Origin of the sequence: Methylobacterium sp. E-041, from assembly GCF_022829665.1 — a bacterium.
Classification (GTDB): domain Bacteria; phylum Pseudomonadota; class Alphaproteobacteria; order Rhizobiales; family Beijerinckiaceae; genus Methylobacterium.
In genome coordinates this window covers 1-54,957 of the sequence record NZ_JAKSYQ010000040.1, presented here as the reverse complement: position 1 = coordinate 54,957, position 54,957 = coordinate 1, and the positions used below count along the sequence as shown (strand labels likewise).

At 71.3% G+C, this 54,957-nt stretch carries 52 protein-coding genes and 1 pseudogene; 31 read left to right on the top strand and 22 right to left on the bottom strand.

All coding sequences use genetic code 11. From position 1 onward, the window contains the following. Positions 1 to 324 precede the first annotated feature (324 nt). The 9 genes from MKK70_RS02855 (at position 325) to MKK70_RS02815 (ending at position 10,107) form a co-directional block, all read left to right on the top strand. Complete coding sequence (locus MKK70_RS02855) at positions 325 to 1,185, top strand: NADP-dependent methylenetetrahydromethanopterin/methylenetetrahydrofolate dehydrogenase (RefSeq protein WP_147726359.1); 861 nt, start codon at positions 325 to 327, stop codon at positions 1,183 to 1,185. Between the two features lie 17 nt (positions 1,186 to 1,202). Next, the gene (gene fchA, locus MKK70_RS02850) at positions 1,203 to 1,829 is read left to right on the top strand and encodes a methenyltetrahydrofolate cyclohydrolase (protein WP_147726360.1); all 627 of its coding nucleotides are present in this window, start codon (positions 1,203 to 1,205) and stop codon (positions 1,827 to 1,829) included. A 243-nt stretch (positions 1,830 to 2,072) separates the two neighbouring features. Continuing rightward, on the top strand, positions 2,073 to 3,245 hold the full coding sequence (locus MKK70_RS02845) for a malate--CoA ligase subunit beta (RefSeq protein WP_147726361.1): 1,173 nt from the start codon (positions 2,073 to 2,075) through the stop codon (positions 3,243 to 3,245). A gap of 29 nt (positions 3,246 to 3,274) precedes the next feature. After that, the gene (sucD, locus tag MKK70_RS02840) at positions 3,275 to 4,165 is read left to right on the top strand and encodes a succinate--CoA ligase subunit alpha (RefSeq protein WP_147726362.1); all 891 of its coding nucleotides are present in this window, start codon (positions 3,275 to 3,277) and stop codon (positions 4,163 to 4,165) included. A gap of 179 nt (positions 4,166 to 4,344) precedes the next feature. Next, the gene (locus MKK70_RS02835) at positions 4,345 to 7,104 is read left to right on the top strand and encodes a phosphoenolpyruvate carboxylase (RefSeq protein ID WP_243945719.1); all 2,760 of its coding nucleotides are present in this window, start codon (positions 4,345 to 4,347) and stop codon (positions 7,102 to 7,104) included. A 140-nt stretch (positions 7,105 to 7,244) separates the two neighbouring features. Next, a complete protein-coding gene (locus MKK70_RS02830; RefSeq protein WP_147726364.1) occupies positions 7,245 to 8,219 on the top strand; it encodes an HpcH/HpaI aldolase/citrate lyase family protein in 975 nt (324 codons plus the stop codon). A 175-nt stretch (positions 8,220 to 8,394) separates the two neighbouring features. Further along, positions 8,395 to 8,829 carry a GlcG/HbpS family heme-binding protein gene (locus MKK70_RS02825; RefSeq protein WP_147726365.1) on the top strand — a complete coding sequence of 145 codons (435 nt, stop codon included), beginning with the start codon at positions 8,395 to 8,397 and terminating at the stop codon, positions 8,827 to 8,829. Between the two features lie 286 nt (positions 8,830 to 9,115). Then, entirely contained in the window at positions 9,116 to 9,835 is a 720-nt protein-coding gene (locus MKK70_RS02820) for a cache domain-containing protein (protein ID WP_147858208.1), read from the top strand. A gap of 95 nt (positions 9,836 to 9,930) precedes the next feature. Then, positions 9,931 to 10,107 carry a hypothetical protein gene (locus tag MKK70_RS02815; protein WP_187274652.1) on the top strand — a complete coding sequence of 59 codons (177 nt, stop codon included), beginning with the start codon at positions 9,931 to 9,933 and terminating at the stop codon, positions 10,105 to 10,107. Between the two features lie 112 nt (positions 10,108 to 10,219). Here the strand turns inward: MKK70_RS02815 and MKK70_RS02810 are convergent, their stop codons facing one another. The 6 genes from MKK70_RS02810 to MKK70_RS02785 all read right to left on the bottom strand — a co-directional run bounded on the left by MKK70_RS02810 (position 10,220) and on the right by MKK70_RS02785 (position 15,534). Next, complete coding sequence (locus tag MKK70_RS02810) at positions 10,220 to 10,615, bottom strand: hypothetical protein (RefSeq protein WP_243945717.1); 396 nt, start codon at positions 10,613 to 10,615, stop codon at positions 10,220 to 10,222. A gap of 117 nt (positions 10,616 to 10,732) precedes the next feature. Further along, positions 10,733 to 10,939 carry a hypothetical protein gene (locus MKK70_RS02805; protein WP_147729737.1) on the bottom strand — a complete coding sequence of 69 codons (207 nt, stop codon included), beginning with the start codon at positions 10,937 to 10,939 and terminating at the stop codon, positions 10,733 to 10,735. A gap of 145 nt (positions 10,940 to 11,084) precedes the next feature. Beyond that, positions 11,085 to 11,879 (bottom strand): formylmethanofuran dehydrogenase subunit C, encoded by a 795-nt coding sequence (locus tag MKK70_RS02800; RefSeq protein ID WP_147858209.1) that lies wholly within the window; start codon positions 11,877 to 11,879, stop codon positions 11,085 to 11,087. Further along, a complete protein-coding gene (gene fhcD, locus MKK70_RS02795; protein ID WP_147842526.1) occupies positions 11,876 to 12,829 on the bottom strand; it encodes a formylmethanofuran--tetrahydromethanopterin N-formyltransferase in 954 nt (317 codons plus the stop codon). The genes MKK70_RS02800 and fhcD overlap by 4 nt, the downstream gene beginning before the upstream one ends. 33 nt (positions 12,830 to 12,862) lie before the next feature. Continuing rightward, the gene (locus MKK70_RS02790) at positions 12,863 to 14,506 is read right to left on the bottom strand and encodes a formylmethanofuran dehydrogenase subunit A (RefSeq protein ID WP_243945715.1); all 1,644 of its coding nucleotides are present in this window, start codon (positions 14,504 to 14,506) and stop codon (positions 12,863 to 12,865) included. Further along, positions 14,506 to 15,534 carry a formyltransferase gene (locus tag MKK70_RS02785; RefSeq protein WP_147842524.1) on the bottom strand — a complete coding sequence of 343 codons (1,029 nt, stop codon included), beginning with the start codon at positions 15,532 to 15,534 and terminating at the stop codon, positions 14,506 to 14,508. Before MKK70_RS02785 ends, MKK70_RS02790 begins: the two co-directional genes overlap by 1 nt. Positions 15,535 to 15,869: 335 nt before the next feature. Here MKK70_RS02785 and MKK70_RS02780 point away from each other — a divergent pair, with 335 nt between their 5' ends. From MKK70_RS02780 to MKK70_RS02745, 8 genes are all read left to right on the top strand, one after another. Next, positions 15,870 to 16,844 carry a beta-ribofuranosylaminobenzene 5'-phosphate synthase family protein gene (locus MKK70_RS02780; RefSeq protein ID WP_243945723.1) on the top strand — a complete coding sequence of 325 codons (975 nt, stop codon included), beginning with the start codon at positions 15,870 to 15,872 and terminating at the stop codon, positions 16,842 to 16,844. 81 nt (positions 16,845 to 16,925) lie between these two features. Beyond that, positions 16,926 to 17,819, top strand: a complete 894-nt coding sequence (locus tag MKK70_RS02775; protein WP_147842522.1) for an NAD(P)-dependent methylenetetrahydromethanopterin dehydrogenase — start codon at positions 16,926 to 16,928, stop codon at positions 17,817 to 17,819. Between the two features lie 25 nt (positions 17,820 to 17,844). Next, complete coding sequence (locus MKK70_RS02770) at positions 17,845 to 19,044, top strand: ATP-grasp domain-containing protein (RefSeq protein ID WP_243945713.1); 1,200 nt, start codon at positions 17,845 to 17,847, stop codon at positions 19,042 to 19,044. After that, positions 18,980 to 19,948, top strand: coding sequence for a methenyltetrahydromethanopterin cyclohydrolase (mch, locus tag MKK70_RS02765; protein WP_147729305.1), 969 nt, complete (start codon positions 18,980 to 18,982; stop codon positions 19,946 to 19,948). The genes MKK70_RS02770 and mch overlap by 65 nt, the downstream gene beginning before the upstream one ends. Positions 19,949 to 20,201: 253 nt before the next feature. Beyond that, entirely contained in the window at positions 20,202 to 21,110 is a 909-nt protein-coding gene (locus tag MKK70_RS02760) for a RimK family alpha-L-glutamate ligase (RefSeq protein WP_147842520.1), read from the top strand. Further along, entirely contained in the window at positions 21,110 to 21,958 is an 849-nt protein-coding gene (locus MKK70_RS02755; RefSeq protein WP_243945711.1) for a triphosphoribosyl-dephospho-CoA synthase, read from the top strand. Before MKK70_RS02760 ends, MKK70_RS02755 begins: the two co-directional genes overlap by 1 nt. A gap of 222 nt (positions 21,959 to 22,180) precedes the next feature. Further along, entirely contained in the window at positions 22,181 to 22,693 is a 513-nt protein-coding gene (fae, locus tag MKK70_RS02750) for a 5,6,7,8-tetrahydromethanopterin hydro-lyase (RefSeq protein WP_147726855.1), read from the top strand. Positions 22,694 to 22,909: 216 nt separating this feature from the next. Beyond that, positions 22,910 to 23,083 (top strand): hypothetical protein, encoded by a 174-nt coding sequence (locus MKK70_RS02745; RefSeq protein WP_187274654.1) that lies wholly within the window; start codon positions 22,910 to 22,912, stop codon positions 23,081 to 23,083. A 264-nt stretch (positions 23,084 to 23,347) separates the two neighbouring features. Here the strand turns inward: MKK70_RS02745 and ccrA are convergent, their stop codons facing one another. Further along, positions 23,348 to 24,649: a crotonyl-CoA carboxylase/reductase gene (ccrA, locus tag MKK70_RS02740; protein ID WP_147726857.1), complete on the bottom strand. Its 1,302-nt coding sequence runs from the start codon at positions 24,647 to 24,649 to the stop codon at positions 23,348 to 23,350. A gap of 206 nt (positions 24,650 to 24,855) precedes the next feature. Then, entirely contained in the window at positions 24,856 to 26,328 is a 1,473-nt protein-coding gene (locus MKK70_RS02735) for a catalase (RefSeq protein ID WP_243935650.1), read from the bottom strand. A gap of 302 nt (positions 26,329 to 26,630) precedes the next feature. On the opposite strand from MKK70_RS02735, the gene MKK70_RS02730 reads away from it, so the two are divergent. The 3 genes from MKK70_RS02730 (at position 26,631) to MKK70_RS02720 (ending at position 30,678) form a co-directional block, all read left to right on the top strand. After that, positions 26,631 to 28,673, top strand: a complete 2,043-nt coding sequence (locus MKK70_RS02730) for a protein meaA (protein WP_243945710.1) — start codon at positions 26,631 to 26,633, stop codon at positions 28,671 to 28,673. 77 nt (positions 28,674 to 28,750) lie between these two features. Further along, the gene (locus MKK70_RS02725; RefSeq protein WP_243945709.1) at positions 28,751 to 29,758 is read left to right on the top strand and encodes an MraY family glycosyltransferase; all 1,008 of its coding nucleotides are present in this window, start codon (positions 28,751 to 28,753) and stop codon (positions 29,756 to 29,758) included. Next, positions 29,755 to 30,678: an NAD-dependent epimerase/dehydratase family protein gene (locus MKK70_RS02720; RefSeq protein ID WP_243945708.1), complete on the top strand. Its 924-nt coding sequence runs from the start codon at positions 29,755 to 29,757 to the stop codon at positions 30,676 to 30,678. The genes MKK70_RS02725 and MKK70_RS02720 overlap by 4 nt, the downstream gene beginning before the upstream one ends. Before the next feature lie 8 nt (positions 30,679 to 30,686). Here MKK70_RS02720 and MKK70_RS02715 read toward each other — a convergent pair whose 3' ends face one another. From MKK70_RS02715 to MKK70_RS02680, 8 genes are all read right to left on the bottom strand, one after another. Beyond that, positions 30,687 to 30,974 (bottom strand): hypothetical protein, encoded by a 288-nt coding sequence (locus MKK70_RS02715; RefSeq protein WP_243945707.1) that lies wholly within the window; start codon positions 30,972 to 30,974, stop codon positions 30,687 to 30,689. Positions 30,975 to 31,050: 76 nt separating this feature from the next. Next, complete coding sequence (locus MKK70_RS02710; protein WP_243935642.1) at positions 31,051 to 31,386, bottom strand: PepSY domain-containing protein; 336 nt, start codon at positions 31,384 to 31,386, stop codon at positions 31,051 to 31,053. Positions 31,387 to 31,494: 108 nt separating this feature from the next. Further along, positions 31,495 to 33,486 carry an SDR family NAD(P)-dependent oxidoreductase gene (locus tag MKK70_RS02705; RefSeq protein WP_243935641.1) on the bottom strand — a complete coding sequence of 664 codons (1,992 nt, stop codon included), beginning with the start codon at positions 33,484 to 33,486 and terminating at the stop codon, positions 31,495 to 31,497. Between the two features lie 51 nt (positions 33,487 to 33,537). Next, a complete protein-coding gene (locus MKK70_RS02700) occupies positions 33,538 to 34,410 on the bottom strand; it encodes a DUF1206 domain-containing protein (RefSeq protein ID WP_243945706.1) in 873 nt (290 codons plus the stop codon). Further along, on the bottom strand, positions 34,407 to 34,748 hold the full coding sequence (locus tag MKK70_RS02695; protein ID WP_147728461.1) for a hypothetical protein: 342 nt from the start codon (positions 34,746 to 34,748) through the stop codon (positions 34,407 to 34,409). Before MKK70_RS02695 ends, MKK70_RS02700 begins: the two co-directional genes overlap by 4 nt. Positions 34,749 to 34,772: 24 nt before the next feature. Next, the gene (locus tag MKK70_RS02690; RefSeq protein ID WP_147843202.1) at positions 34,773 to 35,339 is read right to left on the bottom strand and encodes a Uma2 family endonuclease; all 567 of its coding nucleotides are present in this window, start codon (positions 35,337 to 35,339) and stop codon (positions 34,773 to 34,775) included. A gap of 74 nt (positions 35,340 to 35,413) precedes the next feature. Further along, positions 35,414 to 35,974, bottom strand: coding sequence for a Uma2 family endonuclease (locus MKK70_RS02685; protein WP_243945705.1), 561 nt, complete (start codon positions 35,972 to 35,974; stop codon positions 35,414 to 35,416). A 71-nt stretch (positions 35,975 to 36,045) separates the two neighbouring features. After that, positions 36,046 to 37,503 carry a homospermidine synthase gene (locus MKK70_RS02680; RefSeq protein ID WP_243945703.1) on the bottom strand — a complete coding sequence of 486 codons (1,458 nt, stop codon included), beginning with the start codon at positions 37,501 to 37,503 and terminating at the stop codon, positions 36,046 to 36,048. Between the two features lie 376 nt (positions 37,504 to 37,879). Here MKK70_RS02680 and MKK70_RS02675 point away from each other — a divergent pair, with 376 nt between their 5' ends. From MKK70_RS02675 to MKK70_RS02660, 4 genes are all read left to right on the top strand, one after another. Next, positions 37,880 to 38,050, top strand: coding sequence for a hypothetical protein (locus tag MKK70_RS02675; RefSeq protein ID WP_187274656.1), 171 nt, complete (start codon positions 37,880 to 37,882; stop codon positions 38,048 to 38,050). A 107-nt stretch (positions 38,051 to 38,157) separates the two neighbouring features. Next, a complete protein-coding gene (locus tag MKK70_RS02670) occupies positions 38,158 to 38,838 on the top strand; it encodes an invasion associated locus B family protein (protein WP_243945700.1) in 681 nt (226 codons plus the stop codon). A gap of 83 nt (positions 38,839 to 38,921) precedes the next feature. Continuing rightward, positions 38,922 to 39,311 (top strand): hypothetical protein, encoded by a 390-nt coding sequence (locus tag MKK70_RS02665; protein WP_243945698.1) that lies wholly within the window; start codon positions 38,922 to 38,924, stop codon positions 39,309 to 39,311. A gap of 156 nt (positions 39,312 to 39,467) precedes the next feature. Continuing rightward, positions 39,468 to 42,881 (top strand): hypothetical protein, encoded by a 3,414-nt coding sequence (locus MKK70_RS02660; protein WP_243945696.1) that lies wholly within the window; start codon positions 39,468 to 39,470, stop codon positions 42,879 to 42,881. Between the two features lie 84 nt (positions 42,882 to 42,965). On the opposite strand, the gene fliP is transcribed toward MKK70_RS02660, so the two are convergent. The 3 genes from fliP to MKK70_RS02645 form a co-directional block, all read right to left on the bottom strand. Then, positions 42,966 to 43,727 carry a flagellar type III secretion system pore protein FliP gene (gene fliP, locus MKK70_RS02655; protein ID WP_279596288.1) on the bottom strand — a complete coding sequence of 254 codons (762 nt, stop codon included), beginning with the start codon at positions 43,725 to 43,727 and terminating at the stop codon, positions 42,966 to 42,968. An 80-nt stretch (positions 43,728 to 43,807) separates the two neighbouring features. Continuing rightward, a complete protein-coding gene (locus MKK70_RS02650) occupies positions 43,808 to 44,866 on the bottom strand; it encodes a lysylphosphatidylglycerol synthase domain-containing protein (protein ID WP_243945694.1) in 1,059 nt (352 codons plus the stop codon). Next, on the bottom strand, positions 44,863 to 45,246 hold the full coding sequence (locus tag MKK70_RS02645; RefSeq protein WP_243945693.1) for a hypothetical protein: 384 nt from the start codon (positions 45,244 to 45,246) through the stop codon (positions 44,863 to 44,865). Before MKK70_RS02645 ends, MKK70_RS02650 begins: the two co-directional genes overlap by 4 nt. A 228-nt stretch (positions 45,247 to 45,474) precedes the next feature. On the opposite strand from MKK70_RS02645, the gene MKK70_RS02640 reads away from it, so the two are divergent. The 4 genes from MKK70_RS02640 (at position 45,475) to MKK70_RS02625 (ending at position 49,116) form a co-directional block, all read left to right on the top strand. Further along, the gene (locus MKK70_RS02640; RefSeq protein ID WP_147728783.1) at positions 45,475 to 46,782 is read left to right on the top strand and encodes a capsule biosynthesis protein; all 1,308 of its coding nucleotides are present in this window, start codon (positions 45,475 to 45,477) and stop codon (positions 46,780 to 46,782) included. Between the two features lie 77 nt (positions 46,783 to 46,859). After that, on the top strand, positions 46,860 to 47,147 hold the full coding sequence (locus tag MKK70_RS02635; protein ID WP_147728782.1) for a hypothetical protein: 288 nt from the start codon (positions 46,860 to 46,862) through the stop codon (positions 47,145 to 47,147). Between the two features lie 190 nt (positions 47,148 to 47,337). Further along, complete coding sequence (locus MKK70_RS02630) at positions 47,338 to 48,525, top strand: M20 aminoacylase family protein (RefSeq protein WP_243945721.1); 1,188 nt, start codon at positions 47,338 to 47,340, stop codon at positions 48,523 to 48,525. 255 nt (positions 48,526 to 48,780) lie between these two features. Beyond that, positions 48,781 to 49,116 carry a GGDEF domain-containing protein gene (locus MKK70_RS02625; protein ID WP_243945691.1) on the top strand — a complete coding sequence of 112 codons (336 nt, stop codon included), beginning with the start codon at positions 48,781 to 48,783 and terminating at the stop codon, positions 49,114 to 49,116. An 82-nt stretch (positions 49,117 to 49,198) separates the two neighbouring features. Here the strand turns inward: MKK70_RS02625 and MKK70_RS02620 are convergent, their stop codons facing one another. After that, positions 49,199 to 50,596 carry a leucyl aminopeptidase family protein gene (locus tag MKK70_RS02620; protein ID WP_243945689.1) on the bottom strand — a complete coding sequence of 466 codons (1,398 nt, stop codon included), beginning with the start codon at positions 50,594 to 50,596 and terminating at the stop codon, positions 49,199 to 49,201. Positions 50,597 to 50,703: 107 nt separating this feature from the next. Here MKK70_RS02620 and MKK70_RS02615 point away from each other — a divergent pair, with 107 nt between their 5' ends. Further along, positions 50,704 to 51,504 carry a tetratricopeptide repeat protein gene (locus MKK70_RS02615; protein WP_243945687.1) on the top strand — a complete coding sequence of 267 codons (801 nt, stop codon included), beginning with the start codon at positions 50,704 to 50,706 and terminating at the stop codon, positions 51,502 to 51,504. Positions 51,505 to 51,603: 99 nt separating this feature from the next. On the opposite strand, the gene MKK70_RS02610 is transcribed toward MKK70_RS02615, so the two are convergent. Continuing rightward, positions 51,604 to 52,347, bottom strand: coding sequence for an RNA methyltransferase (locus MKK70_RS02610; protein WP_147725868.1), 744 nt, complete (start codon positions 52,345 to 52,347; stop codon positions 51,604 to 51,606). A gap of 74 nt (positions 52,348 to 52,421) precedes the next feature. After that, the gene (locus MKK70_RS02605; protein ID WP_147725869.1) at positions 52,422 to 52,970 is read right to left on the bottom strand and encodes a formaldehyde-activating enzyme; all 549 of its coding nucleotides are present in this window, start codon (positions 52,968 to 52,970) and stop codon (positions 52,422 to 52,424) included. 213 nt (positions 52,971 to 53,183) lie between these two features. Between MKK70_RS02605 and MKK70_RS02600 the strand changes: the two genes are divergently transcribed. Both MKK70_RS02600 and MKK70_RS02595 read left to right on the top strand, forming a co-directional pair. Continuing rightward, positions 53,184 to 54,398 carry an NADP-dependent isocitrate dehydrogenase gene (locus MKK70_RS02600; protein ID WP_147842530.1) on the top strand — a complete coding sequence of 405 codons (1,215 nt, stop codon included), beginning with the start codon at positions 53,184 to 53,186 and terminating at the stop codon, positions 54,396 to 54,398. Positions 54,399 to 54,777: 379 nt separating this feature from the next. Next, positions 54,778 to 54,957, top strand: a pseudogene (locus tag MKK70_RS02595) (hypothetical protein); the annotation flags it as partial.

Below are 54,957 nucleotides of genomic sequence, written 5' to 3'. Positions count from 1 at the left end.
CGTGTACTGGGTCAGAAATGAGGCGATGCGCCTTCCGGCCGACCAGATCGTCCACAATATGGAAGCATCCGTCGCCAGCTAGCCGTAGAACGTCGTCTAGTTCGGACTCTCCCGCCCGCCGCTGCGGGGGAGGGTGGGCCTCGCGTCACCGACCGTCTGGAGAACAAAGCCACGTTTCCGAACGTCGCGAGGCCCCTCTCCCGAGCCGCTTCGCAGGCCACCCTCCCCCGCAGAGGGGGAGGGAAGGCTGAGCGACCGACGAGCCCGAACCCGATTTCCAACACGAACGCCATCCGCGCCGAGACGCGGGCGAGAGGACGCACCATGAAGAAGCTTCTGTTCCTGTTCGACACCGATGCGATGCCGTCCGTGTTCGACACCGTCGTCGGCTACGACGGCGGCGCCGACCACATCACCGGCTACGGCGGCGTGACGCCCGAGAACGTCGGCGCGCTCGTCGATGGCACGATCTACACCCGCGGCGGCTCGGAGAAGAAGTCAACGGCGATCTTCGTCGGCGGCGGCAACATGGCGGCCGGCGAGGCGGTGCTCGAGGCGGTGAAGAAGCGCTTCTTCGGCCCGTTCCGCGTCTCGACCATGCTCGATTCCAACGGCTCGAACACCACCGCCGCCGCCGGAGTCGCTCTGGTCGCGAAGGCCGCCGGCTCGCTCGAGGGCAAGAAGGCCGTGGTGCTCGCCGGCACCGGCCCGGTCGGCATGCGCTCGGCGGCCCTGCTCGCCCAGGAGGGCGCCGAGGTCGTCCTCGCCGCCCGTCAGCTCGACCGCGCGCAGGCGGCGGCGGACGCCGTCAACAAGCGCTTCGGCGTCGCCGTGACGGCGGCCGCGACCCCGGACGAGGCCTCGCGCGCCGAGATCGTCAAGGGCAAGAACCTGGTGTTCTCGGCCGGCGCCATCGGCATCGAGCTGCTGCCCGAGTCGGCCTGGAAGGACGAGGCCTCGATCGAGTTCGTGGCCGACTACAACGCCCAGCCGCCGCTCGGCTTCGGCGGCATCGACGCCATGGACAAGGGCAAGGACCGGCACGGCAAGAAGTCGTTCGGCGCACTGGGCATCGGCGGCCTGAAGCTGAAGCTCCATCGCGCCTGCGTCGGCCAGCTCTTCGACAGCACCGAGCAGGTGCTGGATGCCGAGGAGATCTACGCGCTCGCCAAGAAGATGGCCTGAACGGGGGAGTGGGGCGCATGGCCGAGCACGATACGATCGCGACCTTCCTCGACGGGCTGGCCAGCGCCGCCCCGACCCCCGGCGGCGGCGGTGCCGCCGCCATCTCCGGCGCCATGGGCGCGGCCCTGGTCTCGATGGTGTGCAACCTCACCATCGGCAAGAAGAAGTACGTCGAGGTCGAGGCCGAGCTGAAGGACATGCTCGTCCAGTCCGAGGCGCTGCGGGCGCAGCTCACCGGCATGATCGCCGAGGACGTCGCCGCCTTCGACGCGGTGATGGGGGCCTACGGGCTGCCCAAGGCCACCGACGACGAGAAGGCGGTCCGCGCCGAGCGGATCCAGGCGGCGCTGAAGGTGGCGACCGACGTGCCGCTCGCCTGCTGCCGCGCCTGCCGCGCGGTGATCGACCTCGCCGAGGTCGTCGCCGACAAGGGCAACCTCAACGTCATCTCGGATGCCGGCGTCGCCGTGCTCTCGGCCCATGCCGGCCTGCGCAGCGCGGCGCTGAACGTCTACGTCAATGCCAAGGGCCTCGACGACCGCGATTTCGCGCAGGGGCGCCTGACCGAGCTCGAGGCGCTGCTCGGCGATGCCGGCCCGCTCAACGAGAAGGTCTACGACGTGGTCAAGGCCAAGGTGAGCTGACGCGAAGCCCGTCGGCGGTCCCCGATCGGCGGCGATCGGGGACCGCCGACGGGCGAATTGCGAAGTTGGGAAACGATCGTCGCCAGAAGATTGTGCGACGCAACAAGAAGACCGCAAGCATTCCTTCGCCGATCAAGGCGAACTCAACGAGAATGCAAAAAAATTTAATGCGACACTGCTCTCCCCCAAAGTAAAATGAGGGCGTAGAAACGCAGCCAAGAACAGTACCGAAGGAGGCGCCCGATGGACGTGCACGAGTATCAGGCCAAGGAGCTGCTCGCGAGCTTCGGCGTCGCGGTTCCCAAGGGCGCCGTCGCCTTCAGCGCCGACCAGGCCGTCTACGCCGCGACCGAGCTCGGCGGCTCGTTCTGGGCGGTGAAGGCCCAGATCCATGCTGGCGCCCGCGGCAAGGCCGGCGGGATCAAGCTGTGCCGGACCTACAACGAGGTCCGCGACGCCGCCCGCGAGCTGCTCGGCAAGCGCCTCGTCACCCTGCAGACCGGGCCCGAGGGCAAGCCGGTGCAGCGGGTCTACGTCGAGACCGCCGACCCGTTCGAGCGCGAGCTGTATCTCGGCTACGTCCTCGACCGGAAGGCGGAGCGCGTCCGCGTGATCGCCTCCCAGCGCGGCGGCATGGACATTGAGGAGATCGCGGCTAGCGAGCCCGAGGCGCTGATCCAGGTGGTGGTTGAGCCGGCCGTCGGCCTGCAGCAGTTCCAGGCCCGCGAGATCGCGTTCCAGCTCGGCCTCAACATCAAGCAGGTCTCGGCCGCGGTGAAGACGATCATGAACGCCTACCGGGCGTTCCGCGACTGCGACGGCACCATGCTGGAGATCAACCCGCTCGTCGTCACCAAGGACGACCGCGTGCTGGCGCTCGACGCCAAGATGTCGTTCGACGACAACGCGATGTTCCGCCGCCGCAACATCGCCGACATGCACGACCCGTCGCAGGGCGACCCGCGCGAGGCCCAGGCCGCCGAGCACAACCTCAGCTACATCGGGCTGGAGGGCGAGATCGGCTGCATCGTCAACGGCGCCGGCCTCGCCATGGCGACCATGGACATGATCAAGCACGCGGGCGGCGAGCCGGCGAACTTCCTCGACGTCGGCGGCGGCGCGAGCCCCGAGCGCGTCGCCACCGCCTTCCGCCTCGTCCTGTCGGACAAAAACGTGAAGGCGATCCTCGTCAACATCTTCGCTGGCATCAACCGCTGCGACTGGGTCGCGGAGGGCGTGGTCCAGGCGGCGCGCGAGGTGAAGATCGAGGTGCCGTTGATCGTCCGGCTCGCCGGCACGAACGTCGAGGCCGGGCAGCGCATCCTGGCCGAGAGCGGGCTCGACCTGATCACCGCCGAGACCCTGTCGGAGGCCGCGCGCAAGGCCGTCGAGGCCTGCAACGGCACCAAGCACTGACGTCCGTGAGATAAGCGAAGGATACCGCCATGAGCATTCTCATCGACGAAACCACCCCGATCATCGTCCAGGGCATCACCGGCGACAAGGGCACCTTCCACGCCAAGGAGATGAAGGATTACGGCGCCAACGTCGTCGGCGGCGTCACCCCCGGCAAGGGCGGCAAGACCCATCTCGGCCTGCCGGTGTTCAACACCGTCAAGGACGCCGTGGAGGCGACGGGCGCCACCACCTCGATCACCTTCGTCGCCCCGCCCTTCGCCGCGGACGCGATCATGGAGGCGGCCGATGCCGGGCTGAAGCTGGTCTGCTCGATCACCGACGGCATCCCGGCCCAGGACATGATGCGGGTGAAGCGCTACCTGATGCGCTACCCCAAGGACCGCCGCACCATGGTGGTCGGCCCCAACTGCGCCGGCATCATCTCGCCCGGCAAGTCGATGCTCGGCATCATGCCGCCGCACATCTACCTGAAGGGCAACGTCGGCGTGATCTCGCGCTCGGGGACGCTCGGCTACGAGGCCGCCTCGCAGATGAAGGCGCACGGCATCGGCATCTCGACCTCGGTCGGCATCGGCGGCGACCCGATCAACGGCTCGTCCTTCCTCGACCACCTCGCGCTGTTCGAGCAGGACCCGGAGACCGCGGCCGTGCTGATGATCGGCGAGATCGGCGGCCCGCAGGAGGCCGAGGCCGCGGCCTGGATCAAGGCGAACTTCTCGAAGCCCGTGATCGGCTTCGTCGCCGGGCTCACGGCGCCGAAGGGCCGCCGCATGGGGCACGCCGGCGCGATCATCTCGGCCACCGGGGACAGCGCGGCCGAGAAGGCCGAGATCATGCGGTCCTACGGGCTGACCGTGGCGCCCGATCCCGGCTCGTTCGGCGACACCGTCGCCGAGGTGATGCGGCGGGCGGCGTAGCGCCCGAAGCGCGAACCTGAAGCGCGGGTCGCCTCTCCCATTCGGGAGGGGGACAGGGTGGGGGGCGTGACCTCTCCGGAATGACCTAGCCCCTCACCCCAACCCTCTCCCGCTCGGGAGAGGGGGCCGCGCGGTGCCACCCCCGCCAAAACGATATCCGCCCCAGGTGGCTTGATCCGATGCCAAAGACCCTTCACGCCTCCCTCGGCCATGCCGACGAGAACGCCTTCGCCCCGCCGGTGATCACCGGCACCTCGTCGAAGGAAGCCCTCGACATCCTGTTCCACGCGCTGCTCGACGTGGCGCGGCGGCACGAGCCGGAGCTGGAGGCCGTGCTGCACGGCACCGCCGACATCTCGACCTTCACGCCCGAGATGCTGGCCCGCGCGCTCCAGGTGCAGGGCATCTGGTTCCAGCTGCTGTCGATCGCCGAGCAGAACGTCGCCATGCGCCGGCGCCGGCACGTCGAGCGCACGGAGGGCCGCTCGGCCCTCGGCGGGTCCTTCGCCAAGGTGCTGGCGGAAGCCTCGGCCGGCGGCATCCCGGCGCCGCAGATCCATGCCCTGCTGAAGGACCTGCGCATCCGCCCGACGATCACCGCCCACCCGACCGAGGGCAAGCGCGTGACCGTGCTGGAGAAGTTCCGGCGCATCTACCTCGTGCTGCGCGAGCTCGAGTTGCCGCGCTGGACCACGCGCGAGCGCACCGGCCTGATGAACGAGCTGCGCGACCAGATCGAGCTGGTCTGGATGACCGGCGAGCTGCACCTGGAGAAGGCCACCGTCGAGCGCGAGGTCTCCTGGGGCCTGCACTTCTTCGACGAGACCTTGTTCGAGATGCTGCCGGAGGTGGTCTACTCGCTCGAGGAATCCCTGGCGCAGTACTACCCGGACGAGAAGTTCGAGGTGCCGGCCTTCTTTCAGTTCGGCTCCTGGATCGGCGGCGACCGCGACGGCAATCCCTACGTCACCGCCAGCGTCACCCGCGAGACGCTGAAGTGGAACGCGCTCGCCTCGCTCAGGCGCTACCGCGACGGCGTGCTTCATCTCGGCCGGGTGCTGTCGCTCACCGAGCGCTCGATGCCGGTGCCCGAGACCTTCCGGGCCGAGCTGGCCCGGGCCCTGTCCGAGAGCGGCGACGCCAAGGCGATCGCCGGCCGCAACCCCGGCGAGGCCTATCGCCAGTACCTGTCCTGCATCCTGCGCAAGATCGAGGCGACGATCCGGCGCAACGAGGGCGACCGCACGAGCGGGCCGGACTACCCGAGCGCCGACGGCCTGATCAACGACCTGCGCACCCTGGAGCAGGGCCTCGCGGACGCCAAGTGCACCTCGCTCGCCACCGACCTCGTGCGGCCGGTGCGGCGCATGGTCGAGATCTTCCGGTTCTCCACCGTCCGCCTCGACCTGCGCGAGAACACCACCCGCACCACGAAGACGCTGCACGCGCTCTACGCCCGCCAGAGCGGCGGCAAGGCGCCGCCGGACCTCGAGTCGCCCGAGTGGAAGGCCTGGCTCGTCGCCGAGCTGGCGCGGCCGCGGACCGGCGAAACCTCGTTCGAGGGCCTACCGGACGACGCCCGCGAGACCCTGGCCACCTTCGCGCTCGTCGGCGAGATGCGCGACACCCTCGACCGCGACGCGTTCGGCGCCTTCGTCCTGTCGATGACCCGCTCGGTGCCCGACATCCTCGGCGCCTACCTGCTGGCTAAGGAGGCCGGCCTCTACCTCGACGCCGCCGGCACCGAGATCTGCCCGCTGCCGATCGTGCCGCTGTTCGAGACCATCGAGGACCTGCGCGCCGCGCCGGCGATCATGAAGGAGCTCGTCGGCATCCCGGTGGTCCGCCGCTCCACCCGCTGGCAGGGCGGCGTGCAGGAGGTGATGATCGGCTACTCGGATTCGAACAAGGACGGCGGCTTCGTCGCCTCGAACTGGGAGCTGTACAAGGCGCAGGCGAAGCTGACGGCGCTCGGCAAGGAAGCCGGCGTGCCGATCGCGTTCTTCCACGGGCGCGGCGGCTCGGTGAGCCGCGGCGGCGTGCCGACCCAGCGCGGGATCGACGCGCAACCGCCCGGCTCGATCAACGGCCGCTTCCGCACCACCGAGCAGGGCGAGGTGGTCTCGTTCAAGTACGCCAACCGCGGCACCGCCGCCTACCAGATGGAGCTGCTGGCGGCCTCCGTGTTCGAACACGCGCTGCAATCCGAGCGGCAGCGCGCGAACCAGCCCCGGCACGAGTTCGACGATGCGCTGGAGGCGCTGTCCGGCGCCTCGCGCGCGGCCTACGTCAACCTGCTCCAGGCCGACGGCCTCGTGGACTACTTCCAGGCCGCGAGCCCGCTCGACGAGATCGCCCTACTCAACATCGGCTCGCGCCCGGCGCGGCGCTTCGGGGCGAAGTCGTTGAGCGACCTGCGCGCGATCCCCTGGGTGTTCGCATGGTCGCAGAACCGGCACGTCGTCACCGGCTGGTACGGCGTCGGCTCCGGCATCCGCAGCTTCCTCGACGTGCGCGGCGACCAGGGCGAAGCGCTGCTCAAGCGCCTGTTCCAGGAATGCCGGCTGTTCCGCCTGATCCTCGACGAGGTCGAGAAGACGCTGCTCATGGTCGATCTCGGCATCGCCCGGGATTACGCCGGCCTCGTCGCCGACCCGGAGATCCGCGACCGCATCTTCGGGATGATCGAGGCCGAGTACGCGCTGACGCGCGAGATGGTGCTGCGGATCACCGGCGGGCGGGAGCTGGCCGAGCGCGCGCCGCTGTTCCGCGACCGTCTCACCGGCCGCCTGCCGACGATCAACCAGGTCGGCCGCGAGCAGGTCGAGCTGCTGCGCCGGTTCCGCGCCGAGACCGACGAGGACAAGCGCGAGGCGGTGAAATCCGCGCTCCTGCTCTCGATCAACTGCATCGCCGTCGGCTTCGGTGCGACCGGCTGATGCAAACGTATCGCCTAGGCCTGTCGCCGAGAACGCACAGGCCCATGTTGAAACCGACGGTTCGGGCGGCCTAGCTGAGCCCGCGCTCTGACGGCGGCACCGCAAGCCGCCCGACTTCCCAGGGAAACAGGAGACCCCCCATGAGCTTCACCCTCGTCCAGCAGGCCACCCCGCGGCTCCACCGCTCCGAACTCGCGGTGCCGGGCTCGAACCCGACCTTCATGGAGAAGTCGGCAACCTCGAACGCCGACGTGATCTTCCTCGACCTCGAGGACGCGGTCGCGCCGGATGACAAGGAGAAGGCCCGCACCAACATCATCGCTGCCCTCAACGACATCGATTGGGGCTCGAAGACCATGATGATCCGCATCAACGGTCTCGACACCCACTACATGTACCGCGACGTGGTCGACATCGTCGAAGCCTGTCCGCGCCTCGACATGATCCTGATCCCGAAGGTCGGCGTGCCGGCCGACGTCTACGCCATCGACGTGCTGGTGACGCAGATCGAGCAGGCCAAGAAGCGCGAGAAGAAGCTCGGCTTCGAGGTGCTGATCGAGACCGCGCTCGGCATGGCCAACGTCGAGGCGATCGCGACCTCCTCGAAGCGCCTCGAGGCGATGTCCTTCGGCGTCGCCGACTATGCCGCGTCCTGCCGCGCCCGCGCCCAGGTCATCGGCGGGGTGAACCCCGATTACAGCGTGCTCACCGACAAGGACGAGAGCGGCAAGCGCGAGACCCACTGGCAGGATCCGTGGCTGTTCGCCCAGCAGCGCATGCTGGTGGCCTGCCGCGCCTACGGCCTGCGCCCAATCGACGGCCCGTTCGGCGACTTCTCCGATCCCGACGGCTACACCTCCGCGGCCCGGCGCTGCGCGTCGGCCGGCTACGAGGGCAAGTGGGCGATCCACCCCTCGCAGATCGACCTCGCCAACGAGGTGTTTACCCCGTCCGAGGCCGAGGTCACCAAGGCGCGCCGCATCCTCGTGGCGATGGAAGAAGCCGCCAAGGCCGGCCGCGGCGCCGTCTCCCTCGACGGCCGCCTGATCGACATCGCCTCGATCCGCATGGCCGAGGCGCTGATCGAGAAGGCCAACGCGATGTCGGCCAAGTAGGCCGGCAGAGGCAGGCCGACCGACGCGATCGATCCGCGGCCGCCCCGGGACATCCGGGGCGGCCGTCCTTGTTCTCGGCACCGGGCGCAACCTCGACCGTTGTCGATCGGTATCCCCGCCGAGGCTGCGGGGACGACGCGCCCCGGTCCGGCGGCGCCATCAGGGAGATGACACCATGCACGTCACCATCGAGCAGGCGGAGACCGCGATCGCCGCCGCCAAAGCCAAGGCCGCCGAACTCGGCACGCAGATGTGCATCGCCGTCGTCGATTCCGGCGGAAACCTGAAGGCGTTCTACCGCATGGACGGCGCCTGGGTCGGCTCGATCGACATCGCCCAGAAGAAGGCCAAGACCTCGGTGTTCTTCGGCATGATGACCGGGCAGATCGGCGCGCTGTCGCAGCCGGGCGGCCCGCTCTACGGCATCGAGCACTCGAACGACGGGCTGATCACCTTCCCCGGCGGCATCCCGATCGTCGACGCGGACGGCGAGATGTCGGGCGCCATCGGCGTCAGCGGCTCGACCGTGGAGAACGACCACGTGGTGGCCGAGGCCGGCGCCAGCACGATCGGCAAGACCGAGCTGCCGGCCCACCCCTGGCGGACCTGAGCCGCGCCACGGCCACGCCGATGCCCGGCGCCGAGGGCGCGACCCGCGGACGGGTCGCGCCCTCGGCCCGCAGGAGATGCACCGGCGCCGACGCGCGCCGGTCTACTGTTTTCGCGCGTTTCGAATGCTCGATTTCGCGCTTGAAGATTCGACGAAATCGATGGAAGCTGCCGTCCATCCCGGCTGCTTCGACCATGACTTGTCGAGCCACGGATCCATTTGCAACGGACGTGCGCACGCCTTGCCGCCGCGCGCGGGCCTTCGCTTGATCGTCGAGGCGCGACCGATGGCATTGCTTCGCTCCGTATTCGCTGCGTCCCTCCTCGCCGCGATCGGGTTGGCGGCGACGCCCCAGCAAGGGCGCGCCTGCGGCGACGGGGAGGCGCCGGTCTCCTGCGGCGATGCCGGCTCGGAAGCCTCCGCCAAGTGGATGCTGAAGCACGTCGTCGCGGCGATCGCGGCCGACGCGCCGGCGGCGCTCACGCATTTCACCAAGGGGGAGGCGGGGTTCCGCACCGCCGACACCTACGTCTTCTGCGTCGGGCCGGACGGCGTGATGAGCGCGCATCCCAACCCGATCCTGCAGGGCCAGAACGTGCGCGACCTGCACGACAGCAACGGCACCTACTTCATCCGCCAGATGTTGGAGACGGCCAAGGCCGGCACGGTCGCCGAGATCCGCTACCTGTTCCCCAAGCCGGGCAGCACCGTCGCGCTCCAGAAGACCACCTACTACACCCGCGCCGGCGACCAGGTGTGCGGCGTCGGCGTCTACGATTCGGACGGGGCCGGGCCGGCGGACAGCCCCGTCGCCCGGATGGCGCAGCTGCGCGACCGTCTCGACGCCGAGATGCCGCCGGCGCTGCGCGGGAACTGGACCGCCTTCCTCGAAGCGCTGAACGCCGAGACCGGCGCCAAGGCCGCGGCGATGGCGAAGGCGCGGGCCGGCCTGCAGGCGGCCGAGGCCGCGCTGGCGCCGCCCCCGCCGACCGCGCCGGACGACTGATGCGGGCCCGCGCGCGAGGAGGCCCGCACACCAACGGTTAAGCCTGTCGACCTATCACCGAGCATCCCTCATGCGTCGTGCCGGGAGAGGCGCCGTTGACCCGTGACCAAGTCGCCACCGCAATCCGGCGCCTCGCCGCCTCGCAGGTCGAGGACATCGAGCGTGCCGTCAAGGACGGGCACAAGACGATCGCGCTGAACGAGCTGGCGGACCTGAACCGCCAGCTGAAGGCCTTCGCCGCCGCCCTCAAGAAGGCGCCGGTCCGGGCGTGACGTCGATCCCGTGATCCCTGGATCGCAGGATGATCGTCGACACGGCGGGACGTCGCGTTTTCCGCCACGGAGATCTCATTCATCTCAGGCGGGGGCGTCCTCGCCCCCCGGGCTACCAGCGCGGGCCGCCCCAATCGCGATCCGGGATGTCGACCGGCGGCCGCGGCGGGTGATCGAAGACGACCGGGCGACGGGGGCCGTCATCGTATCCGCCCGGCTCGTCGCAGACCCGGACACGGCGCACCACCTCCTCGCCATAGGCGTCGATGCGGCGCTTCACGAAGCTGCGGCAGCGCTCGGGCGGCTCGAAATCCGGGCCGGCGGTGAAGCGCGGGCGGCGGAAGGCCGGCTCGGGCGGGGGCGGCTCCCGGTGGGCGTAGCCGCCGTATTCCGGGTGCGGCGGCGGATAGGGCCCGTCGAAATCCGCGGCCCGTGCGGCGCCGACGGAGGCTTGGCCCGCGAGGACGAGCGCGCAGAACCCGGCAAGACGGAAACGGTGGAGCGACACGACATGTCCTCGCGCAATGCGTGGCCGGCGGCCATCGAAGCCCGGAGGATGATCGAGGGAGGCTGAACCGTTCGCGAGCGGACGCGTCGGGATCCGTTCAGCTTCGATCCGCGGCGGTCACAGGTCCTTCGGCACCGTGCCGCGCACGGCACAGCGCCACTTCGCGACGTGGAGGTCGGGGTGCGCCGCCTGCCATTCGGCGAGGACGCTCTGGGCGTGGCGCAGGCAGATGAACGGGTTGCTGCCCTCGTAGGACATCGGGATCTGGTCGTCGTGGCACTGCGTCGGTTGCGACAGCAGACAGGCGGACAGCAGGATCAGCATCGGCAGGACGTCCTCGCAGGGTCCCGGCTCCGCGGCCGGGTTGAGAGGATCATAAGACGACGCCGAGGTCCGTGGGAAGTGCTGCGGCGAGGACGGCACGTGAGCCTGCCTCCCCCCCCACTGCGAGGGGAGGCAGGAGCGGCTCTCAGGCCGCCGCCCAGATCTCGCCCTTGGCGATCGTCGCGAGGTCGCCGGAATAGCGCCGCAGCGGGCCGGCGGCGATCTCGGCGTGGCGCGGGCTCAGGGTCTTGAGCGAGCGCGCCAGCAGCCGCAGGAAGACGAGGTCGTGCTCGCCGGTCTCGACGAAGGTCGGCGTCAGGCGCCCGTGGCTGCCGAGGAGGAGCGTGCCGCGGCGCATGCCGTAGCCGGCGTCGTCGCCGACGGACCCGGCGGCGATCGTGCCGGCGATCATCCGCGAGCCGGCGTAATCGCCCGCGCGCTCGACCAGGATCAGCCCGCGCCGCATGCGGTCGCCGAGATGGCGGCCGGCGGTGCCCTTGATGACCAGCGTCGCGCCGTCGAGCCCGGCCTTGGCCGCGTAGACCGCGCCGCCGGCGTAATCGCCGGCATCGCCCGCGATGGTGATGGTGCCGCCGGTGGCGCCGGTGCCGGCGAACGGGCCGGCCGTGCCGGTGACGGTCAGCGTGCCGCCGGCCATGCCCTCGCCGAGCCGCTGGCCGACGTCGCCGACGACGCGGATCGTGCCGGCCGCGAGCGCGCCGCCGACGCGGTCGAGCCGCTCGTGGCCACCCTCGATGGTGAGGCTGTCGCCGCCGTCGAGCGACACCTGGAAGCAGTCGCCGAGCACCAGGCCGCGCCGGGTGGTGCCGATCGGCAGGCGCTCGGCCTCGGCCGGCGAGAGCGCGGCCAGGGTCGCCGGCGCGATGTTGAGGAAGTCGAGGCGCTCGGGGGGCGCTTGCCGCAGGGAGAGGACGCTCACGCTACGGTCTCCTTCGCGGCGGGATTCTTGTCGAGCAAGTCGCGCAGGCGGTAGTGGTGCCGCCCGAGGTTGCCGCCGTAATTGCCGGCGGTGACCGCGACGAGGCCGTGCTGCGCGCCGATCTCGGTCGCGGCGTGGAGCGCCGCCCGCATCGAATCGGAGACGCCCTGCGAGGTCAGCGCGTCGATGACGATCTCCAGGACCACGCCGCATTCGGGCGGCAGCGCCGAGCCGGCCCGGCCTTTCAGCGTCGGGCAGTAGGCGTCGTTGGTCGAGGCCATCATGCCCTTGGTGCGGCCGCCGACCTTCGAGCCGGAGCGGACGATGCCGCCGGGGAAGGGCAGGATCGCCCCGGGGATGGCCTTGGCGGCCTCCACGGCGACCTCGGCCACCGTCAGCGTCTCGGCGTGGGTGCGGCCGAGGAACAGCAGGTTGCCGCCGCCGACCGCGCCGTCGACCGCGCGCACGGAATCCTCGCACAGGAACTCGCCGTCCATCACCGGGATGCGCCAGTAGCGCCGCATCCTGCCGGTGTGGTCCGGCAGGCGCTTGGCGATGGCGAAACCATCGCCGAAGTAGCGGATCGCGCCGCCGAGCTTGATCTTGGTCGGCCCCTCGACGCCGGCGAAGCACGCCGTCCCGGGGCAGGTGAGGATGCACTGCCCGACGCGCTTCAGCAGCTGCTCCTTGAGCCCGTTCGGCTCGAAGCCGAACAGCAGGATGCGCACGCCCGGGCGCCCATCCGGCGTCTCCTCGGGCGACAGCTCGGCGTCGATCCCGGCCTCGGCGCCGCAGCCGATCACCGAGGTGGCGAAGCCGGTCATGGTCGTGGCCGCGATCATCGCCCACTTCGCGGTGTCGTTGGTGACGACGATCGCGGTGCCGGCGACGTCGAACGCCTCCGCGAAGGTGTCCTCGACGCGGATGCCGTTGAGGGTGAGGTCAGACATTCCGGTTCCCGTCCCTCGCGCAAAGCCGCTCGCTCATGCCCGGCATGCCACGTCCTCGAACACCTCAGCCTCGGGGAAGGCCGCGTCCGGCACGGCGAAGCTGTCGAGCCCCTGGCCGAACCGGTCCTGCAGGTAGGCGTCGGTGCGGCGCTCCATCGCCTTGTCGGACTCGACCGTGAGCGACAGCGAGCGGCCGACGTGCCAGTGCACGACCTCGCCGTCCTCGACGATCGCCACGCCGTCCTTGAGCACGAGCTTGGCGCTCGCAAACATCGCGGTGCGGTTCCTGTCCTCGCGGTAGACCGCGATGTCGGCGCGCGCGCCGGCGCGCAGGTGCCCGCGATCGGAAAGGCCGAGGAGCTTGGCCGGCCCCGAGCGGGTCAGCTCGGCGATCTCGGAGAAGGAGTATTCGCGCTCGATCTCGGGCAGCGACGAGCGCTCGCCGACGACCTTGGGCAGCGTCGCGATCTCGCGGTCGCGCTCCTCCTTGTCCATCAGCAGGTGGATGATGCGCGGATAGGCGGTGAACGGGCCGCCGTTCGGGTGGTCGGTGGTCAGGATCGTGCGCTCGGGCTCGTTCGAGAGCAGCATGATCTCGAGGCCGATCGCCCATTGCAGCGAGCTCGTCGGCCCGCGCGGCTTGTACAGGAACGGCACCACGCCGCCGCCCTCGGCATCGCCCGCGTTCAGCACCCACTTCTTCGGGTTGGCGCCCTTGCGGCCGCCGAACTGGCGCAGGATGTCCATCGAGACCGTGACGGTCTGGCCGAACACCACCTGCCCGATGTCGAGGGTCGCGTTCGGGTTCGCGTGCATCGCGTCGACGATGCGGCGCGCCGCCGAGCGGAAGCCGCCTGTGCCCGGGTTCGCGGGGTCGGCCGCGCCGTAGGCGTAGAACTGGGCGTGGGCGAAGTGGATGCGCCGGCCCTCGGCCGCATCCAGCGTCTCGACGAAGCTGTCGTCGGCGCCGGGCAGCCCGAGGTTGTTGCAGTGGACGTGCAGCGGGTGCGGCACGCCGATCGCCTCGACCGCGTCGAGGAGCGAGCCCATGATCTTGCGGGTCGAGAGCCCGTAGACCGGGATCTCGTCGTCGAGGCTGAGCTTGAGCACGCCGTCCTTGAAGGCCGAGGCGCCACCGGCGTTGATGCACTTGACCCCGAGCGCCCGGCTTTGCGCCACGTTGAGCGCCACGAGGTCGCGGACCGCGTCCCGGCTCTCGCCCGCGCGCAGCAGCTGCAGCAGCTGGTCGTCGTTGCCCATCACCGCGAGCGCGCCGCGGTCGAGCAGCGGGATGTCGGCCAATTCGAGCTGCGTCGCGAGCGCGTGGGTCGGCGGCATCGCCGGCTCGACCGCCGTGGTGTAGCCCATCTTGGCGTAGGCCGCGCCGATCCAGGCCGCCGCGCCGCCGGCATGGGCGAAGGGGTGGCCGTTCGGCGCCGTCTCGCTGACGTAGAGGTCGGGCAGCAGCAGCCGCGAGGTGATGACGTTGCCGCCGGCGATGTGCGAGTGCACCTCGACGCCGCCGGCCATCACCACGCAGCCCGTCGCGTCGACGGTGCGGTCGGGGGTCCGCTCGGAGGGGGCGACGACGCGGCCGTCCTCCACCCAGACGTCGCCGACGCCGTCGCGGCCGGCCGTCGGGTCGACCACCCGGCCGCCCTGGATCCGGATCAGCATCAGGAATCCTTCCCAGCGAAATGGTGTTCGATGCGGGCCAGCACGTCGGCGGCCGAAGCGCCGCCCCCCGTGCCGGGTCGGTAGGTGAGGGCGGCGCGGCCCTCGTTCCAGAGGACGCCGCCGGCGCTCGCGCCGGGCACGCCGACCGCGATCACGACCTCGGCGGTGCCGGGGGCGGCCTCGAGGCTGCCCGCGCCGACGATCGCGATCGAGGGCAGGGCGCCGAGCCAGTCGGGGCGCGCGGCCGGAAGCGTCGAGAGCCACAGCGCGGCGTCGGCCTCGCCGGTCGAGACCTGCCGCGCGGCGTCGAAGCGCCAGGGATCGTGCTCGGGGACCTTGCGGCCGAAGCCGGTGCGCGGGGCCTGGCCCGTGGTCCAGGCCGCGACCTGCACCACCGAGCGGTCCTGGTCGGGGCCGCCGAGCGAGAGCGCGAAGCAGCGCGTGATCTCGTTCACGTCGCGCACCAGCCCCTGCACCGTCTCGACGCCGAGCTCGCCGAGCTCGGCCGGGTCGTAGAGCACCGCGCCGTACCGGGCGGCGTAGAGCGCGCGGGCGATCTCGTTGAGCGGGGTGGCGTCCTTGAGGTGCCCCTTGGCATGGGCGCGGAGCAGGGCGAGGTCGGAAGCCAGCGCCTGAGCGGATGCGCCGGCGACGGCGAGCACCTGGCGGTCGGCCCCGGCCGCGAGGCCGCGCACCGGCTTGCTGCCGCGCAGGGCCGAGGCAAGGGTGCTGGTGCCGGCCTTGGCGCCGACGACGAGCACCACGTCGGCCCGCCCCTGGACCTCGGCCGGCGTCGACGTCATCGCGCCGACGCGGCTGAGCGCTCCGAGGTCGGCGTAGGTGCCGGCGGCGCCCTGCGTATCGAGGGAGGCGCCGATCGTGCCGGCGAGGCGGTAGGCGGCGCGAATCGCGGCGACGTCGGCGTTCAGTCCGGCGAAGACCGGTGCATGCGCGGCGGCGAGCAGAGCGGCGGCGGCCGCGATGGCGCCCTCCGCATCGGTCGCGTCACCCTTCACCCAGGCTGTCATGCGTCCTCACCCGAACCGTTTCTTGAGGCGTCGCAGATCGTCGCCGTAAGACCGGGGAGGACGGCCGAAGGACCGTCGCAGCCGGAATGGCCTGCCCGAACGGGATGCGATCCCGCCCCGGCGGCACTCGGAATGCCTGCGCTGGAGGGCACGTTTGCATCGCTCGGACGCCGCAGGCAACCCTGTCGCCGCGATTTGCGGCCGCTTCGCCCCGACAGGCGGTTGCCCGGCGGGGCGCCTCCATGGGAGAAGCCGGCTCCCGCGGGGACCGATTTCCCGAGAGGTCCGCCGCGACGGCAGGATGAAGCGGCGTGGCGAAGGCGGAGGGGATCGACGTGTCTGAACCCGCACGCGGCCGCTCCGAGGCCGCCTCGCGCTCCGTCCACGTCCACGCGCCGGCGCGCCTGCATTTCGGGTTCCTCGACCTGCATGGCGGACTCGGCCGCCGCTTCGGCAGCATCGGCCTGGCGATCGACGCCCCCGGCGTCCGACTCACCGCGAGCGCCGCCGACGGGCTGTCCGTCTCGGGACCGGAGGAGGGCCGCGTCCGCGGCTACGTCCACGCGGCGGCGAGCCATCTCGGCGTCGCCGAATCGGTCGCGATCCGGGTCGAGGAGGCGATTCCGGCTCATGCCGGGTTCGGCTCGGGCACGCAGCTCGCGCTTAGCGTGGCCGCGGCCCTGGCCCGCCTCTCGGGCAAGCCGTTCTCGGCCGAGGATTTCTCGAACGCGCTCGATCGCGGCAACCGGTCCGGCGTCGGGCTGTCGGCCTTCACCGAGGGCGGGTTGATCGTCGACGGCGGACGCGACGCCACCGGAGCGCCGCCGCCGGTGATCGCCCGCCTGGCCTACCCCGACCCGTGGCGCGTCGTGCTGATCCTCGACCGCGACGCCACCGGCATCCACGGCTCGCGCGAGCAGCGCGCCTTCGCCGAGCTGCCGCGCTTTCCCGAGCGCCAGGCCGCCGAGATCTGCCGGATCGTGCTCATGCAGGTGATGCCGGCGGCGGTGCTCGCCGAGCCGCAGGGCTTCGGCGCCGGCATCACCCAGATCCAGCGCCTGATCGGCGACCACTTCGCGCCGCACCAGGGTGGGCGCTACGCCAGCCCCGCCGTCGCGGAGGCGCTGCGGACGATCGCCGACCAGGGCGTCGCCGGCTACGGCCAGAGCTCCTGGGGACCGACCGGCTTCGCGCTGATGCCGTCGGAGGCCGACGCCCGCGCGCTCGTCGCCGGGCTGGACCGGCCGGGCCCGCTGCGCTTCCTCATCGCGCGGGGCCGGAACACGGGCGCCGAGATCACGACCGCCTGAACCGGCACGCTTGACCGCGGGCGTCGATTGCGACTCTCAACGACACCGACCGACGATCCTCGCACCAGACAGGGAATCCCCATGGCCCGCTCGATCCTGCACATGCTGACGCCGCTCAAGCACATGAGCCCGTTCGACGTGAACATGGCCGTCGATGCCGGGTTCGAGACCATCGTCACCTACACCGACGTGACGCTGCCGGACGTGGTCTCGCTCACGCAGGATTCGATCTTCTCGCGCGCGCCCGGAGACGGCGTCCGCACCGGCATCTTCATCGGCGGCAAGAACGCCGAGGACGCCCTCGACATGGTCGACCGGGCCAGGAAGGCCTTCGTGCCGCCCTTCGCCAACCACCTGTTCGCCGACCCGGCCGGCTCCTTCACCACCGGCGCGGCGATGGTGGCGCAGGTCTCGCGGGCCTTGCGCCAGAAATTCGGCACCGGCCTGAAGGACAAGCGCATCGTCATCTTCGGGGGCGCCGGCGTCGTCGCCTACGTCGCCGCGGTGATCGGCGCGCTCGAAGGCGCCAGGACGGTGCTGGTCGGCCATGACGGCGAGGAGCGGGTTTCGAAGATCGCCTTCACGATGAAGTGGCGCTTCGGGATCGAGGTCGGCGCCATCGACGGCACCACGCCGGACGACCGCCGCAAGGCGATCGCGGATGCCGACGTGATCCTTTCGGCCGGCCCCGCCGGCATTCCGATCCTCTCGGCCGAGGACCTGCGCGCTGCCCCGAACCTGCTCGTCGCCTCGGACGTCAACGCGGTGCCGCCGGCGGGCATCGCCGGGATCGACGTCAACGCGGTGGACGTGGCGCTTCCGGTCGGCAAGGGCGTCGGCATCGGCGCGCTCGCCGTCGGCAACGTGAAGTACCAGACGCAGAAGCAGCTGTTCGGGCGGATGCTCGCGGCCGAGGCGCCGCTCTGCCTCGATTTCCGCGACGCCTACGCCCTCGCCGTCGAGATCGCCGGCTGAGACCGGCAAGGCCGGCGGGGCGATCATGGCCGGCGCGGCGATCCTGATCGCGGCCCAGTCGGGGCGGGCCCTGGCCGAGGCCGCCCGCCGCGCCGGGTTGCGCCCGTTCGTCGCCGACCTGTTCGCCGATTCGGACACCCTGGAACTCGCCGCGGCGCATCGCCCGCTCGAGGGCCGGTTCGGCACGGGACGGCTCGCGGAGACGGTGCTCGCCCATCTCGACGCGCTGTCGGCGATGGCCGGCGGTGCTCCGCTCGGCGTGGTGCTCGGCAGCGGCTTCGAAGCCGCACCCGCGCTGATCGCTGCGATCGGGCGGCGCCATCGCCTGGTCGGCGCGGGGGCCGAGACCGTGTCCGCGCTGAAGGACCCGCTGCGCTTCGCGGCCCTGTGCGCGACGCTCGCCATCCCGCATCCGGCGGTGACGCGGGCGCGGCTCGACGACCCGAAGGCCTGGCTGCTCAAGCGGGCCGGGGGCTCGGGCGGGAGCCATATCCGCACGGCGACAAGCGGGCCGGCGCCGGCGGGCGCCTATTTCCAGGCCCGGGTCCCGGGCCGCGCCTTCGCGCTCAACATCCTGGCCGACGCGTCGGGCGCGCGCATCCTGGCGCTGACCGAGCAGTGGAGCGCGCCGTCTCTCCTGCGCCCGTTCCGCTATGCCGGCGCGCTGGCGCCGGGGCGGCGGGAGGCCTCCGCGCTGCCGGACGCCATCGTCGCCGCCGTCACGGAGGCGGCCGACGAGCTGGTCCGCGCGACCGGGCTGCGCGGGCTCGCGAGCGTCGACTTTCTGTCCGACGGCGAGGCATGGTGGCTGACCGAGATCAACCCGCGCCCGGGCGCCACCCTCGACGTGCTCGACCGGCGCGGCGTGCCGCTGCTTCGCGCGCATGTCGAGGCCTGCCTCGGCCACGCGCCCGAGATCGGGCCGGCGCCGGAGGATGCGGCGGCCTCGCAGATCTGTTACGCGGCGCGGGATCACGCCGTCGTCCCGGCGGTCGCTTGGCCGGACCACGTGCGGGACCGGCCCCGCGCCGGGACACGGGTGATGCGGGACGCCCCGCTCTGCACGGTCCTGGCGGGGGGGCCGGACGGGCCGGCGGCACGACAAGAATTGGGGACCCGGATCGCCAGCTTGCGCGACCGGCTGTCCGAGGAGGAAACGCATGAGCACCAACCAGCCGAGCCTGAACGCCATCGCGACGCCCCTGGTGGAGCGCTTCGTCGCTGACGCCGACGTTCTGCGCCTGTCCGTGACCCAGGCGCCGGGCGGCGCGCGCATGGTCGATGCCGGCGCCTCGGCGCGCGGCTCGATCGAGGCCGGCCGCCGGATCGCCGAGATTTGCCTCGGCGGCCTCGGTACCGTCTCGATCAGCCCGTCGGGCCCGATCCCGTCCTGGCCGTACTCGGTGGTCGTCCACGCCGCCGACCCGGTGCTGGCCTGCCTCGGCAGCCAGTATGCCGGCTGGTCGCTCGCCGACGAGGACGGCGATTCCGGCTTCTTCGCCCTCGGCTCCGGCCCGGGCCGCGCCGTCGCCGTGGTCGAGGACCTCTACAAGGAGCTCGGCTACCGCGATTCGGCCACGAAGACCGCCCTGGTGCTCGAGGCCGCCGGCGGGCCGCCGGCCAGCGTCGTCGCCAAGGTCGCCGAGGCCTGCTCCCTGCGCCCGGAGGACCTGACCTTCATCTTCGCGCCGACCCAGAGCCTCGCCGGCGCGACACAGGTCGTTGCCCGCGTGCTCGAGGTCGCCCTCCACAAGGCGCACACGGTCGGCTTCGACCTGCACCGGATCGTCGACGGCATCGGCTCGGCGCCGCTGTCGCCGCAGCACCCGGACTTCATCAAGGCGATGGGCCGCACCAACGACGCGATCATCTACGGCGGCCGGGTCCAGCTCTTCGTCGACGCCGACGACGCGGAGGCCAAGCAGCTCGCCGAGCAGCTGCCCTCGACCACGTCGAGCGACCACGGCGCGCCCTTCGCCGAGATCTTCTCGCGGGTGAACGGCGACTTCTACAAGATCGACGGCGCGCTGTTCTCGCCGGCCGAGGCGATCGTCACCTCCATCCGCACCGGCGCGACCTTCCGCGGCGGCAAGCTGATGCCGGAGCTGGTCGAGGCGTCGTTCTCGTAGCGGCAGTCGAGGCCGGCTTTCACGACACGAAGGCCATCGCCCGCGGCTCTCCCGGGGTTTCCCCACCATCGTCATTCCGGGGCGCCGCAGGTGAGCCCGGAATCCAGATCCGCCGTGGCGGCAAGCTCGGGCACCGTCGGCGGCTCTGGATCCCGGGCTCCGCTTCGCGGCCCCGGGATGACGGCGTGGAGCGGGAGGGCAATGCGTGTCGGCGGAACCGGCGGCTTGAACCATCCTTGGGGTGACCGACAGAATGCGCATCGCGCTCGCGGCCGACAACGGCAATTGGCACAAGGCCCGGCTCCTGGCGGCGCTTCGCGCGCAGGGCGTCGAGCCGGTGCTGTTCTCGCTCGCCGACGTGGCGATCGTCACCGGCGGCGGCGAGCCCCTGCAGGTGCCGGGCTTCGCCGGGACGCTGCCCGACGGCGTGCTGCTGCGGACCATCGCCGGCGGCACCTTCGAGGCCACGACGATGCGTCTGGGCGTGCTGCATGCGCTGGTGGCCTCGGACGTCACCGTCTGGAACGGCCCGGTCGCGATCGAACGCTCGGTCGACAAGGCGGCGACCAGCCTGATGATCGCCCGCGCCGGCCTGCCGACGCCCGACACCTTCGTCTGCTCGAAGCGCACGGCCGCCGCCGAGATCGTCGCGCGCGAGGCCGGCCCCGGGCGGCCCCTGGTGCTGAAGCCGCTGTTCGGCTCGCAGGGCGAGGGGCTGCAGCTGATCGAGCGGCCGGACGACCTGCCGCCGGAGGATGCGGTCTCGCGGGTCTACTACCTCCAGCGCTACGTGCCCCGCAGCGACGGTCTGTGGCGCGACTACCGCGTCTTCGTCTGCGAGGGCAGGGCCATCGCCGGGATGATCCGCGAGGGCGACGGCTGGATCACCAACGTCCACCTCGGCGGCCGCCCGCTGCCCTGGGCGATGCCGGCGCGGGCGGCCGAGCTCGCCGAGGCCGCCGCCGCCGCGGTCGGCGTCGACTACACCGGCATCGACCTCGTCGAGGACGGGGAGGGCGGCTTCCTCGTGCTCGAGGTCAACTCGATGCCGGCATGGTCGGGGCTGCAAAAGGTCTCGGAGGTCGACATCGCCGGGGCGGTGGTGCGCGGCTTCCTCGCCGCCGTCCGGTCCGCGCGCCGGCCGCGGCTCGTGGTCGCCTGATGCGCCTCGCGCCGGAGGCGATCGCGGCCTCGTACCAGGCGGCGTGCCTAGCCGAGCTCGACGCCCTGAAACCCGGCAACGTCCACGCCTACGCCGCCGGCCATCGCATGGCGGTGGCCGATTTCACGACGAGCGCCGCGGTGTCGGCGCCCGCCCTGGCACGCGGCGGAGCCGGGCTCGGCGCACGGGTCCGCGACGCGGTCGGGGCAACGATGGCGGCGGTGGGACAGAACACCAACCTCGGCATCCTCCTGCTCTGCGCGCCCCTGGCGCTGGCCGCCGAGCGGGGAACCACCGTGGCCGAGGTGCTGGCCGGCCTCGAACCGGCGGATGGGCAAGGCGTCTTCGACGCGATCCGCCTCGCCAACCCGGGCGGGCTCGGCCGGGCCGGACGGCACGACGTGGCCGCGCCGGCCCCGGATTCCCTGGTGGCGGCAATGCAGGAGGCTGCCCCGCGCGACCGCATCGCCCGCGCTTACACCGACGGCTTCGCCGACCTCGTCCGGGTCGGCCTCCCGGCTCTGGCAGCCGCGCGCGAAAAGGATCTCGAACCGGCCTGGTGCACCACCGCCGTGCATCTCGCCTACCTGCAGGCGTTTCCCGACAGCCACGTTACGCGCAAGCACGGCGCCGACCGGGCGGAGGCCGTGCGGTCCGAGGCCGTGGAGGCGCTTACAGGCCTCGACCTGCGCGCCCGGCCTGTGGAGCGCCTGCTGGCGCTCGACGCGGCGTGGAAGGCCGCCGGGATCAATCCCGGCACCAGCGCCGATTTCACAGTCGCCACGCTGTTCTGCGATGCCCTCGCATCCGCGGGCGCCCGTGTCGCGGACCCTGCGGGCGTCCCCTGAAAAAGTTCCCGCCGTCAAGCGCCGGGCCGCACTTTTAATATCGATTTCAGCGCGTTGCCATGGGTTGTGACGGGCCGGACCGCGCTGTAGGGTCCGCGCCGCTATCCGGGCTAACCGGCCCGGCTTTTCCAAGGCCGGGCGTCGCGAACAAGGATGGCTTCCGGCCGCGCCCGACTCGACGGGCCGCGGTCCTTGAGTTTGGAATCCAGGGAGAAAACCCGAATGGCAAAGATCACCAAGGTCCAGGTCGGCGAAGCCCTCGTCGGCGACGGCAACGAGGTCGCCCACATCGACCTGATCATCGGACCGCGCGGTTCGCCGGCCGAGACCGCCTTCTGCAACGGCCTCGTGAACAACAAGCACGGCTTCACCAGCCTGCTCGCGGTCATCGCGCCGAACCTGCCGTGCAAGCCCAACACCCTGATGTTCAACAAGGTGACCATCAACGACGCCCGTCAGGCCGTCCAGATGTTCGGCCCCGCCCAGCATGGCGTCGCCATGGCCGTGCAGGACGCCGTCGCCGAGGGCATCATCCCCGCCGATGAGGCCGACGACCTGTTCATCCTGGTCGGCGTGTTCATCCACTGGGAAGCTGCCGACGACGCCAAGATCCAGAAGTACAACTACGAGGCCACCAAGCTGTCGATCCAGCGCGCCGTCTCCGGCGAGCCGAAGGCCGCCGCGGTCACCGAGCAGCGCAAGTCCGCGACCCACCCCTTCGCCGCGAACGCTTAGATCGGGGACAGTCCTGGGCAGAGCGCGCCTCCGCCCGCACCGCGGGGCCTGCTCCAGCGACTGGCCTCTATCTTCCTCGGACGATAGAAACAAGAAGGCGGGACGGCGAAAGCCGCCCCGCCTTCTTTCGTTCGTCGCGTTCCCTTGCGATCCGCCTGCCCCGGGCGAGCCAGATCCGGGCACGCCGACCCCGACCACCCCGACGCGAGGCCCGGCATGAGCGAGACGAGCAACACCTTCAAGAAAGCGCCCAAGCGCAAGAAGGAGAAGGCCCGCACGGTTTCCGTCTCCCCGGAGATGCGGCAGGCCTACGCCGACCTGATCACCGAGAAGGCGACCAAGCAGGAAAGCTACGGGCGCCACCTGCCGGGGACCGAGACGAAGCGGTAGCGCGGACGGCACGCTGCGCGACCGGCTCGAACCCTCGTCGGGTCGCCCGTCGCGGACGTGCGGTGCGTCCCCTCTCCCGACCCTCGCTCACGCGAGGCCGACCCTCCCCGCAGAGGGGGGAGGGAAGGCGCGGGCGCCTCGACGCGATGCGTGACAATGGCCCGGACGGGAGCGTGCCACGACGCGCCGCGCGCGAATCCCTCGGCCAAAGAAAGACCCGCGCCCCCTGAGGGACGCGGGTCTTAAAGCTTCAAAGAGTTCGCGTCAGCCGCGCGGAAAACCCGCCGCCTCGATCACGTCCTCGACCGTCCGCAGGCCGGCGCGCGGAGAGTTGACGAGGCAGGCCATGTTGCCGGGCGGGTGCTGGTTCTTCCACATCTTGGTATGCGCCTGCGGGATCTTCTCCCAGGGGAACACCTCGCTCATGCACGGATCGACCCGGCGGTCGATCACGAACTGGTTGGCGGCCGAGGCCTGCTTGAGGTGGGCGAAGTGCGAGCCCTGGATGCGCTTCTGGCGCATCCAGACGTAGCGGGCGTCGAAGGTGATGTTGAAGCCGGTGGTGCCGGCGCAGAACACCACCATGCCGCCGCGCTTCACCACCAGCGCCGAGACCGGGAAGGTCGCCTCGCCCGGGTGCTCGAACACGATGTCGACGTCGTTGCCCTTGCCGGTGATGTCCCAGATTGCCTTGCCGAACTTGCGGGCTTCCTTGGTCCAGGCGTTGAACTCCGGCGAGTTCACCTTGGGCAGCTGGCCCCAGCAGTCGAAGTCCTTGCGGTTGATGACGCCCTTGGCGCCGAGGCTCATCACGTAGTCGCGCTTCGACTCGTCCGAGATCACGGCGATGGCGTTGGCGCCGGACGCGGCGCAGAGCTGGACGCCGAACACGCCGAGGCCGCCCGAGGCGCCCCAAATGAGCACGTTCTGGCCGGGGCGGACGGTGTGCGGCGCGTGGCCGAACAGCATGCGGTAGGCAGTGGCGAGCGTCAGCGTGTAGCAGGCGGCCTCCTCCCAGGTGAGGTGCTGCGGCCGCTTCATCAGCTGGCGCGACTGCACCCGGCAATACTGGGCGAACGAGCCGTCGGGAGTCTCGTAGCCCCAGATCCGCTGCGAGGACGAGAACATCGGGTCGCCGCCGTTGCACTCCTCGTCGTCGCCGTCGTCCTGGTTGCAGTGGACGATGACCTCGTCGCCGACCTTCCAGCGCTTCACCTTGGCGCCGACCGCCCAGACGATGCCGGACGCGTCGGAGCCGGCGATGTGGTACGCGGCCTTGTGCACGTCGAAGGGCGAGATCGGCTCGCCGAGGCCGGCCCAGACGCCGTTGTAGTTCACGCCGGCGGCCATGACGTAGACCAGGACCTCGTCGTCGCCGATGTCCCAAACCGGCAGCACCTCGAGCTGATGCGAATCCTCCGGCGGCCCGTGGCGCTCGCGGCGGATCGCCCAGGCATACATCTTGGCGGGCACGTGACCGAGCGGCGGGATCTCGCCCATCTCGTAGAGGTCCTTGACCTCGCCCGTCCCGGCGCTGGCCGGTTGCAGTGCCGCGCTGGCAGCCATCGTCTCTCTCCTGAATCCGTTTCGTGCCCGCTCGCGGTTCTGACGACGCCGCGGTTCCGGCCTAGCGCTATAACGGCGAAGGATGAGGCGTCCAAGGGTCTGCAAGTCGTCCGAAAGGCCAGGAGTACGGTGTCCGACAAGAAAAAAGGCGCCGGCTCATGCCGACGCCTTCTGGATACAAAATTAACTTGGCGGCCACCCAAAAACTATTCGGCGGCGGCCTTGCTCGTCTCGATGCCGAGACCTTCCGCGACCCCGCGGCCGAAGTCGGGATGCACCCTGTACCAGTGCCCGATCATCCGATCCTGGATGTGGCGCGGCGAGTCGCCCATCGAGGTGACGATGTTCTCCACGAGCCGCTTGCGCTCGCCGTCGTCGAATACCTTCGTCCATAGGTCCCGCGGCTGGCCGTAGAGGTCGGCGTCGTCGCCCGGCCAGCCGTAGCGGCCGGCATCCCCGGTGATCCGCAGCGGCGGCTCGGCCACCGACGGATCCTCGACCGGCCCGCCGAAGGAGTTCGGCTGGTAGTCGACCTGCGCGCCGTGGTTGCCGTCCGTGCGCATCGCGCCGTCGCGATGGTAGGTCTGGACGGCGGCCTTCTTCGCCTGGTTCACCGGGATCTGCTGGTAGTTGATCCCGAGGCGGTAGCGGTGCGCGTCGCCGTAGGAGAGCAGGCGGTTCTGCAGCATCTTGTCCGGCGAGAAGCCGATGCCGGGCACGACGTTCGAGGGCTCGAAGGCCGACTGCTCGATCTCGGCGAAGTAGTTCTCCGGGTTCCGGTTGAGCTCCATCTCGCCGATCTCGATCAGCGGATAGTCGCCGTGCGGCCAGACCTTGGTGAGGTCGAACGGGTTGATGTGGTAGGTGTCGGCGTCGAGCTCGGGCATCAGCTGCACCGAGACCTTCCACTTCGGGAAGTCGCCCTTCTCGATCGCGGTCGAGAGATCGGCGGCCGAGTAGTCCGGATCCTCGCCGGCGATCTTGTCGGCTTCCGCCGCAGAGAAGTTCTGGATGCCCTGCTGGGTGTGGAAGTGGAACTTCACCCAGTGCCGCTCGCCGGCCTCGTTCCAGAGCGAGAAGGTGTGCGAGCCGTAGCCGTTCATGAAGCGGGCCGACTTCGGCGTGCCGCGGTCCGAGTACAGGATCATGACCTGGTGGATCGCCTCGGGGGAGAGGCCCCAGAAGTCCCAGCGGCGCCAATGGGGTTTCAGGTGGGTGCGCGGATCGCGCTTCTGGGTGCGGATGAAGTCGGAGAACTTGATCGCGTCGCGGACGAAGAAGATCGGCGTGTTGTTGCCGACGAGGTCCCAGTTGCCTTCCGAGGTGTAGAACTTCAGCGCGAAGCCGCGCGGATCGCGGGCGGTGTCGGCCGAGCCGGATTCGCCGCCGACCGTCGAGAAGCGCGCCACCATCGGCACGTCCTGCCCGACCTCGGTCAGCACCTTGGCACGGGTGTACTGCGACAGGCTCCGGGTCAGCCGGAAGGTGCCGTAGGCGCCGTAGCCCTTGGCGTGGACGACCCGCTCCGGGATCCGCTCCCGGTTGAAATGCGCCATCTTCTCGATGAGATGGTAATCCTGCATCAGCACCGGGCCGCGGGTGCCGGCGGTAAGTGAGTTCTGGTTGTCGGAAATCGGGTTTCCGAACGCCGTCGTCAGACGGGGCGAGGTGTCTGCCATCGTGCAGGGCTCCTTGGCTTGGTGGTCCGCGTGGTCGGGCGCGCACGCCGCGCGTCCAGGTCCGAATGCGGCCAGCCAACGCGCGTCGAGCGGTTTGGAACCGTTCGAAACCGCGGCGGTGCCACCCATCCCCGTCAAATTTCCTTGATGTCGACCCTGAGATTTTTGCGGGCGCCTCGCCGCCCGGTGACGGGCGCCGGCCCTTCGCATGAGATGACGGCCCGCGACGGCTTCGCTACGGTGCGCCGCAAGGGGCGGGGCGAGCGAGCCGCGCGACGAACGGATCAGCGGAGACGGGTGACATGAGCGCGAGCGCGAGCGTCGACGGGGTGAAGCGCGACAAGCCTTGGATCATCCGCACCTATGCGGGCCATTCGAACGCCAAGGAATCGAACGCGCTGTACCGGGGCAACCTCGCCAAGGGGCAGACCGGCCTGTCGGTCGCCTTCGACCTGCCGACCCAGACCGGCTACGACCCCGACCACGAGCTGGCGCGCGGCGAGGTCGGCAAGGTCGGCGTCTCGATCGCCCATCTCGGCGACATGCGGACGTTGTTCGACGACATCCCGCTCGTCCAGATGAACACCTCGATGACGATTAACGCCACGGCGCCGTGGCTGCTGTCGCTCTACCTCGCGGTCGCGGAGGAGCAGGGCGCGCCGTTCTCGGGGCTGCAGGGCACCACCCAGAACGACATCATCAAGGAGTACCTGTCGCGCGGCACCTACGTGTTCCCGCCGGCGCCGAGCCTTCGGCTGACCAAGGACGTGATCCTGTTCACGACCAAGGAGGTGCCGAAGTGGAACCCGATGAACGTCTGCTCCTACCACCTGCAGGAGGCCGGGGCGACGCCGGTGCAGGAGCTGTCCTACGCGCTCGCCATCGCGATCGCGGTGCTCGACACCGTGCGGGACGACCCGAACTTCGATGCCGAGAGCTTCCCGGAGGTGTTCGGGCGGATCTCGTTCTTCGTGAACGCAGGCCTGCGGTTCGTCACCGAGATCTGCAAGATGCGCGCGTTCTCCGAGCTGTGGGACGAGATCGCCCAGGAGCGCTACGGCATCGACGACCCGAAGAAGCGGATCTTCCGCTACGGCGTGCAGGTGAACTCGCTCGGCCTCACCGAGCAACAGCCTGAGAACAACGTCCACCGCATCCTGATCGAGATGCTGGCGGTGACGCTGTCGAAGCGGGCGCGCGCCCGTGCGGTGCAGCTGCCGGCCTGGAACGAGGCGCTCGGCCTGCCGCGCCCGTGGGACCAGCAGTGGTCCATGCGGATGCAGCAGATCCTCGCCTTCGAGACCGACCTGCTCGAGTACGACGACATCTTCGACGGCTCGAAGGTGATCGACGCCAAGGTCGAGGCGCTCAAGGTCGAGACACGGGCCGAGCTGGAGCGCATCGGCGGGATCGGCGGCGCGGTCGCCGCGGTCGAGACCGGCGCGCTCAAGCGGTCGCTCGTCGAATCCAATGCCCGCCGCATCTCGGCGATCGAGGCCGGCGACCAGATCGTCGTCGGCGTCAACAAGTGGCAGCAGGGCGAGCCCTCGCCGCTCACCGCAGGCGAGGGCGCGATCTTCACCGTGTCCGAGACGGTCGAGATGGAGGCCGAGGCCCGCATCCGGGACTGGCGCGCGAAGCGCGACGACAACGCCGTCGGCAAGGCGCTCGAGGAGCTCGAGGCGGCGGCGCGCTCGGGCGCCAACATCATGCCGGTCTCGATCGCCGCCGCGAAGGCCGGCGTCACGACCGGCGAGTGGGGGACGCGCCTGCGCGAGGTGTTCGGCGAGTACCGCGCGCCGACCGGCGTCACCCTGCAGACCGTCTCGTCCGGCGCCGCCGAGGAGGCCAAGCTGCTGATCGCCGATCTCGGCGAGCGCCTCGGCGAGCAGCCGCGCCTCGTCGTCGGCAAGCCCGGCCTCGACGGCCACTCGAACGGCGCCGAGCAGATCGCGCTGCGCGCCCGCGACGTCGGATTCGACGTGACCTACGACGGCATCCGGCAGACCCCGGCCGAGATCGTCGCGAAGGCGAAGGAGACCGGCGCCCACGTGGTCGGCCTCTCGATCCTCTCCGGCAGCCACGTCCCGCTGGTGCGCGACGTGAAGGCGAAGATGCGCGAGGCCGGCCTCGACCACATCCCGCTCGTGGTCGGCGGCATCATCTCGCCCGACGACGAGCTGGTCCTGAAGAACATGGGCGTCTCGGCGGTCTATACGCCGAAGGACTACGTGATCGACACGATCATGATCGGCATCGCCAAGGTGGTCGAGCGCGCGATCGACAAGACCAACCGCACCGACGGCGCCGCGAAGGGCAAGGACGCGGCGGCGAAGGTCTATTGAGGCGCGAGGCCGCCGGCTGCAGCGACACGCGCACCCGGCGGCTTCACCCGGGCGGCCCGGGAGCGTAGAGCGGCACCATGCTCGCCCCCCTCATCGCGGTTCCCCTCGCCGCGGCCCTCAGCGCCGGCCTGATCGTCCGGCTCCGGCCGCTGCTGGTCCGCTACGCGCTGGCCCGCCCCAACGCGCGCTCGAGCCACACCGAGCCGACGCCGCAGGGCGGGGGGATCGCCGTCGTCGCGGCGACCCTCGCGGTGACGGGGCTGCTGCTCGCCGCGCCGGATGCGGGCCGCGACGTGCTGGTGCTCGGGCTCGGCGCCGTGGTGCTCGCCCTGGTCGGCGCCGTCGACGACATCCGCCCGCTGCCGGCGTCGCTTCGCCTCGTGCTGCAGGCCCTCGTCGTCGCCGCCCTGGTGGCGAGCGTCGACGGACGGCTGGTGCCGACCCTGCCGCTCGCGGTGGAACGGGTGCTCGCGGTGCTCGCCGGGATCTGGTTCGTGAACCTCGTCAACTTCATGGACGGGCTCGACTGGATGACGGTCGCCGAAACGGTGCCCGTTACCGGCGCGCTGATCCTGCTCGGCGGGTCCGGCGCCTTGCCGCCGGCCGCGATCCTCGTCGCCGCGGCCCTGCTCGGGGCGATGCTCGGCTTCGCGCCGTTCAACCGGCCAGTGGCGAAGCTGTTCCTCGGCGATGTCGGCTCGCTGCCGCTCGGGCTGATCCTGGCCTGGCTGCTGTACCGGCTCGCCCTCGCGGGCGGCCTCGCCGCGGCGATCCTGCTGCCGCTCTACTACCTCGCCGACGCCACCCTCACGCTGATCCAGCGTGCCGCCCGGCGCGAGCCGGTGTGGCAGGCGCATCGCAGCCACTTCTACCAGCGGGCCACCACGAACGGCATCGCGGTGACCGGCGTCGTCGGACGCGTGCTCGCGCTCAACGCATGCCTGGCCGCGCTCGCCGGAGCGACCTTGTTTTGGCCCTCGCCGGCCATCACCCTCGGTGCCCTGGCGGTCGGATGCGGTCTGGTCGGATCGGTGCTGGCCCGATTCGCGCGGGCGCCGGCCAAGCACGGAGTGACGACGTCTTGAGCCAATTGATCGCGCTCACCGGGGCGACCGGCTTCATCGGCCGGCACGTCCTGAGAGATCTGACGGCGCGCGGCTACCGCGTCCGCCTGCTGCTGCGGCGGCCGGTGGACGCGATGCCGGAGGGTGCCTCGAGCGCCATCGTCGGCGACCTGACCCGGCCGATGAACATGGCGGCGGCGCTCGCCGGCGTCGATGCGGTGGTGCATTCGGCCGGCCTCGCGCACGCGATGTCAGGCGCACCGGAGGACGATTACCGCACGCTCAACACTGAGGCGACGCGGCGCCTGGCCGAAGCCGCCGCGCGGGCGCGGGTGCGCCGCTTCGTGTTCCTGTCATCGATCCGTGCGCAGACCAGCCCGACCGCCGCCGGGACCGTGACGGAGGCCGACGATCCGGCTCCCACCGACGCCTACGGCCGCTCCAAGCTCGAGGCCGAGCGGGCGCTCGACGCGATCGGCCTCGATTGGGTCGCCCTGCGGCCCGTCCTGGTCTACGGCGCCGGCGTGAAGGGCAACATGGCCGCGCTGGTGCGGCTCGCCCGCTCGCCGTATCCGCTTCCGCTCGGATCGCTGGCCGGCCGCCGGTCGCTGGTCTCGGTCGAGAGCGTGTCGGCGGCGATCGATACGGTGCTGCGGACCGACGCCGCGCTGAACCGGCCGCTGGTCGTCGCCGACCCCGACGCGCCGACGCTCCCGGAGATGCTGACGGCCCTGCGCGCTGGGCTCGGCCGACGGCCCGGCCTGGTTCCGATACCCTCGGCGGCGATCGGGCTGGCCTGCCGCCTGACTGGGCGAGAGGCGACCTTCTCGCGGTTGGCCGAGAATCTGGTCGCGCGCAGCGACGGTTTGGCGGCCCTCGGCTGGGCGCCGGCCGGCACGACGCGGGACGGCCTCGCTCGGCTCGCGCGCCTGTCGGCCTGATCGGCGGATCAGTCGTCCCGGCAGAACGACGGCGCGGTGCCGTCGTCGATCATCCGGCAGCCCCGGGCGATCTCGGATTCGATCAGGGCGCAGGCATTGTCAGCGTTGCAGGGCGGATGGGTCGCCGGGGAGACCGAGATGCAGCGCTCGACCAGCCGCTCGGCCTGACGCGCCCCGACGTCGGCGCGGCAACTTTCGGCGCTTGCGGATAAGGCCCCGGGCAGGACGATCGCGAACGCCGCAGCGACGACGATGGAGCTTCGGCGAAGCGATGCGGCGGCGCGGGACGGCCTCATCGAAGGCAGGCCTCGGTCGAAAGAAAGCCCCGGCCGCGAGGCCGGGGCTCGATCCTACGACACCGAGGCGATGGCGTCAGCGGCGAACGTCGATCACGTCGCCCGAGCGGCTGTCCACCACCACCGTGATGTCGTCGCCGCGACGATCCGATCCACGAACGATGATGCGCGGCCCGCGGCGGTCGACGTTGTCGACGTCGGCAAGGCCCTCGCGACGGGCGATCCGGATCGCCTCGCCGCGGCTCAAGTCGATGTCGTCGCGGGGCCCGCGGTCGCGATAGCCGGGATCGACGCGAACGCCGCCCGGTCCGATCTGGATGCCCTGCGCCGAGGCCGGCGCAGCGACGCCAAGCCCGGCCACGCCGAGACCGGCGACCATCGTGAGGCCTGCGAGAAACGTCTTCGTCCGCATGAATTCGTCCTTCCTTCGGCACACTCCCTGTACGGAAACTGCGCTCGGTTCGGTCGTCGCCTCAATCGGCGGGGCGTCGAATGGTTCCCGACCGGGAAAGCTCGCGAATCAACAGAGGCCGGCGTCGGCGGTTCCGAGGGCCGGCGCATCCGGGCTCGCCGGCGCCACCGCGACCGGCTTGTCGAAGCGCTCGCGGAAATGCGGGATCGCCGCCTCGAACACCGCCTCCGCGGCGGCCCGGTCGCCGGCCTCCACCGCCTCGCGCAAGGCCACCGTCCAGGCATCGAGCCGGGCGCGGTCGGCGAAGACCGGCTTGGCCGCCATCACGCCGTCGATCCCGTCGAGGCTGACGCGGGGCTCCTCGCGCGCGAACAGGATCTCGTTCAGGCGCTCGCCCGGCCGTGCGCCGGAGAACACCAGCTCGATCTCCGCGCCGGGCTCGAAGCCGGCGAGCCGGATCATGCGCTCGGCCAATTCGGCGATCTTCACCGGCTGGCCCATCTTGAGGACGTAGACCGCGGCGCGCTGGTCGGCCGCACCCGGCGCGAGGCTGCGCGCCTCGCGGTCGGCATGCGAGGCCGCGGTGAGGACGAGGTCGGCCGCCTCGCGCACGGTCATGAAGTAGCGGACCATGTCGGGGTGCGTCACGGTGACGGGGCCGCCGCGGGCGATCTGCGCCTTGAACACCGGCACCACCGAGCCGACCGAGCCGAGCACGTTGCCGAAGCGCACGGCGATCAGCCGTGTCGGGTGGCCGGGGATCGCGGCCTGCTCGGCGTCGCGCGCCTGCGCCACCATCTCGGCGAAGCGCTTGGTGACGCCGAGCTGCGACACCGGCTCGATCGCCTTGTCGGTCGAGATCATCACCAGCGCGCGGGCGCCGGCCGCCACCGACGCGTCGGCGACGTTGATCGAGCCGAACACGTTGGTCTTGATGCCCTCGCTCCAGTCGCGCTCGAGATAGGGCACCTGCTTCAGCGCGGCGGCATGGAACACGTAGTCGGGCCGGAATTCGGCGAAGACCGCGTGTAGGCGCTCGCGATCGCGGATGTCGGCGAGCGTCCCGCCGACCTCGGCCTGCGCGTTGAGCAGCGCAGGCTGGCTCAGGATGCCGTGCAAGGCCGGCTCTGAGCTTTCCACCACCATCAGCGCCGAGGCGCCGAAGGCGAGCGCCCGGGCGCAGATCTCGGAGCCGATCGAGCCGCCGCCGCCGGTCACGAGCACGCGCTTGCCGGCGAGGAACCGCTCCAGCCGCGGCCTGTCGATCGCGACGGTGGGGCGCAGCAGCAGGTCCTCGATCTCGAGCGGCGCGAGCTCGGCGTCCCGCATGCCGTCGCCGAGGCTGACCACCCGGGCGAGCGGCAGGCCGAGCCGCCGGGCGCGGGCGATCAGGTCGTCGGGCTCGGCCTCGGGCGCCAGCGCGCTCGGGGTCGCGACGAGCCGGCGCACCGGCTGGCCGCGGGCGGCGAGGTCGCCGACGACCCGCTCCAGGTCGGCGAAGCCGCCGAGCACGGCGACCTCGCGCATCGTCTGCCCGGCCTCGTCGGCGCGCGGCGAGAGGATGCCCTTCGGCGCGAGCTTGCGCACCGAGCCGGATTCGATCGCGCGCAGCAGCGTCTCGATGTCGGCGCCGCGGCCGAGCAGCAGCGTCGGCACCGTGGCCGAGCGTGCGCTCGACTGCTTGGAGCGGGCGTATTTCAGGTAGCGGAAGGCGAGGCGCGTTCCGCCGAGCAGGAAGATCTGCAGCACCCAGTACAGGACGATGGCGATCTTGCCGAAGAAGTAGAACCCGTACAGGTCCGACGAGACCAGGACATAGTCGAGCACCAGCAGCCCGAAGGCGAGCACGCTCGCGGCGCGAACGATGCCGGCGAGATCGGGCAGGGAGGCGAAGCGCCACTTGGTGCGGTAGAGCCTGAACCGTCCGTAGACGAGGCCGGCGACGACGAGGAACGGTGGCAGCAGGACGGGAAGCGCGTGCACGCGTTCGGCGAGGGCGTCGCCGGTGAAGCGGAACACGAAGGTGAGGACCACGGCCAGCGCGGTCGCCACGAGATCGTGGACCACCATCACCGCGGTCTTGTAGGTGCGCTGCTGCATGATGTTCCGCGGCGGTATCGGCTCCGCCTCGGGCGGTGTCAACGCGATCGGTCAGCCGGTCGGGCGGACGGCCCGCGCCACCGCGTCGTCGGCCTGGTCGATGTCGGGCGCGTCGATCCGGCGATAGCGGGCCTGGATCAGGCCGAAGGCCCCGAACGCCACGTGGCCGGCCGCGACGATCGCGAGCAGGATCCGGCCGTAGGGCTGGGCGCGCAGGGCCTGGAACGCCCCGGACAGGCCCTTCACCTCCGACGAGGCCTGATACCAGGCCGCGACGACGACGAAGCCGCCGATGATCAGGAATGCGATGCCGCGGGCCGCGTAGCCGAACCGGCCGACCGGCTCCGCCCAGGCTTGGCGCGCCGCGTCGAGGGCGAGGCGCTCGGTCACGTCGCCGCGGACGGCCTTGACCAGGAAGCCGACGCCGCCGCCGGCGACGCCGAGGCCGATCAGCGCCACGGCGAAGCGGCCGAAGGGTTTGGCCAGCAGCCACGCCGTCCAGTCCTGCAGGCCGTCGCCGTCCGACTGCAGGCCGAGCCCGAGTGCGAGGCTCGCCGCCGTGAGCCCGAGGCCGGCATAGATGCCGGCGCTGACGAGGTGGGCGCCCCGCACCACGAGCCCCTTGGGCGAGGTGCCGCGTCGGTCGGCGTCGGTCACCGCCTCGACGAGGCGCCAGGCGGCGAAGCCCCAGAGCCCGAGGGCGATCAGGCCGACGATCCAGGGGCCGAGGGGTCCGAGCAGCACGAAGCGGAGCGCGTTCTCGCTGTCGCCGGCCTTGCCGCCGGCCCCGACCGCCGCGAGCACCGCCAGCACGCCGACGACGCAGTAGACCGCGCCGCGGGCGCAGAACCCGAAGCGCGCCAGCCGCTCGATGGTGTTGCGCCCGGCGAACGCGGTGGACGGACCTTGGGCCGAGCCGGTCACGCCGGCTCGCGCTGCGGCTTCCCGGCCAGCGCCACGTAGAACCCGAGCCCGTCCCCGGCCGGGAGCGTCTGCAACCTGTCGACGAGGCCGCGGCGCTTGGCGTCGAGCAGCAGGCGGCCCGCCGGTTGGAACAGGGTCTCGCCGCCGCCCTCAGGCGGCGGATCGAGGCGGATCGCCACGGTCTTGCCCTTGGCGAAGCGGCTCCGCTCCAGCATCTCGTTCAGCGACGCCTCCGCGGTCGCCCGGTTGGCACCGCGCAGGTCCATCACCGATTCCGCATCGGTGACGCCGAGGCCGCCGCGCAGCTTGTCGGCGTAGAAGTCTTCGAAATGGGGCAAGGGCTGCGACCTGGTGGGTGTTGGCTAGAACGACAGACCGGCGAAGACGGTTGCGACGGGCAAGGCGCTGCCGAATTCGGGAAGCTCGATCGCGCCGTCGAGGCCGAGCGCCTGCTTGCGCCAGGCGTCGCCCTCCTGCCGGCGCCAGACCTCCACCCGCGGCTCGTCCTGATACACGATCAGGAAGACCTGCAGGCTCTCGACGGCACGGTAGAAGTCGGTCTTGCGGCCGCGGTCGGCGCTCATCGTCGAGGGGGACAGCACCTCCGCGACGAGGACGGGATCGGACGCGTAGCCGTCCGGCAGCATCGGGCCGCAACGCACCACCACGTCGGGGATCGGCGCGAAGTCGTCCATGTCCCGGCTGACGACCGCGATGCCGGGGACGACGCGGCAGCCCCGCACATCGGCGAGGTCGCCGAGGCGACGGATGAGATTGGAGACGATGGTCTGGTGCCGCTCGGTCGGTGGCGACATCAGCACCGGTTCGCCGTCGAGCAGTTCCCAGCGCTCGTCGTCCGGGCGGCCGGCGACCCAAACCCGGTAGTCCGGGACGCTCATGCGGTCGTCCCGCTTCGCCGCGACTGCCATGCGGGCCTCTCCGAACTGCCTGGGCGAGCGTACCATAGATGGGTCCGCCCGCGACCGGCGTCAGCCGCGGGCGTTCAGAATTCCACCCGGGCGTAGATGTCGGCTACAGCGAGCGTGCCGCCGAGCTCGGGCAGGTCGATCACGTCGCCCCGTCCCAGCATCCGCATCGCCCATCCGGCGTCGCGCCGCCAGACCTCGGCCCGGGCATCGTCCTGATAGACGATCAGGAAGACCTGCAGCGCCGCGACCGTGCGGAAGAAATCGGTCTTGCGGCCGCGATCCATGCTCATCGTCGAGGGGGACAGTACCTCGGCGACGAGCAGCGGGTCGCGGGTGTAGCCGTCGCGGGGCAGCGGGCCGCACTGGACCACGATGTCGGGGATCGGCGCGAAGTCGTCCATCTCCGCGCTGAGCACGGCGAGGCCGGGGAGGGCGCTGCAGCCCCTGCGCTCGGCGAGTTCGTCGAGGCGCCGGACCAGGTTCGCGACGATGCGCTGGTGACGCCCGCTCGTCGGCGACATCAGCGTCGGTACGCCGTCGAGCAGCTCCCAGCGCTGGTCGTCCGGCTTGGACGCGACCCAATCCTGGTATTCGGCGACGCCCATGCGCGCGTCGCGTCGTCGGGCAACGGCCATCGCGGCCTCCTCCGGTGAGGCCGCGATGGTAGCAGTCCGGGGCCGGTCCGCAACGGCGCGGACGCTCGGGTTCAGCCGTGCACGAGCACGTTGCGGAACTGCCAGGGGTCGCTGGCGTCGATGTCCTCCGGGAACAGGCCCGGGCGGCCGGCCAGCGGCGTCCAGTCGGTGTAGACGCCGACGACGGGGCCGAGATACGGGGTCTGGACTTCGAGGCAGCGGCGGAAGTCCATCTCGTCGGCCTCGACGATGCCGGCCTCGGGGTTCTCCAGCGCCCAGACCATGCCGGCGAGCACCGCCGAGGTCACCTGAAGGCCGGTGGCGTTCTGGTAGGGCGCGATCCGGCGCGTCTCCTCGATCGAGAGCTGCGAGCCGTACCAGTAGGCGTTCTTTTTGTGGCCGTAGAGCAGCACGCCGAGCTCGTCGATGCCGTCCTCGATCTCGTTCTCGTCGAGGATGTGGTGCTTCTCCTGCACCTTGCCGGCATTGCCGAACATCTCGTGGAGCGACAGCACGGCGTCGTTGGCCGGGTGGTAGGCGTAGTGGCAGGTCGGGCGGTAGGCCGCGCGCTCGCCCTCGAGAACCGTGTAGTAGTCCGAGATCGAGATCGCCTCGTTGTGAGTCACGAGGAAGCCGAACTGCGACTGCGCAGTCGGGGTCCACGAGCGCACGCGGGTGTCGGCGCCGGGCTGCAGCAGGTAGATCGCGCAGCGCGAGCCCTTCTCCTGCTCGCGGGCGTTCTCGGGCATCCAGGTCTCGTGCGTGCCCCAGCCGAGCTCGGCCGGCTGGTTGCCCTCCGAGACGAAGCCCTCGACCGACCAGGTGTTGACGAACACGCCCTGCGGCTTCGGATGCTTGGCGCGCTGGGTGTCGCGCTCGGCGATGTGGACGCCCTTGACGCCGACCTCGCGCATCAGCGCGGCCCATTCGGCGCGGGACTTCGGCTCGGGCGTGGTCACGCCGGTGTCCTTCGCGATGTTCAGCACCGCCTGCTTGACGAACCACGAGACCATGCCGGGATTGGCGCCGCAGCACGAGACCGCGGTGGTGCCGCCGGGGCTGGCGGTGCGCGCGTCCAGGATGTCCTGCCGCAGCGCGTAGTTGGTGCGGTCGCCCTGGCTCTTCTCCTTGTCGAAGTAGAAGCCCGGCCACGGCTCGGCGACGGTGTCGATGTAGAGGGCGCCGAGCTCGCGGCACAGCTCCAGGATCGCGCGCGACGAGGTGTCGACCGAGAGGTTGACGCAGAAGCCCTGGCCGCCGCCCTCGGCGAGAAGGGGCGTGAGCACGTCGCGATAATTCTCGCGGGTTAGCGCGACCGTCTCGAAGCGCAGGCCGTGCTTGTCGGCGAGAGACCGGTGCGAATCATCCGGATCGATCACGGTGAAGCGGGCACGGTCGTATTCGAAATGGCGCTCGATGAGCGGAAGCGTGCCGCGACCGATCGATCCGAACCCGATCATCACGATGGGTCCGCTGATGCGGCCGTGGATCGGCCCTCTGTTCGGCCCTTGGTTCGGCGTGTCGGTCATGGCTCGGGCGGTCCTTCGGATGTGCGCGGCGCGCAGGGGCGGCTCGGGTTAGGCGGCCGATGTGACGATGGGGCGACAGGCCGGGCTCGTCCGCGAACGGGCGTCCGCGACGGCCCCCCGGCCCGGGCGCCGATCCCGGTCGGCGATCGATCGCGGCGCGGGGTATGTCCGGCCCTAGTGCCGCCTCGTGCCGTGAGGGTCAACCGCGCAACGCCCGCGCGGCGAGCAGAGTCATTGACGAAGTGTTGCTGCGGCATGCGATGACTGCATGCGAGCCCCACCGAACCTCATGTTGCGTGCATCGCACAACGCTCGCATGCTGCACTGCGAAATCGATCACGATCCGTGCCGGATCATCGATCGAACGGAGTCCGCCATGCTGTCCGTCCTCACCGCCCGCGTTCCGGTACCTGCCGACGAGCCGCAGGACCGCGATCCCGGTTTCCTGACCCTCGCCTTCACGGTCGTGCGCGTCCTCCGGCGCGAGGGCCGCAGCGCCTTCGAGCGGCGTTGCGCCCGCGCCGCCGAGACGCTGCCGCACGCTTGATCCTGTTGCGGCGCCGGTCGTATCCACCGGCACCGGATTGCGCAGCCTCGGCTTGACCGCTAGGCGGCTTCCTCAACGCCACATCGGCCGAGGGGGCCGTTCTTCGCATGTCGCCGATCCGCGCATCCCGCCGTCCCGCGATCCTCGCCTCCGTCCTGATCGCGCTGTCGATCGGCACAGTCCCGTGCGCCGCACAGGAAGAGGCGTCGGAGGCTCCGCCCGAGGCCGCGCCGAAGGTCAAGCCGAAGCCGCGCCCGCCCGCGCCGAAGCCGGCCCCGAAGGCGACGCCGGCCGCCGCCCCTGCCGCGCAGGCTGCGCCTGCCAAGACCGCGGCGGTCTGGCCAGCCGGCGCACTCTCCATCACCGAGAATTACGGCGACTGGACGCTGAGCTGCAGCCGTGCCGAGCCGGCGACGTCGTGCATGCTGATGCAGTCGCAGGGGGACAACAAGACCGGCAAGCGCCTGTTCGCCTTCGAATTGCAGGCGCCCAAGGACGGGCGGTCCGAGGGGCTGATCCTGATGCCGTTCGGCCTGGCGATCGACCCGGGCATCACCTTCAAGCTCGACGACGTGGTGCTCGGCAAGGGCGCGCCCTACATCTCGTGCGGATCCGAGGGCTGCCTGGTGCCGATCAGCTTCCCGACGCTCGCCACCGACGCGATGCGGACGGCCAAGACCCTTCAGGTGATTGGGGTGAAGTCCGGGACCAACGATCCGCAGCCGATCGCCGTGCCGCTCGGCGGGTTCGCACCGGTCTGGGACCGGGCGATCGCCCTGAGCAACTGACGCGCGGCGATCAAAGCGACGCGCGGGACATCAACCCGCCGCGCCACGACACCGGCGAGCGAGACGACGAGGAGAGGCCGAGCATGCGCGACCCGATGATCCTGGCGGCCCTGCTCGCCTGCCTCGCCAGCCCGCTCGCGTCGCAAGAGTCGAGCCCGCCCGGTGCGCCGCCGGACTCGATGCCCGACGCACCGCCGATGGACAAGAAGCGGGTCATGGCCGCGCGGCTCGCCGGGCTGGTCGGCTTCGCCAACACCTCCTGCCCGGACATCCAGGGCGATCCCGCGCTGCTGAAATCGGCCGTCGAGCGCCTCGGAATCGATCCGCAGGACCTGGAGCAGGGCGAGCTGGCGGCGATCTCGCGCTCGTATGTCGAGACCTATCGCAAGGACGTTCCGGCCAATTGCCAACGCGCGATCGAGACGTTCGGCCCGTCGAGCCGAATCGTCCCGAACCTGATCGTCAGGCGCTGAGCGTCGCGCGGCCTCCCATCGAGAATGCCGTTGGGACGTCGGCGGCGACCACGATTAAGCGCACGTTAGCCGCAATCCGGCAGTGTCGGCCCTCAGCGGCGTCGGAGCGTTGCGTCCCTCGTCCGGGGCGCCCGCCGCCCCGGGTGCGGCGTATCGATGGGCGCGAGGCTTGAGACGGGACCAGGGGTCCGCCGCACGCCCCGCAGCGCGGGCCTCGCGCTCGCCGTCCTGATCGGCCTCGGGCTGCCGGCCCAGGCGGCGAAGCTCCTCGCCGTCGCCGGCACCGATGCGCAGGGCTATGCGCGAATCGCCTTCACCTTCGACAGCGCGGTCTCGATCAAGGCGCGGCTCTCGAACGGCGTGCTGGTGCTCGGCTACGGCGAGCGGACCGAGGCCGGGCCGGAGCGGCTGGTCTCGCAGCTGCCCGATTACCTCACTGCCGTCCGGCGCGATCCCGACGGCAGCGGCCTGCGGCTCGCCCTGCAGCGGACCGTGCGCGTCAACGTGCAGGACGCCGGCGAGAAGGTCTTCGTCGACCTCCTGCCCGAGAGCTGGACGAGCCTGCCGCCGCCGCTGCCCCCGGAGATCGTCGCCGACCTGGCCCGGCGTGCGCGTGCCGCGGAAGCGATCCTGAAATCGCGCAACCCCGCACCCGTGCGCCGGCCGCTCGGCGTCGAGGTCGCGAAGCTGCCGACGCTCACCCGCCTGACGGTGCGGCTGCCCGAGGGCGCCGAGGCGACCGTCGCCCCGGAAGGTGGCGCAACGCGGCTACGCATCCTGGGGGCCTACAGCTTCGACCTGTCCGAGACCCGTGGCCGGCTGCGCCAGGACATGGCCCGCCTGACCGCGTCGGCCGACGATGCCTCGGCCGGGCTCGTGGTGGCGGCGGGCGATGCTTTCACGGTCTCGACCGACCGCGACGACGACACCGTGGTGTTCGACATCGTCGCCAAGAAGGACGCCGCCGCCAAGGCCGAGGCGGCTGCCAGGGCGGAGCAGGCTGCCAAGGCCGAAGCCGCGACCAAGGCCGAACCTGCGACCAAGCCCGAACCCGCGAGCAAGGGAGAGCCGCCGAGCCGGGTCGCGCCCAGGACCGGGGATGCCAAAGCCTCCGCCACGGCCGATGTTCCGGCGGCCGCCGGACCACCGGGCACCGCGGCGCCGAACCGGCCACCGGCGCCCGAGCCGCCCGAGCGGCAGGCCGGGTCCGGCCTCGTCTTCCCGTTCGCCAAGCGCCCGGCGGTCGCATTGTTCGAGCGCGGCGGGGTCGCGACCCTGGTCTTCGAGACCGGCGAGCCGGTCGCCCTCCCGACCGGCGGGTCGGGCGGCCTACGCGCCCTCGGCGAGCCGGTGCGGACGGGTGCGCTGACGGCGTTGCGCTTCGCCGTCCCGGCCGGGACCTTGCTCGATCTCGTGCCCGCGCGTGCCGGGTCCGCCGCCGGCGCCTGGGAGCTGACCGCGGGGGACGACCTCGGCCCGAGCGACACCCTCGCGCCGGCGCGCCTGCCCGACGCCGCCGGCCACGGGCGCGTCGCGGTCGGCCTGCCGCAACCCGCCAGCGCGGCATGGCTCGATCTCGACGGCGAGCGCATCGCCGTCGTCACCGCGCGCGGCTGGAAGCCCGCCGGCATCGCGAAGCGCCAGCGCTTCGTCGATTTCGAGCTGCTGCCGAGCCGCTTCGGCCTCGCCGTGCTGGCTCAGGCCGACGACCTCACCGTGCGTCCCGACCTCGACGGCGTGGTCATCGGGCGCGAGGGCGGCCTCGCGGTCTCGTCCGTGGCGCGGCCCCCCGAAGCGCCGCTCGCCGAGGCCTCGAACCTCGCGATGCAGCGCGAGCCCTGGGAGCAGGCGCGCCTCGGCGACGTGCGCGAGACGATCCGGGCACAGTTCGGCGCCTCGATCGCGGCGTCCGCCGGAACGCGCGGCCCGCTGCGGCTCACCCTCGCGCGCACCCAGCTCGCCAACGGCCTCGCGCCCGAGGCCCTGACCACCCTCGACGCGGCCTCGGCCGACGACCCCCTGGTGGCGAGCGGCCGCGACACCGCGATCCTGCGCGCCGCGGCGCTCGCCGCGATCGGCCGAAATGCAGAGGCGCGTCGGGTGCTCGCGACCGAGGCGCTGCAACGCGATCCCGAGGCAGTGCTGTGGCGCGCGGTCGCCGACGGGCAGGCGGGACGCTGGCACGACGCCGAGGCCGGCTTCCAGCGGACCTTGCCGGTGATCGAGCGCTACCCGCTCGCCCTGCAGGCGACGATCCGCACGCTGGCGGCCGAATCCGCGCTCGAGACCGGTGACCTCGACACCGCATTGCAGCGGGTCGCGCGGCTCGCGACCGCCGAGCCGACACCGTTGGAGCGGGACCGCGTCGCCCTGGTCCGGGCCCGCGTCGACGAGGCGACCGATCGGACCAAGGCCGCGCTCGACGCCTACGATCGCCTCGCCGAATCGGGCGAGCGACCGGCGGCGGCGGCGGCGGCTCTGCGCGGCACGCTGCTCGCGCGCGAGACCGGCAAGATCACTCCCGACGAGGCGATGGACCGGCTCGAGCGGCTGGCGATCACCTGGCACGGCGGCGAGATCGAGAACGCGATCACCGCCGGGCTCGCCCGGCTCTACATGGCGGCCGGGCGCTATCGCGACGCCTTCACCGCCGTGCGGGCCGCCGATGCCATCGGCTCCGATGCACCCGAGACCCGGGCGCTGCACGACGAGGCGATGGCGCTGTTCGACGAGCTGTACCTCTCGCCGCGGGGCGATTCGCTCAGCGGGATCGACGCGGTGGCGCTGTACTTCGACTTCAAGGACTTCGCGCCGATCGGGCGGCGGGGCGACGCCGTGGTGCGTCGGCTGGCCGAGCGGCTCGTCGGCCTCGACCTGCTCGATCCCGCCGCCAACCTGCTCCAGTACCAGATCGACAACCGCCTCACCGGACCGAGCCGATCGAGCGTCGCGACGCAGCTCGCCTCGATCCGTCTCATGGACGGCAAGCCGCTGATGGCGCTGGAGGCGATCGAGGGAACCTACCTGCCCGAGCTTCCCCGCGACCTGCGCCGCGCCCGGTCGCTGCTGCGCGCGCGCGCGCTGTCCGACCTGTCGCGGACCGATCTCGCGCTCGAGACGATCGAGGGCGAGGCCGGCCCGGACGCGGCGCGGCTGCGGGCGGACATCCTGTGGTCGGCGCGGCGCTGGCGCGAGGCCGGGGAGGCGCACGAGGCCCTGCTCGGTGACGCGTGGCGCTCCGGCAAGGTGCTCGACGACGCGGCCCGCGCCGACGTGATCCGCGCCGGCATCGCCTACGACCTCGCGGTCGAGCCGATCGGGCTCGAGCGGCTGAAGGCCAAGTTCTCGGATGCGATGGCCGACAGCGCCGATGCCCGCACCTTCGCGCTGCTGACCAGCGCCGACGCGACCAAGAAGCCGGGGTTCCGCGAGATCGCCCAGAAGGCGACGAACGCCGAGACCCTGGCGGCCTTCCTCGCCGAGTACCGCAAGCGCTACCCGGACGCCTCGCTCCCCGCCCGCGGCGAGCCCGAGAAGCGCGCGGACGGGCAGGCGACGCCGCCGGGCTGAAGTCGAAAGCCTCCCGTGATCCACGGATCATCGCAGGAGCCCGGTTCACAGGCGGGACGTGGTTCGGTGTCGAGGCCGTCCGCGTCAGCTTCCCCCGTAGCTCTGCACCAGCGATCCGGCGACGAGCGTCCAGCCGTCGACCAGCACGAAGAAGATCAGCTTGAACGGCAGCGCCACGGTCGCCGGCGGCACCATCATCATGCCCACCGCCATCAGCACGGAGGCGACCACGAGGTCGATGATCAGGAACGGGATGAACAGCAGGAAGCCGATCTCGAAGGCGCGGCGCAGCTCCGAGATCATGAAGGCCGGCGTGACGATCTCGAGGCCGACCGCCTCGGGCCCGGAGGGCACCGGCACCTTGGCCATGTCGAGGAACAGCTTCAGGTCCTTCTCGCGGACGTTCTTCAGCATGAACGCCTTGAACGGCGCCGACGCCCGCTCGAAGGCCTGCCCCTGCGTGATCTGGTTGGCGAGCAGCGGCTCGATGCCGGCGCGGTAGGCTTCGCGCCCGGTCGGCGCCATCACGAAGGCGGTGAGGAACAGCGCGAGGCTGACGATCACCGTGGTGGGCGGCGCGGTCTGGGTGCCGAGCGCCGAGCGCAGGATCGACAGCACCACCACGATCCGCGTGAACGCGGTCGCCATCACCAGGACCGAGGGCGCCAAAGCCAGCACGGTGATGAGCGCGACGAGCTGCAGCGCGCGCTCGCTGGCGCCGCCCGCCCCGAGATCCACGGTGAGGCTCTGCGCGGCGGCCGGACCCGCGCCGAGCGCGAGCGCGAAGACGGCGAGCCCGAGACGGCGCGGGATCCGGAAACGAGGATGGATGTCGGCGGGCTTCATGGCGCCGGCACCCTGGGGCGGGTTCTCGGGCCGTGCAAGCCTGGAGGACGGGTCGAGCCTCGCGGACGGGCCGCGCGCGCTCATGGCGTCGGCGAGCCCACGGTGCCGCGGCGCGATTCGAGGTTCTGCCACACGATCAGGGAGGGCAGGCCGAGCACCACGTCGGGGACGCGCTTGGCGAGCGACAGGGCGATGGCGGTGCCGGGATCGATGCCGAACAGCGCGCCGACGATCACGAAGCCGCCCTCCTGCACGCCGAGCCCGCTCGGGATCGGGAAGGCCGCCGACTTGATCGCCTGGCTCAGGGCCTCGATCACCAGGACCTCGGACACGGTCACGCCCTCGACGCCGATGCAGGCGAGCACGATGGCGATCTCGGCCGCGCCCAGCGTCCAGGCGAGGGCGTGCAGCAGGACCGATTGCAGCAGCGGCAGGCGCCGTCCGCGGCCCCAGACCGCATCGAGCGCATCCTGCACGCTGCCGCCCTCGCCGCGGGCCGGCTCGGCCTCGCGCACGAAGCGCCGCGAGAGCGCGCCGAGCTTGCGCTCGACGAAGCGCGCCGCACCCGTGCGCTGGAAGGCGAAGAAGGCGGCGAGCACGAGGCCGGCGACCGCGAGCGCCCGCAGCACCCAGCGCGCGAGCTCGGCGGCCGGCTCGCCCTCCACCTGCATCAGCAGGCCGGCGCCGAGCAGCGCGAACAGCGCCTGCGTCCCGACCTGGAACAGCATGTCGGCGAGGATCGAGGCGGCGGCGAGCGGCCCGGCGACGCCCCAGAAGGTCAACAGCCGGCCGCCGACCACGTCGCCCCCGACGGAGGCGACCGGCAGCAGCACGTTGATGCCCTCGCGCACGAAGCGCAGGGTGGCGAAGGCGGGAAGGCCGGCCGGCGACAGGCCGTCGAGGATGCGCTGCCAGGCGACCGCGCAGATCGTCACGATGGCCGCCCGCATCATCACCACGGCGGCCAGGCCCAGGAACCCGATCCGGCCGAACGCGTCGGCGACGGCTCCGAGGTCGTTGGTGGCGACGAGCCAGACGGCGAGGCCGAGGCCGAGCACGGTGCCGGCCAGCGGCAGGCGGCGCAGGATCGCCCGCGCGACCCCGGTCCGGCCCGCGCGGGAGGCCCCCGGCGCCGTCACGCGGCCGCGTCCCGATCGTCTCCGGCCTCCGGATCGTGCGACGGCGCGGCCGGTCTCCGGCACGGCAGCAGCTGGGCGGCGATCTCGGCCGCGGGCGCCGCCGGGTCGATCAGCAGGATCCGCCCGCCCGCGACGCTGGCCCCGGTGGCGACGGCGACGAGGCGCTTCGGGCAGGGGCCGAGGCATCCGGTCTCGACGATCCGAAGCTTCGCCCCGGGCCGGGCCTGCTTCAGGCCGGCCTTCACCCGGTCGCGGATCGCCCGCTTGGGCAAGCCCTGGCGCTTGGCGCACTTCGTGCAGACCGCCACCACCTCGGAGAACTTCGCCTTCGCCGTTCGGACGGGTCGGGCAGGTGCGACGTCGGCGGGATCCGTTTTCATCGCACATCGGGTAGGACGGGGACGGGCGGCGCGCAACCGCGGCGGATCGTGCCGGCCGCCGCCGGCCGCGCACCGCCGACGCCTTAAAAAGGGCCGAAAAGAACGGGATTGCGGCACCGCTCCGATCGCGAGCGGGCCTCGTCTCGAAAGCGAGCCGGCGAGGTCGCACGGCGCGGCCGTCTCCGTCACGGCGCGGTCGAACGAGCAGAGCGCAGGATACCGGAACGGATGAGCGTCGACGAGGTCAGGCAAGGCGATCGGCTCCGCGGCCTTCTGCAGGTCGCGCAGCGGTCTGTGACCGAGCTTCGGCGCGGTGCCGAGACGATCGAGCCGATCCGCGATCCGGCCCGGCGCTCGCTGGTCCAGCGCACCCGCGAGAGCCTCGCCTGGACCCGCCTGCCGGGCCTCAGCCCGGTCGACGCGGAGCCGAAGAGCTACGTCGCCCGGCTGGTCCAGCGCTTCAGCCTGTTCGTCCTGCTGCCGACCGCGGTCGTCGGGTTCTACCTGTTCGCGATCGCCTCGGACCAGTACATCGCCGAGGCGCAGTTCGCCGTGCGCGGCAACGTCGAGCCGATGGAGAACGTGTCGCTCGGCGAGTACACCAGCCTGATTCAGAAGCACAACAGCCAGGACAGCTACATCGTCCGGGACTTCATCAACAGCCAGGCGATGGTCGACGCCGTCGAGAAGAGCCTCGGCGTGTCGCAGATGTTCTCTCGCAAGGAAGCCGACTTCTGGGCGCGCTATCGCACGCCGCAGCCGATCGAGGAGCTGACGAAGTACTGGCAGGAGCACGTCCAGGCGCGGATCGACGCGATCTCGGGCGTGATCCAGCTGTCGGTCCGCGCCTTCACGCCGGAGGACGCCCTGGCGATCGCCAAGGACGTGGTCGCCCGCTCCGAGGTGCTGATCAACGAGATCTCGCGGCGCGCGCAGGCCGACATGGTCAAGCAGGCCGAGATCGATTCGGCGGCGGCGCAGGAGCGGCTGCGCAAGGCGACGCTGGACATCCAGCGCTACCGCAACCACTGGGGCATCATCGATCCGATCAAGTCGGCGGAGGGCACCCTGCTGACGATGATGACCCTGCGCAAGGAGAAGCTGAAGGCGGAGAACGACCTCCAGGTGCTGCGCGGCTCGAACCTCGACGAGAAGTCCCGCTCGATCCAGGTCCTCGCCGCGACGGTGGCGGCGATCGACGGCCAGATGAAGACGCTGCAGGACCAGCTGACCACCGACGGGGGCGCCGCCGGCGGCGCGACCATGACCAACGCGCTGCTCGAATACGAGGGCCTGATGGTCGAGCGCACCATCGCCGAGAAGCTCAACGAGATGGCGAACACGCTGCTCGACCGGGCGCGCGTCTCCGCCGGCAAGCAGCACATCTTCCTCACGGCCTTCGTGCCGCCGATGATCCCGACGGATTCGCTCTATCCCAAGCGCTGGCGCCAGCTCGCGGTGCTGTTCTTCTGCTTCGTCGTGCTGTGGAGCTCGGTGTCGCTGATCGTCGGCGGAATCAGGGACCAGCGGATCTGAGCGGGCGCAGCGCCCGATAGGGCCGGCCCGCATCCGGGTCCGGCCGCCCCCCCTCGAGCGGACCCGATCGCACGCCCATGCCGGACTTCTCCGACCTCGTCGCCCAGGCGATCAAGCCGACCATGAACCGGGCCGAGCGCGAGGCGGTCTACGGGGTGGTGCGGCAGGCGGTGCTGCGCCTGCGCGAGCGCGAGGGCATGGCGCCCGACGATCCCCGCCTCGCGATCCAGCATCACCTCGTCGAGGAGACGATCCGCGACGTCGAGGCCGACATCGCGCGCTTCGAGGCGATGCGGAAACTGGACGCGGCGCTCGCGGCGCAGACGCTCGCCCACAACGACGGCGGATCGGGGCGCCGCCGCTGAGGCGATACGCCGTCGCTCCCGCGTTGACCGGAGCGTTGGCCCCCTGTTTGCTGGTGGGACCTGCCGGCCGCGACGACCGGAGCCGAAGGCCTACCGATCCATGCCGTTGCCGCACCCGTCCGCCGAACCTGCGATCGCCCGCGATGCCCACGTCCGCGGCGCGGCCGCCGAGGACCGATTCACGGGCGGCCTGCCGGAGATCCGGCGCTTCGCCGACGAGATGGCCGCTTGGCGGCACGACCTGCACGCCCATCCCGAGCTGCTCTACGACGTCACGCGCACCGCCGGCTTCGTCGCCGACAAGCTCGCGGCCTTCGGCTGCGACGCGGTCGAGACCGGCATCGGCCGGACCGGCGTCGTCGGCGTGATCCGGGGCAGGGGAAACGGGGCCGGACACGGCGCGGGCCAAGCCGCCGCCCGCACCCTGGGTCTGCGCGCCGACATGGACGCCCTGCCGATCCAGGAGGTGCGCGACCTCGCCTACCGCTCGACCGTGCCGGGCAAGATGCACGCCTGCGGGCACGACGGGCACACCGCGATGCTGCTCGGCGCCGCGAAGTACCTCGCGGCCACCCGCAACTTCGACGGGACGGCGGTGCTGATCTTCCAGCCCGCGGAGGAGGGCGGCGGCGGCGGCGAGGCGATGATCGAGGACGGGCTGATGGAGCGCTTCGGCATCGATGCGGTCTACGGGATGCACAACATCCCCGGCCTGGCGCTCGGATCCTTCGCGATCCGTCCCGGCCCGATCATGGCCTCGACCGACCGCTTCACCCTGACGATCGAGGGACGCGGCGGCCACGCCGCCCTGCCGCACAACGCGATCGACAGCGTCGTGGTGGCGAGCCACGTGGTGATCGCCCTGCAATCGATCGTGTCGCGCACCATCGACCCGCTGCAATCGGCCGTGGTCTCGGTCTGCGCGCTCGAAGCCGGCGAAGCCTTCAACGTGCTGCCGCAGACGGTGACGATGCGCGGCACCATGCGCGCGCTCTCGACCGCGGTGCGCACGGCGACGAAGGCGCGGATCGTGGCGATCGTCGAGCAGGTCTCGGCCGGGTTCGGCGCGGTCGGCAGCGTCGACTTCGGATCGAGCTACCCCGTGACCGAGAACCACCCGGCGGAAGCCGCCTTCATGGCCGACGTCGCCGCCGGCCTCGTCGGCGAAGCGCGGGTCGACCGCGCCGTCGCGCCGATGATGGCGGCCGAGGACTTCTCCTACATGCTCGGCCGGCGCCCCGGCGCCTACCTGTTCCTCGGCAACGGCGACAGCGCCGCGCTCCACCACCCGCACTACGATTTCTGCGACGCCGCCGCCCCGCTCGGCGCCTCGCTCTGGGCACGGCTGATCGAGACGGGGCTGCCGCTGGCGGGGTGAGACGTGGACGCGCAAGCGTCTCCGGATCACGGCTGTCGACGCGGGAAGATGAGAGCGCCGCCATTGCTCGATCATCGCGGTCGCGGCGACCGTCGCCGACACGCGCGCTGTTGTATATCTCGCCGCGCAAGCGCGTGCAGCCTCGTGACCACGCGGCGTGAGGATGTCGGGCATGCGGCAAGCCTGCATCGCGGGCGTCGTCCAGCTTCGCGAGCGGACCGTCGACCGCTACGGCCATCCGGTCGGCGACGAGACTTGACGCTGTTCGCCGAGACCGTACGCGAGGGGACGGGGTCCGATGCGCTCCTCGTCCGTCTCGGCGGCGAGGCGTTCGCCGCGCTCCTGCCCGGCTGCGACCGGCAGCCGGCGCTCGGCCGCGGCGCGGCGATCGCGCGCCGGTTCGCTGCGGCGGCGACGGGGGCGGACGGCCTCGCGATCCACGCCACCGTCAGCGGCGGGCTCGCGGCCCCGGAGGGCCGCGATCTCGCCGAGAGGCTCGCGAGCGCCGACGGCGCGCTGTACCGGGCAAAAGTCCTCGGTCGGAACCGCATCGAGGCCGCCGGCCCGGAGGCGCTGGCCGCCGCGGCCTAGCGGCCCGGCTCCGGCCCGCGACGAGCCCGGCAGGCGAGTCGACGACGATGTGGGCCAACTTCCCCCACGGAGATCCCGCGTGTCACGCCGCCGGGTAGCGCTCCTTGAGCAGCGCGTAGACCAGGCGCGCGGTCTGCACCTCGCCGCCCTCCGGCCGGCCGGGCTTGGCCGAGGGGTTCCAGCCGTAGAGGTCGAGGTGGACGTGGCGCTTGGTGCTCGGGGCGAAGCGGCGCAGGAACAGCGCGGCGGTGATCGCCCCGGCGAAGGGGCCGCCGGAGACGTTGTTGAGGTCGGCCACCTTCGAGGCGAGCAGGCTCGCATAGGGCGCGTGCAGCGGCAGGCGCCAGACCGGATCGGCCGCGGCGCGGCCCGCCGCCTCGAACGCGGCGGCGAACGCGTCGTCCTCGGTGAAGAACGCCGGCAGGTCGGGGCCGAGCGCCACGCGGGCGGCGCCGGTGAGCGTCGCGAAGTCGATCAGCATCTCGGGCGCGTCGGCATCGGCGAGCGCCAGCGCGTCGGCGAGGATCAGCCGGCCCTCGGCATCGGTGTTGCCGATCTCGACGGTGAGCCCGGCGCGGCTGCGGATCACGTCGCCGGGGCGGAAGGCCTCGCCGGAGATCGCGTTCTCCACAGCCGGGATGAGCAGGCGCAGCCGCAGGCGCAGGCCGGCGCCCATCGCCATGTCGGCGGCGGCGAGGGCTGCGGCTGCGCCGCCCATATCCTTCTTCATCAGCAGCATGCCGGCCGACGGCTTGATGTCGAGGCCGCCGGTGTCGAAGGCGACGCCCTTGCCGACCAGCGTCACCCGCGGCGCGTCGGCCGGCCCCCAGGTGAGGTCGATCAGCCGGGGCGGGCGGGTCGAGGCGGCGCCGACCGCGTGGACCAGCGGGAAATCGCGCTCGATCTCGGCGCCGGCGATGACCGTGATCGTCGCCCCGTGCCGCTCGGCCAGCGCACGCGCCGCCGCCTCGATCTCGGCCGGGCCGAGGTCGTTGGCCGGCGTGTTGACAAGGTCGCGCCCGAGCGCGACCGCGGCGGCGATGCGATCGGTGTCGGCGGCGTCGATTCCCTCCGGCGCGACGAGGCGGGGGCGCTCCGGCCCGGCGGGGCGGTAGCGCGAGAAGCGATAGGATCCGAGCAGCCAGGCGAGCGCCGCCTCGGCCGGCGCCTCGGCATCCGCGAAGGCGTAGGTGCCGGGCGGCAGCAGGCCGGGGAGCTTGCCGGCGAGAAGCCGATCGTGGCCGGCCGCGTCGGTCTCGCCGAGGCCGAACAGCACGCGGGCGAGCGTCCCGTCGGCGGCGGGCAGCAACGCCACCTGCCCGGGCTTGGCCGCGAAGCCGATCGCCCCCGCATAGGTCCGCTGCGCGGCGTCGAGGCCGGCTTCGATCCTCGGCCACCCGTCCTTCGCGACCAGGGAGATCGGGATGCCGGAGGTTCCGGCCGGCAACAGGGGCGGAAGGGACGGTGCGGTGTCTGTCATGCGGTCCTGGCCGGGCCGGGCGCTTAACCCCGGGTTAGGGTTAACGCTCTATCACCGTCCCGTCCGGCACGGGAAGAACCTCCTGCCGGACCTCGACGGAGCATTCCATGATCGCGGCCCTCCGGCCGAATACGGCCCCGTTCGCCCGGGGTTCGGCCCCCCGCCTGGTCGCCGCCTGCCTGGTCACCCTCGTGGCCGCCGGGTGCCAGTCGCGCTCGCCCGAGACCACCGGCTCGATCGACGCCCCGCGCATCGCGGCCGGGCAGGTCGAGTCGCTCGCCGAATCCTACGCCGCCAACCCGAACGATCTCGGCATCGCGATGCGCTACGCGCAGGCGCTGCGGGCCACCGACCAGCGTGCCCAGGCGAGCGCGGTGCTGCAGCAGGCCGCCCTGCGGAACCCGCGCAACACGGCGGTGCTCGGCGCCTACGGCAAGTCCCTGGTCGAGGTCGGGCGGCTGCAGGAGGCGCAGGACGTGCTGCAGAACGCCCATTCCCCGGCGCAGCCCGACTGGCGCATCCTGTCGGCGCAGGGCTCCGTCTCCGACCAGCTCGGCGACCACGCCCGCGCGCAGAGCTTCTACGAAGCGGCCCTCAAGATCCGCCCCGACGAGCCCTCCGTCCTGTCCAATCTCGGTTTGTCCTACGCGTTGGCGCGCCAGCTCGACCGCGCCGAGGAGACGATGCGCGTCGCGGTCTCGCGGCCCGGCGCAGACGCGCGAGTGCGCGGCAACCTCGCCCTGGTGCTCGGCCTGAAGGGCCGGTTCGACGAGGCCGAGGCGATCCTGCGGCGCGACCTGCCGCCCGCGGAGGTCGCCGCCAACCTCGCCTCGCTGCGCAGCCTCGCCGCCCAGTCGACCCGCGCCGCGGCCGCCGCCTCGGCCCGCAAGCCGGCCGATCGCGGCTAGAGCATCTTCAAGCGAGGTGGATCCCGGCTCGCGTGAAGACAATGCGATCTCTCGACAAGATAGAGCGTTTTTCGTGATCCGGGGATCACCAAAAATCCTCTAGGACGCGTCGTCCGGTCGGCGGTGCGCCCCGCGTTCGAGCGCCTTGAGCGCACCGCGGAAGGTGCGCACGTCCTGGTCGGTCAGGCTCATGCGGTGGAGCCGGTCGCGCATGTTGCGGGCGATGATCTCGCGCTTCTGCGGCGGGTAGAATCCGGCGCGCGCGAGCGTCGCCTCGAGGATGTCGAACAAGGAGAGCAGCGCCTCGCGGGTCGCCTGCGGCGCCCGGATCTCGCCGGTGAAGCGCGGTCGGGCGAGGCCCGCCGCGCGCCGCCACTCGTAGCCGACCAGCAGCACGGCCTGGGCGAGGTTGAGCGACGGGAATGCCTCGGCGACGGGAAAGGTGACGATGGCATCGGCCAGCGAGACCTCGTCGTTCAGGAGCCCGACGCGCTCGCGGCCGAACATCACCCCGACCTTCTCGGCGTTCGCGCCGCGCTCGGCCGCCTCCGTCATGGCGGCGTCGGGCAGCAGCACGCGCTTCATCTGCCCGCGCTCCCGCGCGGTGGTCGCGAGCAGCATGGTGAGGTCGGCGACGGCGTCTGGAAGCGTCGCGAAGACCTTGGCGGCGTCGAGCACGTGCGTCGCGCCGGAGGCGGCCTCGCGCGCGCCCTTCTTCGGCCAGCCGTTGCGCGGTGCGACGAGCCGCAGCTCCGACAGCCCGAAATTCGCCATGGCGCGGGCGGTCATGCCGATGTTCTCGGCCAGCTGCGGTTCGACGAGGATGACGACGGGGGCGCTCATGCGCGGCGCTCTCGCATGGACGTCCGCCGTGCGGAAGGGCCGCCGGCCGGACCGGAGGGTCTCGGCCGCAAGGATCAGATCTTCCCGTCGAGGCCCATCTGATAATACTTGTGCACGATCTTGTCCTGGTTCTCCAGCAGCCAGTCGATCGAGGGCTCGTTGGTCATCGCCTTGCGGATCGCCTCCGTCATGCCGCGGCGCTGGATGTCGAACAGCGCCTTGTGGTCGACGGTCTCGGCCTGGATCACGCCGGGGCTGAGCCAGACCGAGCAGATGATGCCGAGGTCGTTGGCCTTCTCCTTGGGGATGTAGCCGGCGCGGACCGCGTCGAGCACGCCGTTGGCGATGGCGAACTGCACCGTGCCCATCAGGATCGAGGTGTACTTCGATTCCGTGACGCTGACCTTGGAGACGCACAGCGTCACCGGCCGCACCATGATGTCGGTGTTCAGCAGCGCGAAGACGCGGGAATGGCCGACGACCTGGTCGCCGGTCAGCGTGGCCAGCGCGGTGCCGACCGGCCCGTCGAGCTCGCCGATGATCACCTCCGGCTCGGATGCGGTGTTCGGCGGCCCGCCGGCGACCAGCGCCTCGCCGGCCCGCAGGATGATGCGCTCGCTCATGGTTGCTCCTCACGCGTGATGGATGCGCGCTGATCCCAGCCGGACGGCCGGATGTCCACCCCTAAGCGCCGCACGGCCGAGCTTGCATGACAGCCCCGGCGGCCTGTCCGCGCCCCCGGCTTTCGCCCGGGAAACGCCCGCGCTATGACCCGCCCCGCGGCCGCACGGCATTTGCATGGGGCCCGCCCGGATTACCACGGAAGGCAGCGGCTCATGGACAAGATCAAGGTGGCGAAGCCCGTCGTCGAGCTCGACGGCGACGAGATGACCCGGATCATCTGGTCCGAGATCAAGAACAAGCTGATCCACCCCTATCTCGACCTGGACCTCGACTATTACGACCTCGGCGTCGAGCATCGCGATGCCACGAACGACAAGGTGACGGTCGACGCGGCCGAGGCGATCAAGCGCCACGGCGTCGGCGTGAAGTGCGCCACCATCACCCCCGACGAGCAGCGCGTCGAGGAGTTCAAGCTCAAGGAGATGTGGCGCTCGCCCAACGGCACGATCCGCAACATCCTCGGCGGCGTCATCTTCCGCGAGCCGATCATCTGCAAGAACGTGCCCCGCCTCGTGCCGGGCTGGACCCAGCCCTTCGTCATCGGCCGCCACGCCTACGGCGACCAGTACCGCGCCACCGACTTCAAGGTGCCGGGCAAGGGCCGCCTGACGATCAAGTTCGAGGGCGACGACGGCACCGTGATCGAGAAGGAGGTGTTCAAGTTCCCGGCCGCCGGCGTCGCGATGTCGATGTACAACCTCGACGACTCGATCCGCGACTTCGCCCGCGCCTCGCTGAACTACGGCCTCGCACGCAAGTACCCGGTCTACCTGTCGACCAAGAACACCATCCTCAAGGCCTATGACGGCCGCTTCAAGGACCTGTTCCAGGAAGTGTTCGACGCCGAGTTCAAGGGCAAGTTCCAGGCGCTCGGCATCACCTACGAGCACCGGCTGATCGACGACATGGTCGCCTCGTGCCTGAAGTGGTCCGGCGGCTACGTCTGGGCCTGCAAGAACTACGACGGCGACGTGCAGTCCGACACGGCGGCGCAGGGCTTCGGCTCGCTCGGCCTGATGACCTCGGTGCTGATGACGCCGGACGGCCAGACCGTCGAGGCCGAGGCCGCGCACGGCACGGTGACGCGCCACTACCGCGAGCACCAGAAAGGCAAGGAGACCTCGACCAACTCGATCGCCTCGATCTTCGCCTGGACCCGCGGCCTCGCCCACCGGGCCAAGCTCGACGGCAACGCCGAGCTCGCCAAGTTCGCGACGACGATCGAGACCGTCTGCGTCGACACCGTCGAGGCGGGCTTCATGACCAAGGATCTCGCCCTCCTGGTCGGGCCCGAGCAGAAGTGGCTCTCCACCACCGGCTTCCTCGACAAGGTCGACGAGAACCTCAAGGCGGCGATGGCGGGCTGAGGCCCTATCGTGCCGGGCGGACGGCTCCGCCCGGCATGTCGCGCAACCAATCCGGGAAGCGGCCGTCGCGCAGGAAGGCGAGGGCCGCTTCCGCCACGTCGGGATGGTTCATCAGTATTCCTTACCGAGCGACGCAGCGATGGGCGCGCTGGAATAATGTCCTGATCGCGCACTGGTAGACTCGTCATTCCGTCGACGCATACTATTCGACGTGCTCGACCGAGAAACGCATCCTTCGAAAAAACTCGCTGGCAGTGATGACCATCTTAGGACTATAGGCATAGCGCGCATTGAGTCCGATAGGGATTCCCTTCATAGAGGATCGTCGGGTGGCGATTTCAGCTCTTCGAGGGCGCTTGCGATGCCGAACGATCAGGGGCCAATCATCGAGATCGCGGTCGAGCCGAAGTCGAAGGCCGATCAGGAGAAGCTCGGCATCGCGCTCGCCAAGCTCGCGGCCGAGGATCCGTCCTTCCGCGTCTCCACCGATCAGGAGTCGGGCCAGACCATCCTGCGCGGGATGGGCGAGCTGCACCTCGACATCAAGGTCGACATCCTG

Excerpts from the sequence above, each read along its gene's own strand:
- MKK70_RS02855 (WP_147726359.1), top strand. The coding sequence starts at position 325 with ATGAAGAAGCTTCTGTTCCTGTTCGACACCGATGCGATGCCGTCCGTG.
- fchA (WP_147726360.1), top strand. The coding sequence starts at position 1,203 with ATGGCCGAGCACGATACGATCGCGACCTTCCTCGACGGGCTGGCCAGC.
- MKK70_RS02845 (WP_147726361.1), top strand. The coding sequence starts at position 2,073 with ATGGACGTGCACGAGTATCAGGCCAAGGAGCTGCTCGCGAGCTTCGGC.
- sucD (WP_147726362.1), top strand. The coding sequence starts at position 3,275 with ATGAGCATTCTCATCGACGAAACCACCCCGATCATCGTCCAGGGCATC.
- MKK70_RS02835 (WP_243945719.1), top strand. The coding sequence starts at position 4,345 with ATGCCAAAGACCCTTCACGCCTCCCTCGGCCATGCCGACGAGAACGCC.
- MKK70_RS02830 (WP_147726364.1), top strand. The coding sequence starts at position 7,245 with ATGAGCTTCACCCTCGTCCAGCAGGCCACCCCGCGGCTCCACCGCTCC.
- MKK70_RS02825 (WP_147726365.1), top strand. The coding sequence starts at position 8,395 with ATGCACGTCACCATCGAGCAGGCGGAGACCGCGATCGCCGCCGCCAAA.
- MKK70_RS02820 (WP_147858208.1), top strand. The coding sequence starts at position 9,116 with ATGGCATTGCTTCGCTCCGTATTCGCTGCGTCCCTCCTCGCCGCGATC.
- MKK70_RS02805 (WP_147729737.1), bottom strand. The coding sequence starts at position 10,939 with ATGCTGATCCTGCTGTCCGCCTGTCTGCTGTCGCAACCGACGCAGTGC.
- fhcD (WP_147842526.1), bottom strand. The coding sequence starts at position 12,829 with ATGTCTGACCTCACCCTCAACGGCATCCGCGTCGAGGACACCTTCGCG.
- MKK70_RS02790 (WP_243945715.1), bottom strand. The coding sequence starts at position 14,506 with ATGCTGATCCGGATCCAGGGCGGCCGGGTGGTCGACCCGACGGCCGGC.
- MKK70_RS02785 (WP_147842524.1), bottom strand. The coding sequence starts at position 15,534 with ATGACAGCCTGGGTGAAGGGTGACGCGACCGATGCGGAGGGCGCCATC.
- MKK70_RS02775 (WP_147842522.1), top strand. The coding sequence starts at position 16,926 with ATGGCCCGCTCGATCCTGCACATGCTGACGCCGCTCAAGCACATGAGC.
- MKK70_RS02770 (WP_243945713.1), top strand. The coding sequence starts at position 17,845 with ATGGCCGGCGCGGCGATCCTGATCGCGGCCCAGTCGGGGCGGGCCCTG.
- mch (WP_147729305.1), top strand. The coding sequence starts at position 18,980 with ATGAGCACCAACCAGCCGAGCCTGAACGCCATCGCGACGCCCCTGGTG.
- MKK70_RS02760 (WP_147842520.1), top strand. The coding sequence starts at position 20,202 with ATGCGCATCGCGCTCGCGGCCGACAACGGCAATTGGCACAAGGCCCGG.
- MKK70_RS02755 (WP_243945711.1), top strand. The coding sequence starts at position 21,110 with ATGCGCCTCGCGCCGGAGGCGATCGCGGCCTCGTACCAGGCGGCGTGC.
- fae (WP_147726855.1), top strand. The coding sequence starts at position 22,181 with ATGGCAAAGATCACCAAGGTCCAGGTCGGCGAAGCCCTCGTCGGCGAC.
- MKK70_RS02745 (WP_187274654.1), top strand. The coding sequence starts at position 22,910 with ATGAGCGAGACGAGCAACACCTTCAAGAAAGCGCCCAAGCGCAAGAAG.
- ccrA (WP_147726857.1), bottom strand. The coding sequence starts at position 24,649 with ATGGCTGCCAGCGCGGCACTGCAACCGGCCAGCGCCGGGACGGGCGAG.
- MKK70_RS02735 (WP_243935650.1), bottom strand. The coding sequence starts at position 26,328 with ATGGCAGACACCTCGCCCCGTCTGACGACGGCGTTCGGAAACCCGATT.
- MKK70_RS02730 (WP_243945710.1), top strand. The coding sequence starts at position 26,631 with ATGAGCGCGAGCGCGAGCGTCGACGGGGTGAAGCGCGACAAGCCTTGG.
- MKK70_RS02725 (WP_243945709.1), top strand. The coding sequence starts at position 28,751 with ATGCTCGCCCCCCTCATCGCGGTTCCCCTCGCCGCGGCCCTCAGCGCC.
- MKK70_RS02715 (WP_243945707.1), bottom strand. The coding sequence starts at position 30,974 with ATGAGGCCGTCCCGCGCCGCCGCATCGCTTCGCCGAAGCTCCATCGTC.
- MKK70_RS02710 (WP_243935642.1), bottom strand. The coding sequence starts at position 31,386 with ATGCGGACGAAGACGTTTCTCGCAGGCCTCACGATGGTCGCCGGTCTC.
- MKK70_RS02705 (WP_243935641.1), bottom strand. The coding sequence starts at position 33,486 with ATGCAGCAGCGCACCTACAAGACCGCGGTGATGGTGGTCCACGATCTC.
- MKK70_RS02690 (WP_147843202.1), bottom strand. The coding sequence starts at position 35,339 with ATGGCAGTCGCGGCGAAGCGGGACGACCGCATGAGCGTCCCGGACTAC.
- MKK70_RS02685 (WP_243945705.1), bottom strand. The coding sequence starts at position 35,974 with ATGGCCGTTGCCCGACGACGCGACGCGCGCATGGGCGTCGCCGAATAC.
- MKK70_RS02680 (WP_243945703.1), bottom strand. The coding sequence starts at position 37,503 with ATGACCGACACGCCGAACCAAGGGCCGAACAGAGGGCCGATCCACGGC.
- MKK70_RS02675 (WP_187274656.1), top strand. The coding sequence starts at position 37,880 with ATGCTGTCCGTCCTCACCGCCCGCGTTCCGGTACCTGCCGACGAGCCG.
- MKK70_RS02670 (WP_243945700.1), top strand. The coding sequence starts at position 38,158 with ATGTCGCCGATCCGCGCATCCCGCCGTCCCGCGATCCTCGCCTCCGTC.
- MKK70_RS02665 (WP_243945698.1), top strand. The coding sequence starts at position 38,922 with ATGCGCGACCCGATGATCCTGGCGGCCCTGCTCGCCTGCCTCGCCAGC.
- MKK70_RS02660 (WP_243945696.1), top strand. The coding sequence starts at position 39,468 with ATGGGCGCGAGGCTTGAGACGGGACCAGGGGTCCGCCGCACGCCCCGC.
- fliP (WP_279596288.1), bottom strand. The coding sequence starts at position 43,727 with ATGAAGCCCGCCGACATCCATCCTCGTTTCCGGATCCCGCGCCGTCTC.
- MKK70_RS02645 (WP_243945693.1), bottom strand. The coding sequence starts at position 45,246 with ATGAAAACGGATCCCGCCGACGTCGCACCTGCCCGACCCGTCCGAACG.
- MKK70_RS02640 (WP_147728783.1), top strand. The coding sequence starts at position 45,475 with ATGAGCGTCGACGAGGTCAGGCAAGGCGATCGGCTCCGCGGCCTTCTG.
- MKK70_RS02635 (WP_147728782.1), top strand. The coding sequence starts at position 46,860 with ATGCCGGACTTCTCCGACCTCGTCGCCCAGGCGATCAAGCCGACCATG.
- MKK70_RS02620 (WP_243945689.1), bottom strand. The coding sequence starts at position 50,596 with ATGACAGACACCGCACCGTCCCTTCCGCCCCTGTTGCCGGCCGGAACC.
- MKK70_RS02615 (WP_243945687.1), top strand. The coding sequence starts at position 50,704 with ATGATCGCGGCCCTCCGGCCGAATACGGCCCCGTTCGCCCGGGGTTCG.
- MKK70_RS02610 (WP_147725868.1), bottom strand. The coding sequence starts at position 52,347 with ATGAGCGCCCCCGTCGTCATCCTCGTCGAACCGCAGCTGGCCGAGAAC.
- MKK70_RS02605 (WP_147725869.1), bottom strand. The coding sequence starts at position 52,970 with ATGAGCGAGCGCATCATCCTGCGGGCCGGCGAGGCGCTGGTCGCCGGC.
- MKK70_RS02600 (WP_147842530.1), top strand. The coding sequence starts at position 53,184 with ATGGACAAGATCAAGGTGGCGAAGCCCGTCGTCGAGCTCGACGGCGAC.